Genomic DNA, 54,615 nt, shown 5'->3' with positions numbered 1-54,615 from the left:
GCCGTCGTGCGACTCACGGTCGGTCAGCGTTTCCTTGGTGATCTCGGTCGTCTCCGCCGGCCCGCTGGTTCCGGTGGTGTCGCCGCTCTCGGCCGGCGGCAGGTTGATCACGGCGACGGCGGCGGCAACCGCCCCGGCCGTCAGCACACCGGCGATCACTCCGGTCGTCCGCCGGCGGTTCATGCGCCCACCGGGCCACTGCCGCCGCCCGACTCGTGACGCTCCCCGCTGCCCTGCGGCATGAATTGCGAGCATTTCTGCTCGGCCTTGTCGAACGTCGGGTCACCCGGGCCGGTGCCGAGCTTGTCCCGATCGAGGTGCATCGACCCGTTGGGCTGCGGATCGGGGAAGTTCGGCACGCCGTTCTCGCGCATGCACTTGGCCATCTTGCGGGCCAGTTCCACCATCTCGGGATCGGCCTGGCCGGCGTCACCGCCATCGGGCGCGAACTCCTTACACGCCTCCTTCGCGGCGTCGAAGTTCGCCGGATCCAGGCCCGGCGGCATCTTGACCACCGTCCGTCCGCTCGTGTCAGGGTCGGGGAACCACGTCATGCCCTGCTCCCGCATGCACCGCGCGAACTCCAGCGCCGGATCCTCATCGGATCCCTTCGACGGCGTGGGGGTCGCCGTCGCCGCGCCGCTCTGCGCGGTGGCCACCCCGTCCCCGTCGCCGGCTCCGGCCGCGCAGCCCCCCGAGGCGAGCATCAGCACGATCCCGGCGATCAAAACCTTTCCCGTACGCATGGCAGTCTCCTCACCGGCGCGGCCGAGCACCGCCCCGGCTCGTAGTGAAACGAGCCCCGGGTTTCCCGGCCGTCACGAAAAAACGTGACGCCCAGGTGACGCGCCGGCACGGCAGGATGGGCTGATGCGGATCCTGGTGGTCGAGGACGAGCCGCTGCTCGCCGACGCGGTGGCGCAGGGTCTGCGCCACGACGCCCACGCGGTCGATGTCGTCTACGACGGGGCCGCCGCGCTGGAACATGTCGGCGTCAACGACTACGACGTGGTGGTGCTCGACCGCGACCTGCCGGTGGTGCACGGCGACGACGTGTGCCGGGCGCTGGTGGAACGCGACGGCGACACCCGGGTGCTGATGCTGACCGCCGCGGCCGGGGTCGACGACCGGGTCACCGGGCTGTCCCTGGGCGCCGACGACTACCTGCCGAAACCCTTCGCGCTGCGGGAGCTGAGCGCCCGGGTGCTCGCGCTGGGCCGCCGTGCCCGGCCGGCCGTTCCGCCGGTGCTGCGCCGGGCGGGCATCAGCCTCGACCCGCACCGGCGCGAGGTCTATCGCGACGGGCGCTACGTTCCCCTGTCCCGCAAGGAGTTCGCCGTGCTGGCCGAGCTGTTGCGCGCCGACGGGACGGCGGTGTCGGCCGAGACACTGCTCGAGAAGGCGTGGGACGAGAACGCCGATCCGTTCACCCACGCCGTACGCATGACGATCCTGAAGTTGCGGCGCAAGCTCGGCGACCCGCCGATCGTTCTCACCGAACCGGGAGTGGGGTATCGCCTTCCATGAGACTCACCGTGCGTGGCCGGCTCACCCTCGTCTACGGGGGCCTGTTCGTCCTCGCGGGCCTGGTGCTGCTCGGCACGACCGCCGTCCTGGTGTCGCAGCGGCTGCCCCGGGTGTTGGCCCGGTCGGAGCAGTCGGCCCCGCTGCCCGGGACGGGCGGCAACGTGACCGAGACCCGGCAGTTCTTCGAGGCCAGCGCCAACGGCGCCGTGAGCACGCTGCTCTCCCAGGGCGGGATCGCGCTGCTGGTGGTCAGTGCGGCGGCGATCGCGCTGGGCTGGCTGATCGCCGGGCGCATGCTCCAGCCGCTGCACCAGATCACCGCGGCCGCCCGCCGGATCGCCGACGCACCCGACGCCGACCGCGGACTGCACGAGCGGATCGCCCTGAGCGGCCCCGACGACGAGATCAAGGAGCTCGCCGACACGTTCGACATCATGCTGGCCCGGCTCGACCACTCGTTCGACGGGCAGCGCCGGTTCATCGCGAGCGCCTCGCACGAGCTGCGCACACCGCTGACCCTCAACCGCACGCTGCTCGAGGTGGCGCTCACCCAGGAGGCCGCGTCCGAGCAGGTGCGCCAGCTGGGCTCGACGCTGCTGGCCATCAACGACCGGCACGGCCGCCTGATCGACGGCCTGCTGCTGCTGGCCCAGTCGGAGCGCCCGGTGGCCGAGAAGTCCTATGTCGACCTGGCCGACATCGTCGACCACGTGGCGGTCTCCGACACGGTCAAGGTGATCACCGAGCCCGGTGAGGCGACGGTGGCCGGCAATCCCGTGCTTCTCGAGCGCCTGGTGCAAAATCTGATCGAGAACGGCGTACGCCACAACGTCTCCACCAACGGCTGGGTGCGCATCCGCACCGGCTCCCGCCCCGACGGCTGGGCCGTGCTCGAGGTCAGCAACTCCGGCCCGGTGGTCCCCCGATACGAGGTCCCCGGCCTGTTCGAGCCCTTCCACCGCTACGGAACAGAACGCCTCCACTCCCCCGGCGCCGGCCTCGGCCTCTCCATCGTCCGAGCCGTAGCCCAAGCCCACGGCGGCGAAGCCCAAGCCACAGCCCGAGACGAAGGCGGCCTGGTCGTAACAGTCACCCTCCCCCGAGCCCTCTGAACTCCCGCTCCCACCGACCGTCGCCTCCAAAACCGCGCGCCGCCCACAACCCCGACCGCGCCCCGCACAGCTTCCGGAGCTCAGCTCTCCGCGTCCTTGACCGGGGCGCCGAGGCCGACTCAGTCGGGCTCCATCTCGCCGCCGTTGGGATAGTCGGCCATCACCGAGCCGTCGACCTCCCGCACGGTGATCCGATCGAACAGGGGCGCCAGGTCGGGCGACTGATAACCCGGCCCGATCACCATCGTGGCGCCCTCGTCACCGCCCAGGCAGATACCCAGACGGTCCCGCCCGTCGCCGCCCTCGATCACCCACCGCTCGGGCAGGCCGGATCCGCACCGGCCGTTGGACCCGTCCGGTCGCCGGATGATCGCGTCGGCGTAATGCCACCCCGACCCCTCCGCGCGCAACGTCATGGAAACCGTGTAGCGACCGGCCCAAGTCCCGCGCATCTTGTATCCCGGCACGTCGGGCACATAGAGCGGCAGCCCCACCGCCTCGAACTTCTCCGCCCGCCACCGATGCTGAAGCCCCCAGGTGAGCAGCCCCGCAACGGCGACCACCAGGACGATCCCGCCCGCGGCCCACCGCTTCCAAGCCGACCCGGCCGGACTCTCGAGCCACACATGGATCGTGATCGCCGCCGCCGCCCAGATCAGCGCGGCCTCCACGTTGTCCCGCTCGAGCCCCGACACCAGCGGCAGGACCGCCACGGGCACCAGAACCAACGGCACCGCCACATGCCCGCGCCCCCACCGCCGTTCCAGCCCCGGCAGTCCCCGGATCACCGCGATGACAACCGCCGCACTGACCGCCCCCACCAGAGACCCCGTCAGCCCGATCGAAAAGTCCTGGTCCGCGTAATCCGGCACCTGATACTCACCGAGCGCCGCAAACACCAGCCCCAGCACACCAGCCGTGACCGCCCCACACACCAGCCCGCCATTCACCCCCGCCGCAGGCGCCTCCACATCGACACTCATCACCCGATCCTTGCAACGCCAGACAAGGCACGATCGCCACAGACAACGGCACCCGCCCAACGCAAAGACCCAGCGACCACAGCGTCCCGCCCCAGCCCGCGCGGAGCACCCCGCCCGATCGGCGCGGAGCACCCCGCCCGATCGGCGCGGAGCAGCCCGCCCGAGCCCGCGAGGCACACCGCCCACCCCAGCACGCGCGGAGAACCCCCGCTCCAGCCCGCGAAGCACACCGCCCCACCCCGCGTGGAGAACCCCCGCTCCAGCCCGCGAAGCACACCCGCTCCAGCCCGCGGAGCACGCCGGCCCGGTCCGCGCGGAGCACCCCGCACTGCAGCAGCACACACTGCACCGCGGCAGTCGCACCACAACGCCTCGCACTGCGCCAACGCCGCACCACAGCACCGCGAAACTGCCGCACCGTGCCGCGAAAGCGCCACCCCGCGGCACCCGTCAGGCTGAGATGCCGGCCCGGGTCGCGGGGCCGGTGGAGTCGTCCGATGGGGAACGGGTGGCCGCGTGGCGGGCCAGGCCGATGACGCCGAGGGTCATGAGGAGGCCGGCGATCGCGATCACGACCAGGCCCGCCGCGCCGAAGCGGAAGCCCTCGTCGAAGACGATCACGCCGGCGGTCGCGGCCACGATCGGGTTGGTGACGCTCACCGTGGCCAGCGGCGCCGCCAGGCCGGCCCGGCCGTAGGAGAGCTGGCTCAGCAGGTAACCACCGGTGGAGAACACGAGCACCGCGATGGCCGCGAACGGCGACACCGAACGCACCCCGTCGTCGGTGACGGCCGACAGCACTGCCTTGGACAGCACCGACCCGATGCCGAAGGCCGTGCCCGCCGCGGCCGCCAGCAACATCGACCGCACGCGCGGACCAGCCCGCCAGGCGGCCAGCGACAGGACGGCCACCAGGGCCAGAGTGATCAGGGCGAGACGGCGATCGTCGGGATCGCCGAGCAGCTCGGGCTTCGTCGACTCGACCGACAACGACAGGATCAGCGCCAGCCCGGCCACCGTGAGAATCGCGTCGACCCAGGCCGCGCGGCTGATCGGGATCTGCAGACGCACGGCGGCGATCGGCAGCGCGAAGAGCAGCGTCAGCGTGCCCAGCGCCTGCACCACGGCAACCGTGCCGAAATTGAGCGCGATCACGTGCAGCACGACGCCACCCCCGGTGAGCAGCAGCGCAATAGCCCACCGAGCCCACCCGCGCTGGCCGTGCTCGGCCAGGCGCTCCTGGGCGACCGCCGCAGCCGCATAGCTGGCCGCGGAGAGCACCGAGAACGCGACCGCCCACCCCAGCGATCCCATGTGCACCCCCCTGCGTCGAGTCTGCCAGACCCGGCGCCGGACTCAGCCCGTGTCGCGCCTCACCCGAGCGCGGCGGCGAACCTCGGCCAACCGGGCCGCATGACGGTCGACGAGACCGTGCGCCCGGCGACGGGCTTGCTCCTGCCGCTCGGCATCGCGGGTCTGCCGGCGGCGCGCGGACTCCACGGCGGCGGCGTGGACCCGCTCCTGCCAGGTCTGCGGCTCGGTGCGCGGCTGTGGTTCCCAGACTTTCCTCGGTGACATGGGGGAATCCTGCCGCGGGGGTATGACAGAAAATCCCCTTCGCGCGGGACGGGCCCGGCTGTCACGATCACTGCATGGTGCCGACGGGCGGAACACGGATCGGATGGGTTGATCTGCCCCCGGTCGTGCGCGGGCGAATCGAGGAGATCATCGGCGGGCCGGTCGTCGAGGCCGTGTCCCAGACCGGTGGGTTCTCCCCGGGCACGGCCGACCGGGTGGTCACCGGCGACGGCCGCCGCGCCTTCGTCAAGGCGGTCACCCCGGCGCTCAACGAGCGCTCGGCCGAGCTGGCCCGGCAGGAGACCCGGATCACCGCGGCCCTCCCCGGTCACGTTCCCGCCCCGAGGGTGCTCGGCTCGATCGACGACGGCGACTGGGTCGTCCTGATCCTCGAGGACGTCGAGGGCGCTCACCCTCGTACGCCCTGGGTCGAGACCGAGATCGACGCGGCCGTGACCGCCCTCACCGAGCTCGCCGACGCCCTCACGCCGGCGCCGTTGACCGTCCCCGCCGTGACCGAGGTCCTCACCGAGGGCTTCGGCGGCTGGCAACGACTCGCCGCCGACCCGCCGGCCGACCTCGACCCGTGGGCCGCCGCGCACCTGCCCGAGCTGATCGCCGCCGCCGGGCACGGACTGGCCGCCGTCGGCACCGGCGACACCCTCGCGCACTGTGACATCCGCGCCGACAACATGCTTGTCCGCCCGGACGGCCGGCTGATGATCGTCGACTGGCCGTGGGGCGCCACCGCGCCGATCTGGTTCGACCGGGTGCTGCTGGCGCTGAACGTCACCGTGCACGGCGGCGATCCCGAACGGGTGATCGCGGGCCTCGACCGGCGGACCGTCACCGGTGTCTTCGCCGGGTTCGCGGGGTTCTTCCGCGACATCTCGCGCCTTCCGCCGCCACCGGGGCTGCCCTCCGTGCGGGCCTTCCAGCGGTGGCAGGCCGACGAGCTTCTGCCCTGGTTGCGGCGGGAACTGGGCGGCTGAACCGAAAGAAGATCACCTTCGTATCCGAGCCCGCCGGCTCCGTGGCCGAACACCAGGTGGGAGGTCGAGCACACCGGCCGGGGACGGCGAGTCCAGGGCACTAGTCTCGGTAGTCGGGCTTCGGCGTGGCGGCCCGGACCGGCCACCAATCTCACACGGAACGGAACATGATGACCGACCAGGCCAAGGTGCGAGTCCTTCTGTTGGAGAGCATCCATCCCGACGCGGTGTCCCGGCTCGAGGCCGCCGGATACGAGGTCGAGTCCGTCCGCAACGCCCTCGACGAGTCCGAGCTGATCACCCGCATCCGCGGCGTGCACCTGCTCGGCATCCGCTCCAAGACCAAGGTCACGGCCAAGGTGCTCGACGCCGCCGACAGTCTGGTCGCGATCGGCGCGTTCTGCATCGGCACCGACCAGATCGACCTGACCGCCGCCTCGGCGAGCGGCATCGCCGTGTTCAACGCGCCGTTCTCCAACACCCGTTCCGTCGTCGAGCTGGCGATCGCCGAGATCATCTCGATGACCCGGCGGCTCACCGAGAAGAACGCGCTCATGCACGACGGTGTCTGGGACAAGTCGGCCGAGGGCGCGCACGAGATCCGGGGCCGGCGGCTCGGCATCATCGGCTACGGCAACATCGGCACCCAGCTGTCCGTGCTCGCCGAGAACCTCGGCATGTACGTGTCCTTCTACGACACGGCCGACAAGCTCGCGCTGAGCAACGCCCACCGCTGCGCCACCATCGAAGAGTTGCTCGAGACCAGCGACGTCGTCACCATCCACGTCGACGGCCGCCCCGGCAACGCCGGCTTCTTCGGCACCGAGCAGTTCAAGCGGATGCGCGAGGGCGCCCTGTTCCTCAACCTCTCGCGCGGCATCGTGGTCGACCACGTCGCCCTGCGGGAGGCCCTGGAGAGCGGTCACCTGGCCGGGGCCGCGGTCGACGTCTTCCCGTCCGAGCCCAAGGGCCGCGGCGACGAGTTCGTCTCCGAGCTGCGCGGCCTGCCCAATGTGATCCTCACCCCGCACATCGGCGGTTCCACCGAGGAGGCGCAGTCCGACATCGGCGGTTTCGTGGCCAACAAGCTGGCCTCGTTCGTCGAGGAGGGCAACACCACGCTCAGCGTCAACCTGCCCGGCGTCGGGCTGCCCGAGCAGGCCGGTCAGAGCCGCATCGGCCACGTGCACATCAACACCCCGGGCGTGCTGGCCCAGGTCAACAGCATCCTGGCCGAGCACAAGGTCAACGTGGAGGGCCAGCTGCTGAGCACCCGCGGCGAGTACGGCTACCTGATCACCGACATCAGCGGCGCGTTCAGCGACGAGGTGCTCGAGCGGCTGCGCTCGATGGAGCAGACCGTCCGCCTGCGCGTGCTTTCCTGACCGTACGCATGACAAAGGGGGCGCCGAGCTCGGCGCCCCCTTTCGTCTTCGTTCCGATCAGCCGTTCTCAACAGTCAGCGCGGTGATCGGAGCACCCGCGCCGACGTCGTAGCGGTTCGCCACCGCCCAGTTCTTCGGCGTCAGCGTCGAGCCCGGCACAACATCACGCAGCGTACGGGTCCCGGCCACCACGGTCTTGGCGCCACCGCCCACCTTGACCCGCACCGGGCTGCCGGCCGGCGAGCGCACAACCAGCTTCTCGACCGCGCCGTTCACCTTGATCGGCACAGTGCCGTCCGGGCGGGCCAGCGTCAGCTGCCCGGTGCGCATGCCACCGACCATCTCGACGCCGCTCACCTGACCGCCGCTGAGGTCGAGAATGTTCTCCTCGGCATAGCCGGAGAGCCGCACCGACCAGCGCACCTTGGCCGCCAGGACGACGTCGATCACGCCCCCGGTGCCGTCGCCGTCCTTGGTGACCTGCAGCTTCACGTCGTCGTTGCGGAGCGTGGGGCTGGGCAGGAACCCGGCGTCCTCCGGGGTGGAGATGCGGAACAGGTCGTCGCCGAGCTCGCCGATCGAGAGGTTGACCCGGTTGGTCGCGGCCAGCATCTCGAAGGCGGCCTGGCTGCGGTTGTCGAGCGGGGCGCTGACTGTGCGCTTGCCGGACTCCCCCGCGCCGAGCTGCAGCACCGAGTCGAGCTCGTCGTCGGTGCCGGTGAAGTAGAGGACACCGACGATGCCGCCGGCGATCAGCACGACCAGGCTGAGCAGGACGATCCCGACCGTGACAGCCCGCGACTGGCGCGGCGGATCGGCGATCACGGCGGCCCGGGCCGGGGGCGCGGCGGCGCGGCGGTCGGCCGTCTCGGCGAGCGCCCGCTCCTCGTCGGCGTTGAGGAAGCGCCGGAACTCCCCGGTGTCGGCCACCGAGCGCTGCTCACCGGCGGTGCTGAAGCGCCGCTGCTCGCCGGTCGAGCCGAGGCGCACCTGCTCGCCGGTGTCGGCGACCGGACCCGGCTCGGCCGCAGTGCCGAAGCGCCGCTGCCCGCCCGTGTTGCCGAAGTCTCGCTGCTCGCCCGTGTTGCCGAGGCGACGCTGCTCGCCGGTCGAGCCGAGGCGCACCTGCTCGCCGGTGTCGGCGACCGGACCCGGCTCGGCCGCAGTGCCGAAGCGCCGCTGCCCGCCCGTGTTGCCGAAGTCTCGCTGCTCGCCCGTGTTGCCGAGGCGACGCTGCTCGCCGGTCGAGCCGAGGCGCACCTGCTCGCCGGTGTCGGTGATCCGCCGCTGCTCACCGGTATTACCGCCGGCCCGCCGGATCGGCAGGTCGGACGGGGTCGTCCCGGTCGGCACCGGCTGGGCCGGGCCCGCCGAGGCGGCCGGCCACCCGGATTCCGCCGCGCCGCTCGATCGCCAGCCGGGTTCGGACGCGCCGGATGCGGCGGTCGGCCAGGCGGGTTCGGATGCGGCGGTCGGCCAGGTGGATTCCGCCGCGCTGGTCGGCCACGTGGGCTCGGCCGAGGCGGTTTTCGCCGGCGGCGCCGGAGGCGAAGCGGCCGCCGCGGGTGGAGCCGCGGGTGCGGCCGGCGACGTCGGTGACGCCGGGTGCCGTACGGGAGAGATCGGCCCCGGCGTGAAGCCGAAGGAGATCCTGCTGCTGGAGGTGCCCGGCGTGGCGGGCCCGAAGTCGGACGCCGGCTCAGCCGGGGTCTCACCGTTCGTCGTCATGCTGCTCGCGGTCTCACCTGTCGTGGTCGCGCCGGTGGAGCCGAACCACACCGGTGGCTCAGCCGCCGGGCGGGCCGGTGGCCGCCGGTACATGGTGTCGCGGGATCCGCCGGTAGGCGATCCCGGTGTCGACGGCTCGGCCACCGCCACATCGGACGGTGTCCCACCAGCCGCTGCTCGGTCAGCTGCTGCTCGGTCCACGCGAAGCCCTTCCCCTGTCGGCGCAGTGTCGCGCCCCCGGAAACTGGTACGGATTTCACGTCTTCCCGGATGAGTACCGAGCGGAACTACTTACGGTTACTGCCGGCCGGGTCGTACCAGGCCACGCCGGGTGGCGATCGCGACCGCCTCGAGCTGGCTGTGCGCGCCGAGCTTGGCCAGGACGGCTTTCACGTACCCGCGGCAGGTGTGCAGGCTGATGCCGAGCCGCCGGGCGATGGCCCGGGCGTCGAGTCCGGCCGCCATCAGCTGAAGCACCTCGTCCTCACGCGCGGTGAGACCGCCGCCCCGGGGGCCGACGACCGGGCTGGTGCTGCGCAGCAACCGGGCGAGGATGTCGGTCGACACTGTCATGCCGCCGCCATGTGCCGTACGCAAAGCGTTGAGCACATCACCGAGCGCGCCGTTCTTGGACAGGAAGCCCGCCGCTCCCGCCGCGGTGGCCCGGCCGACCAGCGCCGATTCGTCGCTGGCAGTGAGGATCACCACACGGGTGTCCGGTTGGCGCACTCGCAGCAGTTCGGCGATCGCAATTCCGTCCGCATCGGACAAATCCGGATCGAGAAGGATGACGTCGGGGCGCAACTCGGCGGCCAGCCGCAGAGCCTCCGCACCGGTGAGCGCATGTCCCACGTATTGCAGGTCGGGCTGACCGGCCAACGCGTGCCCGAGCAGCTCGGCAAACGTCTGGTGGCCGTCGACGACGAGCACGCTGATCGCATCGCCGTTAGTCATGCGCCACCTTTCACCGATCCGACCGTGGAAGTCTAAGGAGTATCAGCTCTCATCTTTGCCCTACCAACAGGCCGGTGGTGCACCGGCCCGGTTCGGCTCCGCCGGTACACCCGACGGCCGGTTGAGTCCGAGCGGCCGCGATAACCAGTCTTTCGGGTGAGGCCACCCCTCGCATTGGGGCTTGCTGCTCCTGCTTTCTCACCCGCAAAGTTCCGAAACATGTTCGACATCCAGCTTTTCGGCCGCATCGAGGTCCGGACCAGGGGCGTCATCCTGACCGGAACCGATTTCGGTGGCGACCACCCCCGCCACATCCTGGCCCTCCTCGCTCTGCGCGGCGAGATGTCCACCTCGGAGCTGGCCGGCCTGCTGGGGGAAAAGAAGAAGAGCGTCGAAAGCGACATGTCACTCCTGCGCGACCGCCTCGAGCCCGGCGCGGCCCCCCGCGACTCCGTCGTGCGCCGCGCGGACGGCCGCTGGTCCCTCAACCCGGACCGTGTCCGCGTCGACGCTGCCCGCTTCGACGAACTCGTCGCCGCGGCCGCGACCCGTCCCGCCGACCGCGCCGTCAAGCCGCTGACCGCGGCCGCCTACCTCGCCCACCGGCCGCTGCTCGAGGAGGAGAACGAGCCGTGGGCGGCCGAGGCCCGGGCCGAGTACCGCGCCAAGTTCACTACGGCTCGCCTCGACGACGTGACGCCGGTCGAATAGCGAGCGGCGGCCCGTCCGACCGCGCAGAATCGCCGCGTGCCCTCACCACCGACCGCCCTGCGGCCACTGCCCTTCGTACCGGAGATCTCGCTTCATCTCGCGGACTCCTCGGCCGGCTTGTTCGACGCCGCCGACGGCGAGTTCCACAGCGACGACCCACCGCCGTTCTGGGCCTTCGCCTGGGCGGGCGGTCAGGCCCTGGCCCGCTATCTGCTCGATCGGCCGGAGACGGTGGCCGGTTCCGTCGTCCATGATCTCGCCACCGGAAGCGGCATCGCCGCGATCGCCGCCGCCCGGGCCGGGGCGACCGAGGTCGTCGCGACCGATCTCGACCCGGCGGCCGAGGCCGCGGCCGGCCGCAATGCCGCCGCCAACAATGTGACGTTCAGCAATAAGGCGGTCGCACGTCCCGACGTCCTGCTGGCCGGTGACGTTTTCTACAGCCCGAGCGTCGCCGCCGAGATGACTCAGCGCCTGCGCGCCGCTCGGCGGGAGTCCACACTTGTGCTGGTCGGCGACCCCGGGCGCGGGTACTTCCCGGAGCGACTGTTCGAGCGGGTGGCCGAATACTCCGTACCGGTGCCGGCCGCTCTCGAAGAGACCGAGACGCTTGTCACAGCCGTATGGCGGATGCGGTGATTTAGTTTCACGGCCCAACCAGTTGTACGCTGCACGCAATCTCCTCCTCTCCTTTGCCGGGACAAAAACATGCGCGAAACAGACAGCGGTGACGGCATCCCGCAGATCGCCGACGAACTTGTGCGGTTCCACCGGCTCATGGCCCGGGCCAAGGGCATGCTCAATGTCGGGGATCTGGGGGCTGAGATGTCCGCGCTGATGCTGCTCTTCCCGCTGCGCTATCGGGGTCCGATGCGGGCCACCGATCTCGCCGAGATCAAGCAGGCGGACCCGTCGACGATCAGCCGTCAGGTCGCCCAGCTGGTCAAGGCCGGTCTCGCCCGCCGCGAGGCCGACCCCGGGGACGGCCGCGCCTCACGGCTCGCGATCACCGACGCGGGCCTGGTCGCCGTCGAGCGGCTCGAGGAGGCCCGTCAGACCTGGCTGCGCGAGGCGCTGAGCCATTGGCCCCCGGGCCAGGCCGCCACCTTCGCCGGCCTCTTCTCAGAATTCAACAGCTCGGTCGAGGCCAGCCTCGCCACACCACGGGAGAACGCGTGAGCAACTCCGACTCCACCGCCGCGGCGCCGGCGCGGGCGTCCACGGAATTCACCCATCGCCAGATCTTGACGATCCTCGGCGGCCTCATGATGGGCATGTTCCTGGCCGCGCTCGACCAGACGATCATGGCCACGGCCACCCGTACCATCGCCGACGACCTGCACGGCTTCGACATCCAGGCCTGGGCCACCACGGCCTTCCTGATCACGTCGACGATCTCGACGCCGCTCTACGGCAAACTGTCCGACCTTTACGGCCGGCGCCCGTTCTTCCTGTTCGCGATCGGCATCTTCGTCGTCGGCTCGTTCCTCTGCGGGCTTTCCCAGAACATGTACGAGCTGGCCGCGTTCCGGGCCATCCAGGGCATCGGCGCCGGCGGCCTGATGTCGCTGGCGCTGGCCATCATCGGTGACATCGTCCCGCCCCGTGAGCGGGCCAAGTACCAGGGCTACTTCCTCGCCGTCTTCGGCACGGCGAGCGTGCTCGGCCCCATCCTGGGCGGCTTCTTCGCCGGGGCCGACAGCATCCTGTGGGTCGACGGCTGGCGCTGGGTGTTCTACCTGAACGTCCCGATCGGCATCGCCGCCATGGTCGTGGTGGCCCGGGTGCTGCACCTCCCGCACCAGCGTGTCGACCACCGCATCGACTGGCCCGGCGCGCTCGCCCTGATCGTCGGCCTGGTGCCGCTGCTGACCATCGCCGAGCAGGGCCGCACCTGGGGCTGGGATTCCGGCCGGGCGTTCCTCTGCTACATCGTCGGGGCGATCGGCCTGGTGGCCTTCGTGCTGGCCGAGCGGGCGTACGGCGATGAGGCGCTCCTGCCGATCCGGTTGTTCAAGAACCGTACGATCGCCGTCGGCGCCACCTCCAGCACGATCCTCGGCATGGCGATGTTCGGCGGCCTGATGACCGTCCCGCTCTACCTGCAGATCGTGAAGGGCTCGTCGGCCACCGCGGCCGGCCTGCAGATGATCCCGTTCGTCTTCGGCATCATGTCCGGCTCGATCATCTCGGGCCAGCTGATCGCCCGCACCGGCCGCTACCGCATCTTCCCGATCATCGGCAGCACGCTCATGGTCGCCTCGCTGGCCCTGTTCGCCACGATCGGCGCCGACACGCCCCTCTGGCGGGTCATGCTGATCATGGTGCTGATGGGCCTCGGCCTGGGCGGCAACATGCAGCCGATGATCACAGCGGTGCAGAACGCGGTGTCCCCGCGCGAGATCGGCGTGGCGACCAGCTCGGTGACGTTCTTCCGCTCGATGGGCGGCACGCTCGGCACCGCCGTCTTCCTGTCGGTCCTGTTCAACGTGCTGCCCGGCAAGATCAGCAGCGCCTTCCAGACCGCGGAGGGCACCCCCGAGTTCCGGCAGGCCCTGGCGGCCGACCCGGCCCAGGCCCGGACGCTGCAACAGGCCACCGGCGGCGACGCGCTCAGCGACACGTCGTTCCTCAACCGCCTGTCCGACGTGGTCGCGCACCCCTTCAAGGTCGGCTTCTCCGACGGCATCCAGGTGGTCTTCCTGCTGGCCCTGGCAGTCATGGTGATCGGCCTGATCGTGGTCTTCTTCCTGCCCGAGATCCCGCTCAGCATGCGCTCCGCCCAGCAGCAACGGGCCGACGACATCCTGGCCGCCGAAAACAGCATGGGCGTGCCCGGCGAGGTAGGAGCAGGCCCCCTCACCGACGAAGAGGTCCACACCCCGCACACCTCAACAAAGTCCCATTGACGAACGGGCGGCCCCTCTGCCCCGCAGGCGGGCCGCCCACCCATCACCGCCGCCCCGTGTGGTCGCGTTGCTGGCCTCACAGGGTTATCCACAGGCCTGAGTTCGCCCTCCGCGACGCAGTAGCGTTGCCGCATGGCTGTTGTGAAGATCAACGCAATCGACGTTCCCGAGGGTTCCGGCGCCGAGTTGGAGCAGCGCTTCGCCGCGCGCAAGGGTGCGGTGGAAAACGCGCCCGGCTTCCTGTCGTTCGAGCTCTTGCGCCCGGTCTCCGGCGAGACGCGCTACTTCGTCTACACGCGCTGGGAGTCCGAGGAGGCTTTCCAGGCCTGGTCGAGCGGCAGCGGCCGAGCCGCCCATGCGGGCGAGCGCTCCCGCCCGGTCGCCTCCGGTGCCAGCCTCCTCGAGTTCGAAGTGATCCAGCACGTCGAGAAGCCCACGACCGACTGACCCACTCCCGCCGGCCCCGCCACGGTCCCGCGCGGCAACCGCCTGTTGCGGGCAGTTGGCGACTCGTGGTCAGGCGTTGCGGGCGGCTACGGCGATGAGGCGATCGGCGACAGCCTGACGGTCGAGGCCCAGACGCTGGGCGGTGTCGCGCAGGACGTCGTATGCCTCCTGCACGCCGCAGCCGCGCTGGGCGATGATCACGCCGATGGCCCGGTCGACGGTGGCGCCGGAGCTCTTGGCTTCGCGGCGGCGGAGTTCGTCGAGCAGCAGTTCGGACTGGTTGGCCAGGGCCATCCCGGTAAGCAGGTGGTCGGCACCGGGTGCGTCGGTGGTGCCGAAATAGAGGCTGAGCGCGCCCACCTCGGCCCGCGGCAGATCCAGCGGGATGGCGGCTACGGCGTGGACGCCTTCCGTCCTCGCCGCGTGGGCCAGGTCTGGCCAGCGGGCGTCGGCGGCCAGGTCCGGCGCGGTGACCAGGGCGCGGCTGCGGGCGGATTCGAGGCCGGGCCCGTCGGTGCCGGCGGTGTACTGGAGCTTGTCGATCGCGACTCCCGGACCACCGTGGCCCGCGTGGATCAGTGGACCGCCCTCACCGATCAAGACGACCGAGCAGCGGACCACCCCCGGCAGAGCACCAACGCCGAAAACGGCCAGCCGTTCGAGTGCTTGGCCGAGAGTGTCGGCTGAGAGCAGGCGCGCCGTGAGTTCGTGCAAGAGCCCAGCCAGCTCGATGGCGTGCGGACCCACCGGCTCAGCGGGTCGGGCTGCCGAACGGGCGCGGCGGGGACGAGTCACCACCCGGGCGGGTCCACGGTCCGGGGGTGAAACCCGGCGATATGGGGCAGGCACGCCGGGCATACTGCCATGCCCATCGACGATCACGTAAGTGTTGTGCCTCTACCGGGTGGTTTCGTCAGGTCCGACCGTCTGGTCCGACCGCCGGTGTTCCAGAAACGAGTCCGGCGCCGCCTCGAGATCACCCTCGCGCTCGTCCGACTCCTCGAGGATCGCCGCCGCCTGAGCACGCGGGTCCTCGCTCCCGGTCACGCGCTCCTCAGGAAGCAGATCAGCGGCGCGCTGCCCGACCCGGTCATCACTCATACGAGATCAGCTACCCACAACACCCCACCAGAAACCCAATAGCCAGACGACTCAGCAACCCGGGCAACGCCTCGGTTGGCCTGCGCGAGGGCGGGGCGACAGGCGGGCAGCGCAGGGAAGACGGCGGCGCGGGCCCGGAGCGGCGCCGGCGCAGGGCCGGAGCGATGAGGCACAGGCAGCGCAGAGGAGATACGGCGTGGCGGCGCAAGGACGGGGCGGGCGTGGGACCGGGGCGGCATGGACGGCGACGCCGGGCTCTCCGCTTGGCGGAACAGCGCGGACCTGTGGGCCTGGGGAGAAAAGGAGCGCCGCCCTCGGCTGGGCCGGGGGCGGCGCGGGTGTCAGCGTGCAGGTCGCCTCTCGGCGAGTGGCTCAGCACGGCTCCAGCCGAACGGTATTCCGTGCAGGCAATGGGTGAGGCCCGGGGACACTGGTCACGCTGACATCTGTTCACAACTGTCGGACGGCGGGGAGGATTCCGGCAGGACATGTGACGCCGGTCACGGAGTTTGGGTGAGATCGGTCAGGGTAGCCCGGCACCGTGACAGATGACATTCGTGAGCTGGACGCCTTTCTTGACGACGCCTTCGACGGGCAGGAACGGTTGAGCAGCGCCGACCTGCAGCGGCGGGCCATTGCCGCCGACCTGAGCGCGATGGCGCTGACCCGGATCGACGCGTTGCCGGAAGGCGAGTACGCCCAGGACGAGGCAGCCGAAGCGATGCGGGCTCTCGAGGTCTGACGGAGGGAATGACTCATGGAACCGATCGGCGACCCGGACGAGCAGGAAGACTTCGCCGGCGAACACGACGGCACAACGGTGGACGACGACGTCACGGCCGGCCGTGACGACGATGCCGAGCCGGAGAGCCCGGCTGGCTGGTCCGGCCTGGACAACGACGGGCCGCCCTGACCCTGGCCGCTCACCACGAATGAACAAGTGCGGGACGTGAGCGAAGTCCCGCACTTGTTCATGACGAGGGGCTAGTCGCCCTCGGCGGCCTTCTTGGCCGCGTCGTAGCCCAACTGCAGGAAGTCGGACACGGCCGTCGCCGTCAGCGCGACCGCCACCAGGCGGGTCAACCGCGGCGCCAGCACCAGACCCCCGGTCAGCGCGGTGGACACCCATACGGCCAGGCAGAACGGGCAGCTGATCAGCTCGCCGAGCCCATGCTTCAACGAGCTCTCGTGGTCGCGTACCTCTTCGATCAGCTCGGCCGCACCGGCCGGCTCCGCATATCGCATGAACGGCGCTCGCAGCGGGCTCGTCACCGAGTCCTTGGCGATCAGCCGGCTCAGCTTGTGCGTCGCCAGCGACACGAGCACCACGTCGGCGGCCGAGGGGCGCTCCGGGGCCGGTTTCCCGGTTATCTTGGCCGTCGCGGCCAGAGCGCCGGCCAGGGCGGTGAAGCCGCCCATCGCCGTGAGGTAGCCGCCCAGCGGCCGATGTTCGTGGGGGGCGTAGGACTGCCCGACACGCGTCAGCCGCGTGCGCAGTGACTCGGTCAAGGGAACCCCTAGAAGTCCTGGGTGAGCCGGTCGGTGTCGACCTCCCGACCGGGATAGCGGGTGATGTATTCGGTTTCGAGCTCGGCGGTCCGCTTGAAGTGGTTGTTCAGCGCGGCGTCGGGCCCGTGCCGGAGCGTCTCCAGGCGGGTCCGGTGAAGGCTGCCCAGCTCGCGGAAGAGGTCCTCGTCGCTGAGCGTGCCGGGGTCGATCCCGGTTTCCATGAGCGGCGACTCGCCGCGGGCGTCGGTCATCGTGCACCTCCGGTCGTTTCGGGCCAGAACGGCAACCGAGGGGTGGGTCGATCGCCTGGACGGTTGCCCATGCGGGCCATCGCCAAACACCCGCCGGTACGCTTCTGTGCATGAAGGGCCTGTGGACGCCGGCGTGGATCGCCCGGCATGTCCTGGCGATCGTGCTGACCGCGGGTTGCCTGGGGCTGGGCTGGTGGCAGTTCAGCCGCGCCCAGGAGGGCAATGCCATCAGCTGGGGCTACATGTTCGAGTGGCCGGTCTTCGCGGCCTTCGTCGTCTTCCTGTGGTATCGCGAGGTGCAGCTCGTCCGCAAAAGGGCGACCCCGCCGGCACAGGTGGAAAGCGAAAAGCAGGAAGACGAAAAGCTTCCAGGTACGGCTGTTACGGTCGGCCGTCCGGTGCGGGTGGCCGTCCGGTCCACCCCGGATGCCGACGATCCCGAACTGGTGGCCTACAACAACTATCTCGCCTGGCTCGCCGCCCATCCCGGCGCGCGCCCGGGCGACTATCCCGGATAGGACAGAACCAACGTGCAGGGTGCCCTGACCCGATACCGGATCATCGCGTGGATCGTCGGCGTCTGCCTGCTCGCGCTCGTGGTGGTCGGCATGCCGCTCAAATACCTGGCCGACAACCCGACGGTGGTCGCCGCGGTCGGCCCGGCGCACGGCTTCCTGTTCATGCTCTACCTGGTGGCCACGTTCGATCTTTCCCGGCGCGCGCACTGGCCGTTCGGCCGCATGATCCTGGTGATGCTCAGCGGCACGATCCCGTTCCTGTCGTTCTGGGCCGAGCGCAAGGTGACCCGCGAATGGGTGCCGGCCGAGGCCTTGGCGAAAAGTCCCGTTTGACAGCCCGCTTCGACGCATTGCGGTCATCGAATCACTACCTGTTATCGGGATCATTAACGCGTAACGGGCCATTGTTTTAAATCACTCTGAGAAGCCTTGCTTTTGTTGATCCCATCGATAAGTTAATGCGGTTGGTTCGGTCCGCAGCCACTCCCCCTCCCGTGGCGCCGGCCAACGCCGCCGAATCTTCGTGGTGTCACGATCTCCACGACAGAACCGGGGAACCGCGTTACCGGGGTGAAGCCGCATCCGCGGCCGGGTGCTCTTCCCACTCGAACCCGTCAGCTAACCCGGTAGGCGGCCGAGCGGAAGAAAGGCCACTGACCGGTGCCCCACCCCCGTACGAGGCTTCGCGTCCTCGTCGTCGCGGCGCTCGCCGTCGCGATCACCGGCTCGATGGGAACCGCCGCGCACGCGGCGCCGTCCACCAGCGAGCTGAAGAAGCAGATCGAGACGGCCTCGAACAAGCTCGAGGACGTCACCGAGGCGTACAACCAATCGCGGATCAACCTGAAGAAGACCCAGGCTGATCAGGTCAAGCTCCAGGCTTCCCTCAAGCCCGCCCAGGCCGCGCTCAAGAACGCCAGCGGCAAGGTCGGCACCCTGGCCACCACGTCCTACAAGCAGGGCCGGGTCGGGCCGATGACGGCGCTGCTGACCGGCGACCAGGACGGCATGGTCGACCGGATGGCCTACCTGGATCTGATCACCCGCGCCAACCAGCGCGACATCGACACCTTCACCGAGGCCACGCAGGGCTTCACCGCTCGCCAGGCCGCCCTCAAGGCGACCCAGAGCAAGCAGACGGCCCAGTCCAACGCGCTGGCCGCGCAGAAGGCGTCGATCCAGAAGGACCTCAAGAAGCTGATCAAGATGCGTGAGGCCGCCTTCGGCCAAGGGCAGGAGACCGGCGGCAAGTACACGGGCAAGATCCCGAACATCTCCGGCAGCGCCGGCGCGGCGGTGACGTTCGCGTACAACCAGCTCGGCAAGCCGTACCTGTTCGGCGCGGACGGTCCCGGCAGCTTCGACTGCTCGGGTCTGACCTCGGCGGCCTGGCGGGCGGGCGGCAAGTCGCTGTCGCACCAGACCAAGGCGCAGTGGAACGAGGTCACCCACATCAGCAAGGGCGATCTGCAGCCGGGCGACCTGGTGTTCTATCGAAGTCTCGGCCACGTCGCGCTCTATGTGGGTGGCGGGCAGATCATCGACGCGCCGCACTCGGGCACCGTGGTGAAGAAACGCGGGATGGACATCATGACGCCGTACGGCTACGGCCGCGTCTGATCCCGGAGCACGAAGAAGGCCGGTACCCCGCTCGGGTACCGGCCTTTTTGCTTGAGTAGCGGGGGGAAGGAAAACGGTCAGGCGGCCTGGAGGCCCTCGGCCCGGGCCAGCTCGCGGAGCCGGCCGAGCGCCTGGATCTCGAGCTGACGGATGCGCTCACGGCTCAGCGAGAACCGCGAGGCGACCTCGGTGAGCGAGTGCTCCCGGCCGTCCTCGAGGCCGTAGCGGGCCCGCATGATGCCGGCCGACCGGTCGTCGAGGTGGTTGAGCAGACCCTCGATGCGCTGCCGCTCCAATGCGGTCAGCACGATCTCCTCCGGCGAGGGGGCGTCACTGTCGGCGACCAGGTCGCCGAGGTTGGTGTCGCCGTCGTCGCCGACCGGGGTGTCGAGCGAAACCGTGTCCTGCGCCCAGCGGGTCAGCTCGTTGACGCGCTCGACGGTCACGCCGAGGGCGGTCGCGATCTGCTCGGGCTCGGGGTCGCTGCCCAGCTCGCGAACGAGCTGGCGGGTCACATTACGCATCCGGTTGACGTCCTCGACCAGGTGCACGGGCAGGCGCACCGTCCGCTCCTGCTGGGCGATGGCCCGGCTGATCGCCTGACGCACCCACCACGTCGCGTAGGTCGAGAACTTGTAGCCACGCTCGTAGTCGAACTTCTCGACCGCGCGGACCAGGCCGGTGTTGCCCTCCTGGATCAGGTCGAGCATCGGCATGCCGGAGCGCACGTAGCGCCGGGCGATCGACACGACCAGTCGCAGGTTGGCCCGGATGAACAGGTCCTTGGCCTTGCGGCCCTCGGTGACGAGGCGCTCCAGCTCCTCCGCGCTCACACCGCGCCGGACCTCGCCAGTCTCGAGCAGGTGCTCGGCATAGAGGCCCGCCTCGATCGACTTGGAGAGCTCGACCTCCCTGGCGGCATCCAGCAGCGGCGTCCGGGAGATCTCGTGCAGGTAGACGCCGACAAGGTCACGCTCCTCGGCGACCTGATCGGTACGCATCACGGTGTTCTTCTCCACGTTGCCCACGGTCCCCTCATTGCCTTCACTACTAACCCCGCTACGGGTGATCCCTGTATCCATCAGTTCCTCCCCGTAACGTCCGCAGTTCGCACATTGCGGTTACTGGCATCTACACAACAAATGGTTGGCTGCACTGATTCCGGCTGGTGGGTCGAAAGTGTCACGAATGTCTGGGTGCTGGCTGAGAGCCGAGTGCGTAGTTCCTGTACAGGGCTCCAGCGCTCCGGCATTCGGCCCCGCATCCGCTGCTCGGTCGCGCAGACAGAGACATACCCGTCGCTCGCTTCATGACACCACCGGCCCCTCGTCCCTCACAGCGACGCCCATCACCAATGACCTTGGGACGTCCGTCACCACCCAGTACGTTCCTTGGGTGCGTCAGGTTCACCGTGCTGGATCGACAGCTCCGGGACGGGGTTGAAACAAAAGCACCATCAAAAAGATCCCGACGCTTCACCGAACGGGACCACCTGCCACAATGCGGCACGCGGCGACGCAGTTCACTAGCCCGTCCGGGTGACATCCTGCGGATGACTGCCCCTTTGACAACGGTTCGGAGCCACCGGTCCATCCGATTGGCGTGGTGACGAATCCCACAGTGGTCGGCCGTGGGCGCGGGGCACCATGAACGCCATGGCTGACGGGCGCACGGCTTTGATCACGGGTGGAACGGGTGGCTTGGGGGTGGCGACGGTCGCCGCTTTCGTCGCGGACGGGTGGCGCGTGGTCGCTCCGGTGCGAGCCGGCTCGGCCGGGCGACTGCCGAAAGGCGCTGTCGCGGTCGACGGTGACATGTCGGATGAGACCGATGTCACCACGGCCGTGGCCGCCGCGACCGGCGATCCGCAGGCGCCTCTGCGCGCGGTCGTCAACCTGATCGGCGGGTTCGCGAGCGGTCCGCTGGTCGCCGAGACGCCGTGGAGCGACTTCGAGGCGCAGCTGACGACCAATCTGCAGCCGGCCTATCTCGTGACGGCCGCGGCCCTGCCACACCTGGTCGAGGCGGGCGGCGGCAGCGTGGTGTATGTGTCGTCGCGCTCCGCTCTGGCGCCTTTCCCGGGGGCGGCCGGCTACGTCACGTCCAAGGCGGCTGTCATCGCCTTCGCCAACGCGGTGGCTGTGGAGTATCGGAGGCACAACGTGCGCGCGAATACGGTGGTGCCCAGCGTGATCGACACGCCGGCCAACCGGGCGGCCATGCCGGGGGCGGACACCGACCGCTGGGTGCGGCCCGAGCAGATCGCCCCGACCATCCTCTTCCTCGCCTCGGACGCGTCGACTCCCACCAGCGGCGCTCAGATCCCCGTCTACGGCCGAGCCTGAGGCGTATGTCCGGCGGCGGGTGACGGGCGGCGAGGCCGTGGGGCACGGGGGCGGGGCGAGGTTCCGATCGGGGGTGATGGCGCGCTACAGGGTTTCGGCCAGTTGGTAGCCGGCCGCGGCCAGGGCGGCCAGGATCGGCGCTCCGGCCAGGATCAGGCTGCGGGACAGCGGGCTGCGGGCCGGCTCGGGCAGGTCGGCCCGGCGCCGGAGCTCGGCGTGCAGGGCGGCTGAGACCTCGTCGGGCGTGCCGTTCGCGTCGATCACCACGAAGCTGGGGAACTCGGGCAGCGCCAGATAGGACGCCCGGGCCGATTCCAGGTAGTCCATCGACTCGCTGTCGTAGCCGCGCGCCTCGATCCGCTCGTGAGCGACCCTGGGGTCGACGTCGAGCAGGAACGTGAGATCGGGCTGGGGGAAGAAGTGGTAGGCCAGGCGGGCGCGGCGCTCGGCGGCCGGGGCGGCGTGCCGGGCCCGCAGGCTCGCGTACTGACAGAAGGCGTAGCGGTCCATCACCACGGTGCCGCCGGTGAAACGCCGGCGCAGCAGGGTGCGCAGAATGGCCAGCCAGCGCAGCACCGACTCGACGAAGAGCATGCCGCGGCGGCCCAGCAGGTCGTCCGCGTCACGCTTGCCCAGCCGGACGGCGAGACGACCGAACCAGTGGCGGCCGCCGGCGTTGCGCCGGTAGGCGACGCGCAGACCCGAGGCGCTCAGTTCGTCGGCCAGCCGGTGCGCCTGGGTGGTCTTGCCGGAGCCGTCCATACCCACGAGCGCGATCGTGCGAAGGGTCATACCAACCAACGGTAACCGGCGGGCGCACCAGAGGTTTCCAGCAGGAATTCGGCGGGGGCGGTGAAGGGCGGGGCCCGGTGGTGTTGGAGAGGCGGGGTGGGCGGGAATGGTGTGCCCCGCGTTTCCCGGCGACGGCCCTCGCCGCGTACCAAAATGGGGTTTGCAGTGGGTTTTGCCCGGCAGCGATTCAACGTCAACCGGCCCGGGTAGTCGTATCCGACACACCGAACCGCAAACGTCGAGGGGGAATCGTCATGCCGCACCGCGTGGACGAGGGCCTGGCCACCACGCTGAAGAAGGTTGCTTCCACTCTCAAGTCCGCCGGCATACCGTTCGCGCTCGGCGGGAGCTTCGCGGTCTATGCGCACGGCGGCCACTCGAGCGACCACGATGTGGACTTCCTGCTGCGGGAGGAAGATCGGGACCGGGCGCTGGCCGAGCTGGCCGAGGTCGGGTTCCGCACCGAGCAGCCGCCCGAGGACTGGCTGGTCAAGGTCTATGACGAGGACCGGATGGTCGACCTCATCTATCGGCCGGTGGAGACGCCGGTGACGCTGGAGACGCTGGCCGATACCGAGCAGATCTCGGTCGAGGCCATCTTCATGCCCGTGCTCTCGGCGACCCAGCTGATGGTGCACAAGCTGCTCAGCTACAGCCAGCACTACTGCGACTTCGCGACCGGTCTGCCGGTGGCGCGCTCGCTGCGCGAGCAGATCGACTGGCCACGGGTGCGCCGGGAGACCGAGAAGTCACCGTACGCCGAGGCGTTCCTCATCCTCCTGGACCGGCTGGACGTCGTCCCGCTGACCGACGACGAAGAGGCACTCGCCAAGTAGAAGGGGGTTGGGATGACCAGCGACACCGATCTCGAGGCCGAGATCCAGCGGCTGCTCACCGAGCACGACCGGATTGCCGAGCAGGGCATCACCGTGCAGCGCCGCGATCATCTGATCGTTCTCGGGGGCGAGGTGGAGAGCCCGCAGCGCCGGGACGAGATCTGCCGGCAGATCACCGCGCACTTCCCGGACCTGGAGATCACGTGTGACATCGGGATCACCCGGGCGCAGGCGCCCAGCGAGGTGGAGGAGATTTCATGATCCGGATCGCCGCCGTGGGCGACGTCCACGTGGACAAGGACGTGGTGGGCCGTTATCGGCCCGCCCTCGAGGAACTGCCCGACCGGGCCGACGCGCTGCTGATCGCGGGCGATCTCACCCGGCACGGCACCGTCGACGAGGCGAAGTGCTTCGCCGAGGAGTTCGGCGGGCTGGGCGTGCCGGTCGTGGTGGTGCTGGGCAACCACGACCACCAGAGCGACCAGCAGGACGAGCTGACCAAGGTGATCGAGGACGCCGGCATCACGGTGCTGGAGGGCACGGCGACCGTGCTCGAGATTCATGGGCACCGGCTCGGCATCGCCGGCACCAAGGGCTTCGGCGGCGGGTTCGCCGGGGCCTGTGCCAGCAACTTCGGCGAGCGCGAGATGAAGGACTTCGTCGGCACGGCCGAGCGGTACGCCGACGACCTGGAGCGGGCGCTGAAGTCGGTGGAATGTGACGCCCTGGTGGCGCTCACCCACTACGCCCCCGTGCCCGAGACCCTGGTCGGCGAGCCGCTGGAGATCTACGCCTTCCTCGGCTGTTATCAGCTCGGCCGATCGATCGACGCCGCCCCGGCCGCACTGGCCCTGCACGGGCACGCGCACCACGGCTCGGAGCGCGGGCGGACGCCCGGCGGAGTCCCCGTGCGCAACGTCGCCCACCCGGTGATCAAGCAGGCGTACAACGTCTACCAGCTACTTTCCGAAGAGGTGGATACCACACTGATCGGTGCCCGGTAGCCAGGTTTCTGATTTTGCGGCACCGGGTATTCGATGTTCATGGACCTAATTCTTTGGATCATCGCCGTAATCCTGGTGGTCGCCGGTATCCTCGCGCTCTTCCGGCGGCAGCTGCTCTGGGGCATCGTGCTGATCGTTGTCGGCCTCCTGGTGGGCCCCGGCGGCGTCAGCATCTTCACCTGATCGGTAACGAGGCTCTCCACGACTCCATCCCCCACGACCGAGAACCGGGCCACCTCTAAAGGGTGGCCCGGTTCCGTTTGTCCGCCTGGCCGCACTCGCGGTGCGATGGACACCCTCTTGGTACTGACTGAATCACTCGCGGTAATTCTTAGATCTTCACCGCGAGAGGTGCCCGGTGGCCGAGATCCATCACTTCACGTACGGCGTCTTCAACCCGATCGCCGCTTTCCTGCTCGCTTTCCTGGGGTCGTTCTTCGGCCTGCTCAGCACGGCCCGCGGCCGCAACGCCCGCACCCGGGGACGGCGCAACCGCTGGCTCCTCATCGCCGCCTTCGCGATCGGCGGCGGCGCGATCTGGCTCATGCACTTCGCCGCGATGCTCGGCTTCGAGGTGCCGGCCAGCCCGGTCCGTTTCGACGTCCCGATGACCGTCCTCAGTCTGGGACTCGCCGTCTGTGCCGTCGGGGCGGGGCTGCTCATGGTGGGCCACGGCCGGCGCAGCGTGCCCAAGACGCTGGTGGCCGGCGGCCTGACCGGCGGCGGCGTGTTGTCCATGCACTACACCGGCATGCAGGGCATGCATGTGGCCGGCGAGATGCACTACGACATGGCGCTGGTGGCCGCCTCGGCGATCATCGCGGTGGTGGCCTCGACGGCCGCGCTCTGGTTCACCGTCTCGGTGCGCGGCTGGGTGCCGATCGGTGGGGCCGCGGTCATCATGGCGATCGCGGTGTGCGGCATGCACTACACCGGGATGGCCGCGATGTCGGTGCACCTCGACCCGGCATCGCTCGACCGGGTGGAGGGCTTCCGGCCGCTGACCCTGATCCTGCCGATCACGCTGATCACCGCGGCCACCATCATCGGGGTGGCGCTGAGCGCGTTGCAGGCGATGACCGAGGAGGAGTTCACCAACGGCGCCGGCACGCCGAAGCGGGGGGTGCACGCCGAGCCGGGCAACCCCTGGTCGCTCAAGCAGGCGACGCTGGCGACCCCCGGCCGCCGGCCCTCGCCGCGCCCGGTTCCGATCCGCACACCCACCAACGGCTGACGCTCCGGTACGTTCTCGGCATGGCGCCACGGATGCTGCTGTCGATGCCGTTGCACGCGATCACCGAGGTGTACGGCGAGGCGGGTCTGCGTGAGCGGTTCCGGCTCGAGCTCGAGACCTTTCCGGAGGCCGAGAGCAAGCAGTTGATCGAGGCGCTCGACCTGGCTGCCCGGCTGCACGCCAACGACCGCCGGGTCCGCGAGCCCTACCTCAACCACCTGCTGCGGGTGGCCATCCGGATCATCAAGTACTACGGCGTACGGGACGTGGACGTGCTCACCGCGGCGCTGCTGCACGATGCGGTGGAGGACCATCCGGGCGAGCTCGCGGGCACCAGCCAGGGCTCCTGGACCGAGTTGACCGAGGCGGCGATCGCCGAGCTGGCGTCCCGCTTCGGCCCCCGGGTGGCCGAGCTGGTCCGCTCGGTCACCAACCCGGAGTACGACCCCGAGCGCGACCGCCACGAGCAATACCGGGCACACGTGACGGCCAGCCTCGACCGCGACCCGTGGGCCCGGGTGATCAAGGTCTCGGACTTCACCGACAACGGGGTGGGCGTCGTCCACACCACCCCGGAGAAGGCGCTCTCGGCGGCTCGCAAGTACCGCCCGCTCGTGCCCAAACTGCGCGAACTGGTCGGCCGTCCGGACACCCCGCTGTCGATCGCCGCCAAGGACCACATCCTGGATCAGCTCGACCTGGCCGAGGAACGATTCGCCTGCATCCTCGACGATTAATCTGGGGGCCATGGTCCACACCGACGCTTGGTGGCGCGACGCCGTCATCTATCAGGTCTATCCCCGCTCGTTCGCCGACAGCGACGGCGACGGCATGGGCGACCTGCCCGGCATCACCGGGCGCCTGCCCCATCTGAAGGAACTCGGCGTAGACGCCGTCTGGCTCTCCCCGTTCTATCCGTCGCCGCAGCACGACGCGGGCTACGACGTCGCCGACTACCGCGGCGTCGATCCGCTGTTCGGCGAGCTCGGGGACGCCGACAAGCTGATCGCCGAGGCACACGGCCTGGGGCTGAAGGTCATCGTCGACCTGGTGCCCAACCACACCTCGAACGAGCACGAGTGGTTCCGGGCCGCGCTGGCCGCGGGGCCGGGCAGTCCCGAGCGGGAGCGCTACATCTTCCGCGACGGCACCGGCGGCGAACCGCCGAACTCGTGGCAGAGCGTCTTCGGCGGCAGCGCGTGGGAGCGGACGCCGGACGGGCAGTGGTATCTGCACCTGTTCGACGTGAGCCAGCCCGACCTCAACTGGGACAACCCCGAGGTGCGGGCCGAGTTCCTCGACATCCTGCGCTTCTGGCTCGACCGCGGCGTCGACGGCTTCCGGGTCGACGTCGCGCACGGCCTGGTCAAGGAGGCGAGCCTGGCCGACTGGACGCAGCCCAGCCAGATCCTGGGCGGGATCGACCCGGCCGGCCCGCCGCCGCCGATGTGGGACCAGGAGGGCGTGCACGAGATCTACCGGTCCTGGCGGCAGGTGCTCGACGAGTACCCGGGCGGCCGCGTGCTGGTGGCCGAGGCGTGGGTGGCTCCGGCCGACCGGCTGGCCCGCTATGTGCGGCCCGACGAGATGCACCAGGCTTTCAACTTCCCGTACCTCGAGGCCCCGTGGGAGCCGTCGGCGCTGCGCGCCGTCATCGACGAGTCGCTCGAGGTCAACAACACGGTCGGCGCGACCACCACGTGGGTGCTCTCCAATCACGACGTCGTCCGGCACGCCACCCGGCTCGGCTATCCGGTCGGCACCCCGCGGATGCACGGCGTCGGTGCCGAGGACCCGCAGCCGGACACCGCGCTCGGCCTGCGCCGGGCCCGGGCGGCCACGCTGCTGATGCTCGCGCTGCCCGGGTCGGCCTATCTCTATCAGGGCGAGGAACTGGGGCTGCCCGAGCACACCACGATGGCCGACGAGTTCCGGGAGGATCCGGCCTGGGAGCGCTCCGGGCACGCCGAGCGCGGCCGGGACGGCTGCCGGGTGCCGCTGCCGTGGGAGGCCGACGCCCCGTCGTACGGCTTCGGACCGACCGACAGCTCCTGGCTGCCACAGCCGGCGACCTGGGCCGAATACGCGCTCGACCGCCAGCAGGGTGTGGCCGGGTCGACCTGGGAGCTCTATCGCACCGCGCTCGGCCTGCGGCGGGAGCACGGTCTCGGTCGCGGATCCGTGACGTGGCAGGACGGCTCGTTCGCCTTCCGCAACGGTGACCTGCTGGTGCTGACCAATTTCACCGCCGAACCGGTGGAGCTACCGGCCGGCGCCCGGGTCCTGCTGAGCAGCGAGCCCCTCGACGGCGACGGGCGGGTCCCCGCCGACGTGACCGTCTGGGCGCACCTCTAGCCGGGCCGCCCGGGCCAGCAGGGCGGCGTGCGTGTCGGCCATGTCGCGCGCGACCGTCCTGCTGGCCAGCCAGAACATGATGCCGGTGGGCACCCAGAAGAGCTGGAAGGCGGCCAGCCCGGCCGCGTAGTTGAGCGGCGGCGGGAACGCGCCGGCCAGCCCCCGGAAGGCGACCGCCACCATGACGTTGCCGCCGGCCCGGCCGAAACCGTTGACCAGGTTGCCCAGGCTGTAGACGGTGCCGCGGTGCTCGGGCGGGTTGACGTCGGCGATCAGGGCGAACCAGTTGGGTGAGTTGGCCGAGGTGAGCATGAGCGCGAAGACCGCGAAGACGAGGCAGAGACCGACGGTGGGCTCGGTGAACACGTCGTTGAGCACGGCACCGATCACCGCCCCGGTGCCGGCGCCGTCGGGCACGTCGATTTTCATCGGCACGAAGAACAACACGACGTAGAACGGCACGGCGGCCAGGACACCGACCGAGGCGACCAGTGCGCGGCCCCGGGGAGTGCGGCGCTGGAGCCGGTCGCCGACCAGCCCACCGAGGATGGACAGCGCGCCGCCCAGCTGGAACAGCGTGGCGAAGACGCTGCCGACGAGGACAGCCGTGCCCGCGGTGTAGCCCTGGTCCTCGGCGCGGGCGCGGAACAGCACGGGCAGCCACACGAGCGAGCCGAGGGCGATCTGGGCCGTGCCGCCCTGCAGGATCAGCCAGACATTGGTGCGCCGGCGCAGGATCTTGGGCAGGTGGTCGTGGTGGATCCGCTCGTCGTAGTCGACGCCGGCCAGCTCGGGCTGACTGTCGCCGCGAGGCACGTTGTAGGTGAACAGATAGGCGACCGTGGCCACCCCGCCGACCACCGCGGTCACCAGGAACGGCCGGCGCCAGTCGGCGTGGCCGAGCAGACCGCCGAGCAGGGTGCCGGCCAGCGTGCCGACGCCCTGGGACAGGCCCCAGAAGCTCATCACCAGGCCCCGGCGCCGGGGTGAGATGAGATCGCTGACCACGGCGAAGCTGACCGAGGCGACCGCGCCCAGGCCGAACGCGGCGACGACCTGGCTGATCAGGAAGCTGGAATAGCCGCCGGCCAGGCCCGACCAGGTGGTGCCGGCGATCCAGATCAGCGTGCCGGCGATGAGCACCGGCTTGCGGTCGGTGCGATCGCCGGCATACGCGAAGCCGATCGCGGCCACCGCGCTGATCAGGAACATGATCGTGGTGGACAGCGCGATGTGGGCCTCACTGACGCCGAACGCGTCGCCGATGCTGCCGTAGAGCGGCGGCACCAGGCCGATCGCGACATTGTCGAGCGAGGCGAGGACCACGAACACCACGACGCTGTAGGCGCGGTGGGCGCTGCCTCCCCTGGTCACCTGTGAAGGTTAGCGGGGGCGGTCGATCACCGAGGCGCGCGCCGCCACGTATTGCTCCCGGATGATCGGGGCGCTCGGGGCCTCGTACGTCTCGGGGGGCTCGGCCGACCACACGGGCGGCTCCTGACCGCCCACCGCGACCCACGCGGCCTGCCGGGCGGCGCCGTCGGCGACGTACTCACCCGGCGGCGGGACCAGCACCGGCAAGCCGAACAGCTCCGGGGCGATGCGGCGGACCGCCTCACTGCGGGCACCTCCGCCGACCAGCACGATGCGGTTGGCCGTGGCGCCGTTGGCGACCAGCGCGTCGAGCCCGTCGGCCAGCGCGCAGAGCATGCCCTCGACGGCGGCCCGGGCCAGGTGGGCCGGGTCGGACGTCTTGAGGGTCAGCCCGTGGATCGCGCCGGTGGCGTCGGGCCGGTTGGGGGTGCGCTCACCTTCGAGGTACGGGATGAGGACGAGCCCGTCGGCGCCGGCCGGGGCACTCAGGGCCAGCCGGGACAGCTCGGCGTGGTCGACACCGAGCAGCTTGCCGGCCGCGTCGAGCACCCGGGCCGCGTTCAGCGTCACCACGATCGGCAGGAACCGGCCGGTGGTGTCGGCGAAACCGGCCACCGTGCCGCTCGGGTCGTTGGGCGAGACGTCGGACGAGACGAAGACCGTGCCCGAGGTGCCGATCGACACGATCACGTCGCCGGTGCCGGCACCGGTGCCGAACGCGGCGGCCGCGTTGTCACCCGCGCCGGGACCGAGCGGGGCACCGTTGGGCAGATGGCCGGCGATACCGGTCGGGCCGAGCACCTCGGGTGTCTTGATCAGCCGGCCGAAGCCCAGCTCGAGCAGATCGGGGCGGTATTCGTTGGTCCGGGCCGACCAGTAGAGCGTCCCGCTGGCGTCGCTGCGGTCGGTCTTGATCGTGCTGATGTCCGTCGATCCAGAGAGTTTCCAGGTCAGCCAGTCGTGCGGCAGGCAGACCGCGGCCACCCGGGCCGCGTTGTCCGGCTCGTTGCGGGCCAGCCAGCGCAGCTTGGTCAGGGTGAAGCTGGCGACCGGCACGATGCCGACCGCGTCGGCCCACTTGTCGCCGCCGCCGAGCTCGGTGATGAGGTCGGCGGCCGCGCCGGCGCTGCGCGTGTCGTTCCACAGCAGCGCCGGGCGGACCACTTCGCCGTTCTCGTCGAGCACCACCATGCCGTGCTGCTGACCGGCCACCGAGGCGGCGGCCACGTCGTCGAGGCCGCCGGCCTCGTCGATCGCCTGTCGCAGTGCGGCCCACCAGGCATCCGGATGCACCTCGGTGCCGTCCGGATGCGCGGCGCGGCCCTGCCGGACCAGCCGGCCGGTCTCCGCGTCGCGGATGACCACCTTGCAGGACTGGGTGGAGCTGTCGATCCCGGCTACTAGCGTCATGTCGTTCCTTTAGTTGGCGCGCAGAACGTGGTCGATCATCAGCTGGTGGAGCTTCACGAAACCGTAGCCCTGGGCACCGGCCGCGTCGACGTCGAAGTCGTCCCAGGCGCTCTTGTCGTTCAGCAGGTCCTGGTAGGTCTCGCCCGGGTTGAGCGTCGGGGTCTCGAGCTCCAGCACCTTGCTGTCGCGCAGCGCCTCCTGCACCACCGGGTCGGCCCGGAACTCCTGCGCGCGCTCCTTGAGCAGCAGGTACATCCGCATGTTGGCCTTGGCCGACTCCCAGACGCCGTCGATGTTCTCGGTGCGGGAGGGCTTGTAGTCGAAGTGGCGCGGGCCGTCGTACTTGGGGCCGCCGCCGATCGGGCCGTTCTCCAGCAGGTCGACCAGGGAGAACGCGTTGAGCAGGTCGCCGTGGCCGAACACCAGGTCCTGGTCGAACTTCACGCTGTGCTGACCGTTGAGGTCGATGTGGAAAAGCTTCTTCTGCCACAGCGCCTGGGCGATGCCCTGGGTGAAGTTGAGGTTGGACATCTGCTCGTGCCCGACCTCGGGGTTGATGCCGAACAGCTCGGGCCGCTCCAGCTCGTAGGTGAAGGCGATGGCGTGGCCGAGGGTCGGCAGCAGGATGTCGCCGCGGGGCTCGTTCGGCTTCGGCTCGATGGCGAAGCGCAGGCCGTAGCCCTTGTCCTCGGAGTACTGCGCGAGCAGGTTGAGGCCCTCGCGGTAACGGTCGAGCGCGGCGTTGATGTCCTTGGCCGCGTCGTACTCGGCACCCTCACGGCCGCCCCAGAGCACGAAGGTCTCGGCGCCCAGCTCGGCCGCGAGGTCCACCTGGCGCAGGACCTTGCGCAGCGCGTAGCGCCGGACCGAGCGGTCGTTGCTGGTGAACGCGCCGTCCTTGAAGACCGGGTGGCTGAACGTGTTGGTGGTGACCATCGGGACGACGATGCCCGTCTCCTCCAGCGCCTTCTTGAAGCCGCTGAGGATGCCGTCACGGGTCGACGCGTCCGAGCCGAACGGGACCAGGTCGTCGTCATGGAACGTGAGGCCGTAGGCGCCGATCTCGGCCAGCTTGTGCACCGCCTCGATCGGATCGAGCGGCGGGCGGGTGGCCGAGCCGAACGCGTCGACGGCCTGCCACCCGATGGTCCACAGGCCGAAGGAGAACTTGTCTTCACGAGTGGGTTGGACCGGCACGGTTACCTCCACGTAACAACTCGGATTTGTTTATTGGTTGAATTATTTGACCGCCGTGTGGCATTGTCAAGACGTGAGCGGCCGCTTGATGAATGCTTCCCGCAGCCCCGTCCGGCAATCGAGCGTGCGAGCCCACAATCTCGCGCTCGTGTTGCAGACAGTGGCGAACAGCGCAGATCGCCCATCCCGGGCAGCCATCTCGGGCGCCACCGGGCTCACCCGGGCGACCGTGTCGGCGCTGGTCGACGACCTCATCGCGGGCCGGCTGCTCACCGAGCTCGATCCCGCCCCGCGGACCGGCGCCGGCCGTCCCGCCGCCGGCCTGGCGCTGACCCCGGACGGACCCGGCGGTCTCGGCCTCGAGATCAACGTCGACTACCTGGCCGCCTGCGTGGTCGATCTGACCGGCGTCGTGCGCCACCGCTTCGTCACCCGGGCCGACCAGCGACTGCTGCCACCGGCGGCGGCGCTGGCCGACCTGGCCGTGCTGGCCGTCCAGGCCCGCGAGGCGGCCGCCGCCGACGGCATCGAACTGGCCGGGGCCGCGCTGGCCGTGCCCGGCCTGGTCACCGCGAACGGCCTGGTGCGGGTCGCCCCCAATCTGGACTGGCAGGACGTCGACGTGCCGGCCCTGCTCGACCTGGGCCTGCCGCTGGCCGTCGACAACGAGGCCAACCTGGCGGCGCTGGGCGAGCTACGGACCGACGGCGGGCCGCCGACCTTCCTGTACGTCTCGGGCGAGATCGGCATCGGTGCCGGCATCGTGCTCGACGGCGAGCTCTATCGGGGCGGGCGGGGCTGGAGCGGCGAGATCGGGCACGTCACCGTCTATCCGGACGGCCGGCCCTGCCGCTGCGGCGCGAACGGCTGCCTCGAGCAGTACGCGGGTCAGGAGGCGGTCGCGGCCGATCCCGACCTGGCCGCCGCCTCGCTCGGGATCGCGCTGTCGGCCGTGGTCAACCTGCTCGATCTCGGCGTGATCGTGCTCGGGGGCGGATACGCCCCCGAGTTCGACCGGCTGCGCGACGGCATCGAGACCGAGCTGCGCCGCCGGGTGCTGACCGCCGACCTGGCCCCGGTCACGCTCCGACCGGCCACGCTGGGGGCCGACGCGGCCATGCGCGGTGCGGCCGACGTGGTGATCGCCGGGGTGCGGGACGATCCGGCGCGATGGCTGGCCCGGGCTCAGGCCGTCTGAGCGGACGCGGCCTCGCCACTCTCCCCCGCGGCGGCGGCGAACTCGCTGAGCCCGCGGAGCAGAGCCGCCCGGCCGCTGCCCGACATCCTCTCGAGCACGCCGGTGAGCGCGCGGCGCCGGATGCGGCGCAGCTCGCCCAGCAGGGTGCGGGACGCCGGGGTCAGATAGAGCGCGATCTCGCGGCGGTCGGCCCGGCCAGGCACCCGCTCGACCATGCCCGAGGCCACCAGGCGGTCGCACAGCCGGCTGGCCGACGAGAGCAGCATGCCCAGCTCGGCCGCGAGCCCGCCCAGATTGATGCCCTCGGCCCGCTCGACGGCGAGCAGGGCGTTCAATTGGACGGACGAGATGCGCGGGGTCACCTGCTCGCGGGCCGCGTCCCACGCGAGCAGCAAGGATTTCGCGGCGTCATCGATCGCCGCGGTCTGCATCGGGTCCGGCACGTCCGGCCCATGGTGAACGGCCATGGTGCAGGAGAGACTACTCGTACGGCTCGGTCTGTTCGAGGAGGTCGCCATTGATCGACAGGCTACTGGTGCTTCGGCGGCTTCTCACCGACGCGGCCGCTGACGCCATCCCGGAACGCCTGGCCGAGGGACTCGCCACGGCCTACGGGATCACCGACACCGAGTTGTACCTGGTCGATTACCGTTTGGCGGCCCTCGTGCCGGTGTTCGACGGCCCGCCCCGCACCCACCCCGGCGATCCGGTCTGGCGGTGCTTCGATCATCAGTCACCGGTGAATGAGAACTCTGTGATGTTCCTGCCCGTTTCGGTCCGGGGGGAACGAATCGGGGTGCTGAGCTGCGCACCGGCGCCGGAGAGCCCCGAGCTGGTGGCCGAGGTGGCGGAAGCCCTGGCCCACGAGCTGGAGGCGGCCAACGGCGGCACCGACCGCTATCAGTCAGCGGCTCGGATCCGGCGGCTCACGCTGGCCGCCGAGATGCAGTGGGAGCTGCTGCCCGCGCGCGGCCGCATCCGTCCGGCGTTCGGCCTGGCCGGGCAGCTCGAACCGTCGTACGCGGTGCGCGGGGACAGCTTCGACTGGGCCGACCAGGACGGCCGGGTCTCACTGAGCGTGCTCAACGGCATGGGCGAAGGGGTGTCGGCGGCCCTGCTGACCTCGCTCGCCACCTTTGCGCTGCGTAACGCGCGCCGGGCCGGCATCCCGCTGGCCGATCAGGCCGCGCTGGCCGATCAGGCGATCTATGCCGAGCATCAGGGCCTGCGGCACGTGTCGGCGCTGCTGCTCGAGCTCAACCTGACCACCGGCGAGATGCTCGCGGTCGACGCGGGCTCGCCCCGGCTGCTCCTGCTCCGGGGCACCGCCGTGCACGAGCAGAAACTCACCAAGGAATTTCCGCTCGGCATGTTCGAGGAGACCGACTATCGGGTCCAGAGCTTCCGGCTGGAGCCGGGCGATCGGCTGCTGCTGGTCAGCGATGGCGTCTACGACGCGGTCACCGCGACCGGACGGTACGGCGACGCGGCCCTGGCCCGCTTCGTGCGGCGCACCGGCTCACTGGCTCCGCTGCAGGCTGTGCGATCGCTGCTGGGTGACCTGCGGGCGTTCGTGGGCGACGCCGAGCTGGAGGACGACGCGGTCGCCGTCTGCCTCGACTTCCGGGGACTGGACACGGGCACGGAAAAGGCCGCCACCTGAGGGGTGACGGCCTTTCTCGTACGCCGGAGGGTCAGCCGGAGGCGCCGGTGCGGCGGCCGATGGCCTCGACGAAGATCTCGCCCATCTTCGCCGGGTCCTTGGCGACGAAGACACCACCAGCGGGCGTGCCCTTCACGATCGTCTGCAGCTCGGGCTCGCTGACCTGATCACCGATGCCGATGATGACCAGACGGACGGGCTTCTGCGGATCGGTGTTCTTCTTCAGCTCGCTGAGCAGCTTCTCGATCTTGATGCCGTCTTTGTTCTCGTTCTTGCCGTCGGTGAAGAGGATGACGGAGTTGACCCGGCCGGGCTGCCAGGTCCTGTTCACCTCTTTGTAGGCGTCGAGAACGGTGTCGTAGAGGCCGGTGTCGCCGCCGTCCTTGGGCACGATCTGGTCGATCGAGGCCTGCAGCTTGCTCCGGCCCGTGGCCAGCGGAGTGATCGGCACGATCTGCTTCCACGGTCGCTTGCCGACCATCTCGGTCGAGAACAGCCAGACGCCGACGGCCCATTTCTCGCTGAACATCTGCAGACCGGCCGCGGCCGCCTTGCGGGTCACCGCGGCGCGGGTCTGGTTGTTGGCGGTCGGCACTTCCGTCTCCATCGAACCGGAGACGTCGAAGACCGCGAGCACCCGGCCGGGCTGGGTGATGGCGTTCCAGCTGCCCAGCACCTGGCTCAGCGCGCTGGCGTCGAGGCCGGCCGCGGCCGTGCCGCCGTTGTCACCGCTGCCGCCGCCGACCGTATTGCTCACCGCCGGGGAGGCGTCGGGAGCGCCCAGCGGACGGGCGAACCCGGAGCCGAACGAGCCGTCGGGCGAGCGCAGCCCGGCCGCGCCGAGCGCGTTCTTGAACGTGGCGCTGGCCAGCTGCGTGCGCAGGCCGGCAGCCGCCCGCTGCTTCTGCAGGTCGACCTCGGGCATCACGGCGTAGGGGTAGTCGAGCGGCATCGGGTTGGGCTCGGGGTAGAGCGCGACCAGCGGCACCGGCGGCTTGGCCGCGTTGTAGGAGACCACGTCCTCCTCGGAGACCGGGGCCGCGCCGAGGCTGTTGACGATGTCGTTGGCGTCGTTCGACCGCGGGAACCGCTCGATCAACTCGCCCCGCAGCGCCGACGCGTTCTCCGCGAGCGCCGAGATCGCCGTGACCTTGGTCGCCTGCGCCTTCTCACCGGCTCCGGCCGCCTGGCCGAGCGCGACCAGCGCGGCCAGGCCGGCCGCGTCGCGCGTGGGCTGGGTGATGCCGGTGGTCAGGGTGGTGCTGGTCTGCATCATCGTGAGCAGTTCAGCCCAGCCGATCTTCTTCTTGGGCCAGCCGACCTGCGCGGCGACCGGCTTGGGCATGGCCAGCACGATCGGGCTCTGCGCGATGGGCTTGCTGTCGGAGGGCACGAAGCCGGGCGCCTCGGACTTCAACCGCAGGATCCAGGTCGAGGAGTCGGCGACCCAGACGTCGGGCACCTTGACGGCCTCGGGGGCGGTGCCCACGCCGGCCAGTTGCACCTTGTGCTCACCGGCGATGGCCGCGGCCATGGTGGCGGAGTTGACGTCGGAGACCGTGACGCCGACACAGGTGCCGTCGACGTTGGCTCCCTCCTGGACCCAGCGCTGCGCGACCTGGTCGATCGACGGCGCGATCTCCCCGGTGGCGGCGACGGTCAGCCGGATGGATCCGGTGCAGCCCTTGTCAGAGAGCTGCTGATAACCGAAGTAGGACCCCGCGAGCACGACGACGATTGCCATCGCAGCTCCAACGACGCCCGCTCCTCGGAGACTGAAGTTTCTACGATGGCGGCCAGACACGCGCTCTATAGTGCGCATCACTCAACCTGAATGCCATATACGTTCGGTCGAAAGTTACTCGGATTGGGATTCTTGGCATCTTGAGTGACTGACCGTGGTGGCGTCATCTCGATCAGTTGCGGGCGCTGCCCGTTTTGACACCTCGACCGCCGAGACCGCCCTCTCTCCCGTTACGCGCCTTGGCGAGCACCGGCGACATTCCAGCGCAGCAAGGCCGTCGGGCTGGCCTCGGCGGCCGGCTCGCCCTGCCGGACGGGCTGCCCGGTCTCCCCGTCGATCCGGAAAGTCGTCACGCTCTGTGATCGCTGATTGGTTACGTAGAGGTGATCCCCAATCAGGATCATGTGTCTTGGCCAGTCACCTTCGGTGGCCGTCTCGCTCACCAGCACCGCCTGGTCGCCGTCCCAGGTGAACGTCGCGATCGTGTTGGCACCGCGGTTGGCGACGTAGACGAAGCGGCCGTCGGGGCGTACCACGATCTCGGACGGATAGTTCTCGCCCTCGGCCGTCGTGGTCGCGGCCCGGCCGGCCGCGGCCAGCGAGCCGTCGGTGGCCGGACGCCACCAGGTGAGGTCACCACTGAGCTCGCCGACCACGAACAAGGCGCCGTCGGGCGAGAAGCGCACGTGACGCGGGCCGGTGCCGGGCTCGGCGTCCACCGCGGCGCCCAGCAGCGACAGGCGGCCCGAGACCGGGTCCAGGCGCGCGCGCCACACCTTGTCGGAGCCGAGGTCGGCGATCAGCACCTCGTCGCGGACCGGGAAGACCATGTGGGCGTGCGGGCCGGCCTGACGATCGGTGACCGGGCCGCTGCCGGTCAAGGTGAGCAGGTCCGAGCGCTCGCCCGGAGCACCCTCGGCATCGAGCGGGAAGACGGCGACCGAGCCGGTGCCGTAATTGGCCACCAGCAGGTGCCGCCCGTCGGCGGTGACCGCGAGGTGCGCCGGGTCGCTGCCGCCGGTGGGGCGGGTGACCAGCGGCGTCAGGGAGCCGTCACCGGCCACCGCGAACGCGCTGACCGTGCCGTCGGGGTCGAGCTCGTTCACCGCGTAGAGGACCGGCCGGGTGGGGTGCTGGGCCAGGAAGGACGGGCTCGGCGTCCGGGCCGCGACCCCGACCCGGGTCAGCACACCGGTCGCCGGGTCCCGCCTCAGCCGGACGACACCCTCGCCGTCGCCACCCTTGTCGGCCGTGTAACCACCGACGAATACGTGCTCATCGCTCGCGCCCATGGGGAGATCCCATCACACCGCGATCCTCAGCGGGACGCCGCGGCGGCCCGCGCTCCTCAGCGGGACGCCGCGGTGGTGAGCTGACGACGGGCCACGTACTCGACGAGTTCGATCAGGACATTGCGGGCCCCGGTGGGCTCGCGGGCGTCGAAGAGGACGACCGGGACGCCCGGATCGAGGTCGAGGGCCCGGCCGACCGCTTCGGCGCCGAACCGCTGATCGGGGTCGAAGCAGTTGACCGCAACGACGAACGGGGTGCCCCGCTGCTCGAAGTAGTCGATCGAAGGGAAGCAGTCGGCCAGCCGGCGCGTGTCGGCCAGCACCACCGCGCCCAGGGCGCCCTCGGACAACTCGTCCCAGAGGAACCAGAACCTGTCCTGCCCGGGCGTGCCGAACAGGTAGAGCTGGAGGTCGTCGGTGATCGTGATGCGACCGAAGTCCATCGTCACGGTCGTGGTGGTCTTGCCCTCCACGCCGCCGATGTCGTCGGCGCCCTCGACCCCGGTGAGGACCTCCTCGGTCTGCAGCGGACGGATCTCGCTGACCGAGCCCACCATCGTGGTCTTGCCGGCGCCGAAGCCACCGGCGATCAGGATCTTGAGCGCGACCGGGATGCGCGACGACGCGCCGTTGCGGTCAGAGCGCACGGAGTCCATTGACAACCGCCTTGAGTACGTCGACATCGTGCGGCTGGGACGCCGCCGGGGGTTCGTACAGCGAGATGAGGCCTGCCGAGCGTAGATCACCCAGCAGAACGCGAATGACACCGATCGACAGGTCGAGAGCCGAGGCCAGCTCGACGACCGAGATCGGCTCCCAGGACGCGGCCACGATGGCGTGGTGCTCCGGTTGCAGATGGCCGGCCCCGGCGTCGCCGTCGGCGGTGGCCACCACGAACGCCACCAGGTCGAACTCGCCGTCGGTGGGGGCCACCCGGCCCTGGGTCATCGCGTAGGGCCGGACCACCGGGCCCGCGTCGTGATCGAGCCAGTCGTGCGCCACCCGCGGCCGGTCAGCCGGCATCGGAGGGCAGCACGGCGGAGCGCCCGGGAGCGCTCATGTTCTGGCCGACCCGGGTCACGAGCATGGCCATCTCGTACGCGATGAGGCCGAGATCCGCGTCGCTCGAGGCGACCACGGCCAGGCAGGCGCCGTGCCCGGCGGCCGTGACGAAGAGGAAGGCGGACTCCATCTCGACCACCGTCTGGCGCACCGGGCCGGCCCGGAAGTGCCGGCTCGCCCCCTTGGCCAGACTCTGGAAACCGGCCGCCATCGCCGACAGGTGCTCGGCGTCCTCCCGGTTGAGCCCGGCCGACGATCCCATCAGGAGGCCGTCGGCCGAGAGCACGACCGCCTGCTGCGCCGTGGGCACGCGCTCCACCAGGTCGTCGAGGAGCCAGGTGAGGTGCGCGCGCTGGTTCGTCGTCTGTGTCACTTATGCGTCCTTTTCCGGCCTGATCACGTCTTCGCCCCCGGAGCCGTCGGCACGGTTGCCCCCCGCATCCTGTCCGCCCCCGGGTGATGCCTCGTCCCGGGCGAGCGCCTGGGTGACGATCGCCGGGAAACTGACGGTAGCCGCATCCGCAAAGGATTCGCCGCTCGGTCGAACATCAATGTCCGTGTCATCCGCATTGGACCTATCTTCAGATCCGGAATCCGCACGTTGCTGACCGTTCCCGCCGCGCATTCCGTACCCGGTCGCGGTGGGGAGGTTACTCTGCGCATTTTCGTCGTCCGGGCTCAGGTAGCGAGCGGCGTCTATGCGGCCGCGGGTGGTGCCCCGCTGGAGGGCGCTCATGATGCTGCGGACCTGCTCGGGCGAGCGCAACTGGGCCGGGGCCTCCTGCTCCTCGACCGGTGCGCCGGCCGGGCGGCGCAACTGGGGTACCAGATTGGCCTGGCGCACGCGGCGCGGCAGACCGTCCTCAGTGGCCCCGTCAGCCGGCGAGGCACCTGCCGGCGGAGCGCCGGCCGGAGCGTTGGTGACCGGCGCGTTCGCGACCGGAGCGTTGGCGACCGGCGCGTTGGTGACCGGTGCATTGGTGACCGGTGCATTGGTGACCGGTGGCAGCGGTCGGCCGATCGGCAGGGTGGCTGGGACGGGCATGGGCGGCATGACCGGCGCCGAGTTGCGCGGAACCGAGCGCTGGGCCGGGATGACCCGCGGGCTCTCCCTCTGGGGCAGATCGACCCGCCTCGGCGTCAGCTCGACCGGCGCTGCCGTCGCCTCGATCGACGCGGTACCGATCGGTGCGGGCTCGGCGGACGCGGGGGCGGGCTCGGCGTGGACCGGCTCGGCGGGGGTGGGCGTTCGGCGTACGCGTCTGCGCTGGACCAGGCCCTCCTCGCTCAAGCCCTCAGCGACCGACGCCGGGGCGGGCCCACCGACCCCGGCGGGCCCGCGGTGCTGCCCGCTGGTGACCGTGCCGCGGACCGGGTGAGGTGGTTCCCCGGGCGTCGCGGTGCCGTTGATGGGGTGACCGGCCGCGGTGAGCTGCTGCAACTCCTCGGTGCCCTGCCATTGGAGCGCGGCCAGCGAGGGCCGCGCCGGGTCGTCGGAGCCCGACCCGACGAGCGGGCGCTCCCCGGTGGACCCGGACGGCAGCGTGGCGACCGGCGCGCCCGCGATCAACTCGCCCGGGATCAGCACGATCGCGGTGACCCCGGCGAACGCGGAGGCGCGCAGCGACACCCGGATGCCGTGCCGGTGGGCCAGCTGGGCCACCACGAACAGGCCCAGGCGGGCGCTGTCGGCCGGGTCGAAATCGGGCGGCTCGGCCAGCCGGCGGTTCGCCTCGTCGATCGCCTCCGGGGTCATGCCGAGCCCGCGGTCCTCGATCTCGACGCCGTACCCGTTGGGCAGTGCCTGGCCCGAGACCTGGACCCGGGTCTGCGGCGGGGAGAACGAAGCCGCGTTCTCCAGCAGCTCGGCCAGCAGGTGGATGACGTCGCCGACGGCCCGGCCCAGCACCGAGGCCGACCCGACCGAGCGGATGTCGACGCGCTTGTAGTCCTCGACCTCACTGATCGCGCCGCGGACGACGTCGATCACCGGGACCGGGTTGCGCCAGCCGCGACCGGGTGCGGCTCCGGCCAGGATGACCAGGTCCTCCGCGTGGCGGCGCATCCGCGTGGCGAGGTGGTCGACGCGGTAGAGGTCTTCCAGTTCCTGGGGCTCGGTCTCGCGGCGCTCCATGCGGTCGAGCAGGGCGAGCTGGCGGTGCAGCAGGGTCTGGCTGCGCCGGGCGATGTTGAGGAACACCTCATTGAGCCCGCGCCGGACGTTCGCCTCCTCGACCGCGGACTGCAGAGCCGTCCGCTGGACCTCGTTGAAGGCCTGCCCGAGCTGGCCGATCTCGTCACGCCCGTACTCCAGCGGCGGGGTCTCGACCTCGACGTCGACCTGTTCGCCGCGTTGCAGCCGGCGGACCACGCCGGGCAGCCGCTCGGCCGCCATCTCGCGGGCCTCGCCGTGCAGGCGGCGCAGCCGGCCGACGATCGAGCGGCCGACCCGCACCGAGAGGTAGAGCGAGGCGGCCAGCGCGGCCAGCCCGAGGATGCCCGCCAGCCCGAGCCGGATCAGCACCCGCTCGGCGACCGGACGCGCCCGGTCGGTCAGCGAGTCGGTGGCCGCCAGCTCGAACGCGCGCAGCTCCTGCGCCACCGCGACATACGCCGGGCGGAAGTCGGCGCTGCTCACCGGGGTGGCCACGCCGTCGCGGCTCTGCTGCACGAGCTGGTTGAGCAAGTTGTCGAGCCGGTCGTAGGCCGTGTCCGCGCGCAGCTGGGCGAACGTGGTGCGGTCGCTCTCGGACATGTCCTCCACGCCCCGCTCGAGCAGGAAGCGGGCGGTGCCGGCGTCCTGGATGAGCTGGCCGCGGATCTCGGGGGTGAAGCGGCCCGCGGCGGTGGCCCCGCCGACCAGGGCGTCGACCCGGCTCAGGTATTCCTGGCCGTGACCGACCGTGGTCAGCGCGCGCAGCTCGCCGTCGATCTGCTCGTCGTTGAAGGTGGCGGTGGCCGCGAAGGTCTGGAAGCCGGCGCCGATCACGCTGTTGAACAGGCCCTGCGCGCCGATCGCGTCCATCCCGCGGCGATCGATGTGCCCGCGGTTGCCGGTCAGGCTGGCCAGCTGGGTCAGAAACTGGTCGATCCGGCCGCGCAGCGCTGCACTGGTCGCGTCGCGCGCGTCGCCACCCTCGGCCAGGCGGCGGAAGTTCGCGATCGAGCGGTCGCTGGCGCCGCGCTGGTCGATCAGCGCCTGCGACGGCGGGCCGGTGCCGGATAGATATTCGACGCTGAACAGGCGCTCGCGCTGCAGCTGGCCGACCAGCTCGATGCCGGGGTTGCCGACGTTGTCCAGCACCGTGCGGGCGGACAGCAGGTTGAACGCCGGGCCGGCGGTGAGCGCCGTCGCGAAGAGCCACAGTGCCAGCACAGCCGTCAGCGGGACGGCGGCCAATACGATGATCTTCGAACGGATCGACCAGTAACGCTTCTTCATCAGGCTCCGCTCTTCCGGCGTACGCCTTCGGGAGGATACGGAAAACCGGCAGGGCGAGCCACCGCTGGGGCGTACCGAAAAAAGGGTCTAAGTCCTTATTGGCGGTCCAGATCGGCACGGTACGCCGGGTCGTCCTTATGACACTGTGACCGGGCGATCACCGGAAGCAGCGAAACGAAGACGCGCGAACGGGATTGACGGGACACCCCGGATGGGAATACCCGGTTTGGATTAGGAGGCCCCATGTCCCCCAGTGCCTTGATCATTCTGGTCATCGTCATCCTCGTCGTTGTCATCGCCGCGATCCTCGTCGGCGTCCGAGCCATGCGCCGCAAGCAGTTGCAGAACACCTTCGGCCCGGAGTACGACCGCGTGGTCGCCGACTCCGGCAGCCGCACCGAGGCCGAGAAGGAGCTTCGTGAGCGGGAGAAGAAGCACGCCTCGCTCGAGCTGAAGCCGCTGTCGGCCGAGGCGCAGGCCACCTACTCGGCGAACTGGGAAGAACTGCAGATCCAGTTCGTGGACGACCCGCAGCAGGCCGTCACCGCGGCCGATGACCTGGTCACCCGCCTGATCACCGACCGGGGCTACCCGACCGGTGAGTACGACGACCGGCTCGCCAACCTCTCGGTCGAGCACGCGCGCACGCTGGATCACTACCGCCAGGCCCACGAGATCAGCCGCCGCAACACGGCGGGCGACGCGAACACCGAGGACCTGCGGCAGGCGCTGGTGCATTACCGGGCGCTCTTCGCCGACCTGCTCGGTACCGACCCGGTGCCCTCGACTGCTACTGCTACACCCGAGTCCACAACGGACAACGCCGCCGCCGACCCCCCGGTGCCCGCTCCTCGTACGGACGCCGACGAGTCCTCCGCCCGCGACACCCGCCGTTAGGAGCCGCCGCCATGAAGTTCTTCTCCAATGAGAAAGAGTCCGAGACCGAGCCCCAGGCCGACCCGGACCGCACGCAGCCGGTCTCGACCCAGCCGGTGACCGTGCCGCCGCAGCGCGCCGGGTCGCCGTGGAGTGACGCGCCGCGTGACCCGGCCGACAAATCCGACGTCGCGTTCCAGCCGGAGAATCCCGACCGGTCGACGTCCGGCACCGCGTCCGACACCGCGTCCGGCACCGCGTCCGGCACCGCGTCCGACACCGCGGACGGCGAGCCCGTCGACCGGGAGCGCCGGGGCGTCGTCGAGGAGCAGGCGGTCAGCACGACGACGTACGGCCCGGACGGGACGGTCGTCGAGGACACCGACTACCGGGCCACGCACACCGGCGACGCGGCCGACCGCCCGCGGGACGACTCACCGGTCGACCTGCCGCTGACCGACGACACGGCGATCAAGGACGAGGGCACGTTCGACAGCCCCCGGGCGGTCGACCCGGCCACGGGCGACAAGTTCGACACCCCGCAGGACGCCGCGGTCAAGGATGACGGGACGTTCGACAGCCCTCAGGCGGTCGACCCGGCCACCGGGGACACGCTCGACAGCGACAACCAGCGGGCGTCCGACACGCCGGCCACCCCCGCCGCGCCGGTGGCCGAGGCCGCCGCGGTGCCGGTCGCCGCACCGGCCGCAGCCGCCGCCCCGAAGCCCGCGGCCGACTCCGGCCCGGCCAAGTTGCTGCCGGACGGTGACTCCTTCGCCGAGCGGTTCCGCGACATCCAGCTGCGCTTCGTGGACGAGCCCAAGGAGGCCACCGCCGAGGCCGCCGCGCTGGTCGGTGACGCGGTCGACAAGCTCACGAGCGCGCTCAAGGCGCAGCGGGACGGCCTGGCCGGCAACTCCGACGACACCGAGAAGCTGCGGGTCGAGCTCCGGGCGTACCGGGAGATCCTGAACCGGCTGCTCGCGCTCTGACATCGGCGAACGACACGAAGGGGAGCCCATCGGGCTCCCCTTCGGCGTTAACGTGCGGGGATGCGCGCCGACCGTCTGCTCTCGCTCCTGCTGCTGTTGCAGACCCGCGGGCGGATGACGGCCCAGGATCTCGCCGGTGAGCTCGAAGTGTCGGTACGCACCGTCTACCGCGACATCGACTCGCTGAGCGCGGCCGGGGTGCCGGTCTATGCCGACCGCGGCCCGGCCGGTGGATACCAGCTGCTGGACGGGTATCGCACGCGGCTGACCGGGCTCACGTCGGATGAGGCGGGCACGCTCTTCCTGGCCGGGATGCCGGGGCCGGCCGCCGAGCTCGGCCTGGGATCGGTGCTGGCGGCGGCGCAACTCAAGCTGCGGGCGTCGCTGACTGGTGAGCTGGCCGACCGGGCCGATCGCGTACGGGAGAGATTCCACCTGGACGCGCCGGGGTGGTTCCGGGCCGGCGAACCGGTGCCGCACCTGTCGACCGTGGCCGACGCGGTGTGGAGCGGCCGCCGGATCGAGGTGCGCTACCGCCGGTGGAAGGCGCCGCGCGAAGTGACCCGCACCCTGCATCCGCTCGGGGTCGTGCTGAAGGCGGGCCGCTGGTATCTGGTGGCCGCCACCGAGACGCGGACGACGGCCTACCGGGTATCGAACATTCTCGAGGCCGCGCTGCTGAACGAGCCCGCGGTCCGGCCCGCCGGTTTCGAGCTGGCCGCGTTCTGGCAGGAGTGGACCGAGAGGTACGAGCAGAGCGTCTACACCGGGACGGCGACCGTGCGGATGACCGCGGCGGCGCTCGCGCGGATGGCGTTCGTGTTCCCGCCGGAGATGGCGCGGGTGGCGCGGGCCGAGGCCGGCGAGCCCGATGGGACCGGATGGCTGGTCACCCGGGTGCCGATCGAGTCGGTGCGGCACGGGCACATCGAGCTGCTCAAACTAGGGGCCGAGGCGGAAGTGCTCGATCCGCCGGAGTTGCGGGCGGCCTTCACCGAGACGGCCCGGGGGCTGGCGTCGACCTACCTGCCCTCGGCCGTGTTTCCGGTGGATTCGTAGTCGCCGACGCTGCCGCCGTACGGGGCCGGGTCGTCGTCGCCGCCGATGCCGCCGCCGTACGGAGCCGCGTCGTCGCCGCCGCCGATGCCGCCGCCGTACGGAGCCGCGTCGTCGTAGTCGCTGACGCGGGCGCCGTACGGGGCCGGGTCGTCGTCGTCCGAGGGGTAGCCGGTCTCGTCCTCGATCGGAGGTTCCGTGGTCTCGGTGGGCTCGGCCGGTGGGACGGTGCTCGACTCGGTGGGGCTGGTCGGGCTGGTCGGGCTGGGGTCGGCCGGGGTGGCCGGCTCGGTGGTGGTGCGGGTCGGCTCGGGCGTGGGCGAACTCGATGACGCGGACGGCTCGGGGGTGGCACTCGTGCTGGGCGCCGGCTTGGCCGTGGGTGAGCTGGTCAGCGGGAGGATGTTGCTCCGAGGGTCGGCGTCGACGCTGGTGTCGCTGGTCTTCTCGCCGCCACCGGTGCCGCCGGGCAGCTCCTGGCCCGCCCTCTCGGCGCCCTGCTGGTTGACGACGGGCGGGCCGACCGGCCCCGGCTGCGGCGACGGTCCGAGTTGCACACCCATCCACAGCGCAGGCCCGAGCCCGACAGCGATGATCGCTCCGAAGAGCGCCAACGGCCCCCGCTCCATGTCTCGGCCTCCCCGCCTCGTGGGAATCATCCCGCCGGTCCGAGCACTTTCTCTACCCGTTATCGCTAGGGGTAAGCGAACGTCTCGCAAGCTCATGGTGACTAAAAGTGACTACACGTTCGCTTTGCCGTCACCCGCTCGACCCGCTGATGCCAGGAATCACGCGGCGTCCACATCGGAAGTTCACTCCTCGTGATGCCGATTTCCGCGCGATCTGCGAGCAGGCTCCGGCCGAACGTGCTGGCCCCGAGGTCTGCTCACGGTCATCGACCTGCGCAAACTTGAGTCAGCACAGTGGACGCGGGCCGGTCGACGCCAAAATGAGGTGGCCGCCGCCGGTCATCACCCGGTCGAGGCCGGGTTCGCCCCCAAAGCCGCCACCGTGCGTGCCCGCCGAAAGCCGCTGACCAGCACTTACGTGAGGAACGACACGGCCCGCGCCGAGTGCTGACCACGGCAGCGGGTCCGGGTACGTGTCGCGATCAGCAGGTGCGCCTCGCCGCCAGCGGATGCGGGCCGAGTTGCAGGCGCAGATGCAGTCGCGATCCAGGTGGGGTTGTGGCCTGCAGGTGCGGCCACAAGCAGCGGGTGCGCGCCCGGGTCCGTGTGGCGAGCAGCAGGTGCGCCTCGCCGCCAGCGGATGCGAGCCGGGCTCCAGGCGAAGATGCAGGACGCGATCACCAGGTGGGGTTGTGGTCTGCAGGTGCGGGCCACGAGCAGCAGGTTGGAGACAGGTCCGTGTCGCGGGGTAGCGGGCCGCGAGCAGCGGGCGCGCGGCAGCGGGCGCGGGTCGCGAGCAGCGAGCGCGGCAGCGGGCAGCGGGCACGGGTCGCGAGCAGCGGGTGCGGGTCGCGAGCAGCGGTGCGGGTCGCGAGCAGCGGGTGCGGCAGCGGACGCGGGTCGCGAGCAGCGGGTGCGGCAGCGGACGCGGGTCGCGAGCAGCGGGTGCGGGTCGCGAGCAGCGGGTGCGGGTCGCGAGCAGCGGGTGCGGCAGCGGGCGCGGGTCGCGAGCAGCGGGTGCGGGTCGCGAGCAGCGGGTGCGGGTCGCGGTCAGCGGGTGCGGGTCAGGAATGCCACCGCGTCGTCGAGGGCGGCCCAGCCGCCGGGGAGTTCTTCGCTGTCGAGTGTGCTGCGGACGGTCAGGGTGACGCCGTCATGCAGATTGATCTCCCACGATCGGCGGCCGTTGCGGGTGGCCGAGGCTGTGGCGACGTCGGCGAAGGGCACAAAACGGCTGCCCGCCGCGGCTGGATCATGCGCGCGGGCATCGGGAAGCGTCGCGGTGGAAGCGGTGTGTTGCGACCCCGCGCCGGCGGTTGCCTGGGTGAGCGTCGACGGCGGCTCTGTCGAGCCGATCGCGTCGGCCGGGGACGAACCAGCCGGGATGGAACCGGTGGACGACGGACCAGCCGGGGAGGAAGCGGCCGGGGCGGGAACGGCGGCCGACGGACCAGTTGGAGAGGAAACAGCCCGGGCAGGAACGGCGGCCGACGGACCAGCCGGGGACGAAGCGGCCGGGGTGGGACCCGTGGTGGATGGACCGACCGGAGAGAGGCCGGCCGGGGACAGACCGGCGGCCGGGGTGGGACCGGCGGGGGTGCCGTCGGTGAGGACGCCGTCGGTGGCCAGGCGGGTGAGGCGGCGTTTGGCCTCGTGGTGGCGTGAGCGCGGCAGGCCCGGGACGAGGAACAAGCCGGTCTCGAGCACGAGCAGGTCGGTGCGGGAGCCGTCGACCTGGACGCCCACGACGCCGCCGAGCACCGGGACCCGGGCCGAGTGGTGGCGGGACGGGGCGGCGGCCGCGGTCAGGTCGACCCCCAGCGCCGTCAGCCACTCGCGGACCTGGCCGACCGTGGCCGGGTCGCCGGCCATCTCGGCCGGGATCTGCAACTCCAGATAGGAGCCGTCGATCGCCACCAGCTCGGCCGTGCCCGACCAGCTGTGACGCCAGCGGGCCACGCCGCTGCGCAGGGCGGCCAGGGCCAGCAGCAACGCGATCAGGTTGGTGACCCGGCCCGAGACCTCGTCGGCCGGCAGGTCCTCGAAAACCGTCTCGGCGATCTTGCCGAGGCGTCCGTCGGCGGCCAGGTCGAGCACCTCGGCCGCGCCGGTCACCGGGGTGCCGGCCGCGCGGGACAGCGCCCGCAGTGACGCGTCGGCTTCCCGTTCCATCTCGGCCAGGCGGGCCACGCCGAAGAACTCGTCCCAGCTCACCACCGCGCGCCCACCCACCGGGAAGGCCATCGCCTGCAACGCCCGGCCCATCCCGGGCAGGTCGGGAACGAGGTCGCCGGCCGGCTGCCCGGGCGCCTCGGGGCCCTCGGGGGTGAGGGCGGCCAGCGCGGCCAGGCGAGCGGCGAGCGGCGGGTGCGGATCCCACTCGCCCGGCGGCTCGGGCTCGCGGGCCCGGAGCACGGCCATGTCGTCGCTGCGGGCCGCCAGGACGTGCAGGAAACCGCCGAACACGTCGTCGGGGACAAGACCGGTCTGCCAGCCGGGACTGAGGTATTCGGCGTGGAAGAGCTGTTGCAGGCCCTCGAGTGCGGGCCGGTCGCGCAGCACCGCGGCCGCCGCGCGCGGGCCGGCGAAGGCGGCGGCCACCCGGTCGGCGGCCAGCTCCTGCCCGTGGCTGTAGGGATTGTCGACCCTCAGATAAAGCCGGGCCCACGCGCGCAGCAGGGGGCCGGCCGGGCTGCGGCGTGGGATGCGCGGGACGATCCGGCCCAGGGCGATCCGGCCGCGCCGGGCCAGGGGGGCGAAGCGACCGCCCAGCGCGGGTGAGCCGTGCGCCAGCTCGTGGGCGACGGCCGCCCGCAGCCGGGACTCGTCCCATGCCTGGAGCAGCGGAAGCCCCAGGTAGAGCTCGCGACGACCGCCGAGCAGACCGCCCAGGCGCAGCGGCTCGAAGAGCGCGAGGGTGGCCCCGGCCACGACGGTCACCCCGTCGGGTGGCTGGACCCCGGCCGCGGCCGATGCCTCGTCGAGCATCGTCCACAGATCAGGCGCGTGCCGGCGCAGCACGGGCACGCCGGCCGGCGTCGAGCGGCGCAGGCGCAGGGCCCGCACGGTGGCCCACCACAGCAAGCCGGCCACGGCGATGACCAGCGGCACCGCCACCCCGAGGGCGAGCGAGCCCGGCAACGGCCGCAGGATCAGCAGCACGACCAGCAGCACCGCGCCGACCTGAAGCCAGGCCAGCGTGAGGAAGCCCAGCAGCATCGCCGCCGAGCGCCCCGCGGAGCCCACGGCCTCGTCCGCCCCGGAACCTGACGCCTCCGCATCCGGCCGCACCATCAACCTCCGGTCTCTCGCCCGTCAACGCGCCCAAGAGTAGGGCGGCCCTCCGACGGAAACCCCAGACGAACAGTCCGCCGGAGGGAAAAATAAGGAAGATTTTCGGGCCGGTTTCGCGGCGTCACCGGAGGGGATACGCACTGCCATGGCGCTTGGAGACCAGACCCTGCCGTTCGCGACCAAGGGGTATGCCTGGCTGCCCGATCTGCGCCGCCGGAGTCAGGGCCGGCCGATCCCGATGCGGTTCGGCGGGCAGCGGGCGGTTGCGATCAGCGGACCCGAGGCGGCCCAGTTCTTCTATGCGGAGGGCAACCTCGAACGACACACGGCGCTGCCCGAGCCCGTCGTCGACACGCTGTTCGGCCGCGGGGTGCACACCCTGGACGACGAGGCGCACCGGGCCCGCAAGGCGCTCTTCGTGGCGCTGCTGATGCACCAGGACGGCATCGACAACCTGGCCTCGCTGACCGGCAAGATCTTCGACGAGGCGGCCGACGGCTGGCGCGGGGGCAAGGCGGTGCGGCTGTTCGACGAGTCCGCCAAGGTGCTCACCGACGCGGTGTCGCGCTGGACCGGCGTACCCGGGGACGAGCGCGACCGGGACGCCTTGACCGCCGATCTCGTGGCCATGGTCGACGGTTTCGCGACCCTGGGGCCGCGTCATGTGCGAGCCCGGGTGGCCCGCCGGCGCCGTGAGCACCGCTTCGCCCAGATCATCGATGCCGTACGGGGTCAGGAGCCGACGGATACGCCGCTGTCCGTGATCGCGCACCACCTGGAGGACGGCCGCCTTCTCGACTCGCGCACCGCCGCCGTCGAGCTGATCAACATCATCCGGCCCACCACCGCGGTGGCGTGGTTCGTGGCCTTCGCCGGGCACGCGCTCGACCGGTGGCCGGGCACCCGGGCCGCACTGCGGGCGGGCGACGACGAGTACACCCGGGCGTTCGTCCACGAGTTGCGCCGCTTCTACCCCTTCGCGCCGTTCCTCGGCGGCCGGGCGCGCCACGACCTCAGCTTCCAGCGCACGAGCATCCCGCGGGGCACCCTCGTGCTGCTCGACGTCTATGGCCAGCATCACGACGAGCGGGTCTGGCCCGACCCGTACGAGTTCCGGCCCGAACGCTTCCTCGGCCGACCGGTCGGCGCGTTCGAACTGATCCCGCAGGGCGGCGGCGACCCGCGCACGGGCCACCGTTGCCCCGGCGAGCAGATCACCATCGCCGTGCTCGGCACGCTCGTGCAGCGGCTGGCGAAACTCGACCACTACGTGCCGCCGCAGAACTCCAGCATCGACCTGAGCCGCGTCCCCGCCCGGGTGCACAGCGGCTGGCAGATCGTGGTGCCCTGAGACGGTGCCGAAGTGGGGCCAGACCGAGGCGTGGCCCCACTTCGCTCGGGTGCGCTCACCCGGATCCCGCTGGGCTGGCTTAAGACTGCTTGCGAGCGCGGCTCAGCGCCAGTCGATCTCCGCGCTGCGGTGGAAGGTGACGCCCAGCGCCTCGAACCGCGGCCCGAACTCGGCCAGCCGCTCCCGGAAGGAGGACCAGTCGCGGGCGGCCTGCGGGGTCCAGCCGATCTCGGCGATCGCCAGCAGGCGCGGGAACACCATGAACTCGATGTCGGCCCGGCTGCGCAGGGTCTCGGACCACAGCGGCGCCTCCACGCCGAGCAGCGACTCCTCCCCCACGCCGGGCAGGCGGTCGGCCGGATCCCAGTCGTAGGAGCGTTCGACGCTGACCAGGCCGGCCCAGTCGAGGCCCAGCGGCGACGAGTCGTCGTACTTCATGTCCAGGTAGCTGCGGTCGGCCGGTGACATGATCACCTGGTGGCCGGCCGCGGCGGCCCGGGCGACGCCGTCGTCGGTCGGCTCGATGCGCCAGTACTGCGGGACGGCACCCTCGGGCAGGTCGACCGCGGCCATCTCGTGCCAGCCGATCGCACGCTTGTCGTATTTGCCGGGCAGCGGCAGCACCCTGGTCATGAAGGTGCGGTAGTCCTCGGCGGTGGTGCTGAGCGCCTCGTCGCCGCCGATGTGCAGGTAGGGCCCCGGGGTCAGGGCGGCCACGACGCGGATCACGTCCTCGACGAAGGCGTACGTCTCCTCCCGGTCCACGCACAGCGAGCTGTAGCCGACCTCGGCGTCGGTGCGCGGCTGGACCGGCTCGCCGTCGCAGGTCAGCTCGGGATAGGCGACCTGGGCCGCGTTGACGTGGCCGGGCAGATCGATCTCGGGGACGATCGTGACGAACCGGGTCGCGGCGTAGGCGACCAGGTCGGTGTAGTCCTGGGCGGTGAGGAAGCCCGGCCCGGCGCCGTCGATGCCGGTGCCCGCGCCGCCGCTGACCTCGGTCAGGCGAGGCCATCCGTCGATCTCGAGCCGCCAGCCCTGGTCGTCGGTGAGGTGCAGGTGCAGGTGATTGATCTTGAATTGGGCGATGGTGTCGATGAACGACCGGATGTCCGCGGGCGCGAAGAAGTGCCGGGCCAGGTCGAGCATCGTGCCGCGGTAGGCGAAGCGGGGCTCGTCCTCGACGCGGCCGCCGGGCAGGACGACCTCACCCTTGACCGGCAGGAGCTGCCGCAGCGTCTGGACGCCGGCGAAGAGGCCCTCGACGGCCGGGGCGCGCAAGGTCACACCGTCGGCCGCGATGTCCAGCCGGTAGGACTCGGGCGAGGTCGCGCCGGCGTCGTCGTCGAGCTCCAGGCGGATCGACCCGCCGGGATCCCGCGGGACCGCGTAGCCGGTGGCCCGGCGCAGCAGGTCGGCCAGCTCGTCGGCGATCGCGGCGGCTGCCGGGGCGGCACTCACCGACACGTCGGCCGGGACTGCGAAGTCGGCGGCCGGGTCGGATCGGACCGAAACCGGTCGAGGAATGACATCGCCGAGTTGTCTCATCGTGGGAGGGCGCACGCGGCAAACAATAAACTGTCTTTCCATGTCGATCACGACCCGTCGCGCCGAAGATGCCGACACCGAGTTGCTGCACGATCTGGCCGAACGGACTTTCGCTCTGGCCTGTCCGCCCGGAACCCTCCAAGCCGACATCGACGACTTCATCGCCACCCACCTGTCGGTGGCCAGCTTTCGCGGCTACCTCGCCGACCCGCTGCGGATCATCCTGCTGGTGCTCGGTGACGGGGTCCCACTGGGCTATTCGATGCTGGTCAGCGGCCCGATCAAGGATCCGGACGTGGCGGCCGTGGTCGACGAGAAGGTCAGCGTCGAGCTGAGCAAGTTCTATCTCGCGTCGGACCGGCACGGCACCGGGGCGGCGGCCACCCTGATGGACGCCACGCTCGCCGCGGCCGCGTCGACCGGGGCCGCCTTCTGCTGGCTGGGGGTCAATCAGCAGAACGTACGGGCCGCCAAGTTCTACGCCAAGCACGGTTTCGAGGTGATCGGCGTCAAGCGCTTCCAGGTCGGCGCCGAGTGGCACGACGACCACATCCGCCGTCGCGCCCTGCCCTGAGCCGGGTCAAGCCGGGCTGATGTCGGCCCAGTCGACGAACTTGCCGGTGCGGTCGTCGCCGGAGGAGAGGCCGCGCACGCGGCGGTGGAGCCACGGGAGCACATGCTCGCGGTAATAGCGGGCCTCGGCCAGCACCCGGCGGCTCTCGTGCGGGCCGGGGTCGATGACGTGGGCCTCGGTCTCGTAGCCCAGGGCGGCCAGCACCAGGCCGGCCACCCGACGGTGGCCGGCCGCGTTGAGGTGGAGCCGGTCGGCCGACCAGTAGCCGGCCCGGCGGATCTCGGCGTCGTGGAACACGTCGACGAACGTGATGTCGTAGCGCTTGGCCAGGTCGATCGCCGACTGGGTGAGTGCCTCGCCCTTACGCCGCATCATGCTGCCCAGGGGCAGCCGCTCGGACGGGTCACCGCCGCTGAGCAGCACCATGCGCACGCCGTCCTCGAGGCAGCGCTGGATCGCGCGCTCGGTGAGCTCGGCCAGGCGCAGCATGTCGCTGCCGGGACGCAACATGTCGTTGCCGCCGCCGTTGAGCGTCAGCAGCGTGGGCGGCGGCGAGAGGGCCAGAGCGGCCGGGAGCTGCTCGTTGACGATCGGCTCGAGCAGGCGCCCGCGGATGGCCAGATTGGCGTATTGCACGGTCTCGCCCTCGCCGGCGGCCAGGCCGGCCGCGACGAGATCTGTCCACCCGCGAACCGAGCCGTCGGGCAACTCGTCGCCGACACCCTCGGTGAAGCTGTCCCCGATCGCCACATATCGCATCGTCACGCCGAACTTTCCCCTCTGCCTGCCGATGGCCCCTCGCCGACGCTAGCCCACCGCGGGCGGCCCGGACCCGCGGACGCGACCGGCGTCATACCGCGCCCGCATACCCCACCCGCGGCCGATCAGTCGATCAGCGGTTTCACGGCCTCGGCGACCCAGCGCACGTAGGCCTCCGGATCCTCGCCGGCCACCGGCTGCAGGATCACCTTGCTCGCGCCCGCGGCGGCGAACTCGGCCACGCCGGCGGCGATCTCGGCCGGGCTGCCCCACACGCCGGGATAGTGGGCCTGGTATTTCTCCATGTCGGCCATCAGCTTGGCCTCGGCCCCGGGCCCGGTCAGAGCGGGCAGGAAGACGACCAGCCGGGCATCGGTGACGGTCTTGGCCACCTCGGCGACCATGGCCGGGGAGGTCCCCCCGGCCAGCACGACGGCGTCGCCGACCTCGCCGGCGAGCGCGATCGTCTTGGGCCCGCCGGCCGCGACCGAGAGCACCGGCGGCACCGCGGGCGGCCAGTCCAGCCGAACGTTGTCGAGCTTGACGTAGGTGCCGGAGACCGTGACCGACTCGCCGTGCAGGAGGGCGCGCAGCGCCGTCGCATACTCCCTCAGCAGGGTGAGCGGCGAGGACGCCCGGGCCCCGACCTGACCCATCCACTCCTGGACGCCGTGACCGATGCCGGGCAGCGCGCGATCGCCGAACAGGCGGCCCAGCGTGGCGAGCTCCATGGCCAGCGAGGCGACGTTACGGAACGGGATGGGCATGATGCCGATGCCGACCCGCAGATTCTCCGTCCAGGCCAGGGCGGCGGTGGCGGCGGTGAGGCCACCGTTGAGAAAGCAGTCCTCCCAGATCCACAGCTCCTCGAGGCCGGCCTGGTCGGCGGCCTGGGCGACGGAGCGCAGGGTCTCGGGCGGATTCGATGGCAGGAAGATCGCACCGATCGTGGTCATGACCTGATTCTGCCCGGGACCTCCGACATTTTCGGACCGCTCGGCGATCACGGCTCGCATTCGTCGATTCTTATATAAGCCCTGCCTTAGTCTCAGGACGAAGTTGTCGGAGGCCGCCGATAGGTTCTGCGTGCGGATCGGCGCCACGGGGGCGCCGATCCGTCCAAATCGGATCTCACGCGGCTCCATGCAGGAGAGTCTCGCCGGTCTGCCGCACGCGCTCGCGCAGCTCCCCCGGCGACTCGATGGCGAACGGCACACCCAGCACGCCGAGCACCATGACCGGCCAGCCGAGATCGTCGGTGTT

58 protein-coding genes and 1 riboswitch (2 of these 59 running past the window's edge) are annotated in these 54,615 nt (G+C 70.9%); of the genes, 29 read left to right on the top strand and 29 right to left on the bottom strand.

Annotated elements, in window-relative coordinates:
- Positions 1–183, bottom strand: the start of a protein-coding gene (locus NAG42_RS32660; protein ID WP_250035788.1) for a peptidoglycan-binding protein. It extends 870 nt beyond the left edge of the window; the window shows 183 of its 1,053 coding nt (coding positions 1–183); its start codon is at positions 181–183; the stop codon falls past the left edge of the window.
- On the bottom strand, positions 180–746 hold the full coding sequence (locus NAG42_RS32655) for a hypothetical protein (protein WP_250035787.1): 567 nt from the start codon (positions 744–746) through the stop codon (positions 180–182). Before NAG42_RS32655 ends, NAG42_RS32660 begins: the two co-directional genes overlap by 4 nt.
- Positions 747–870: 124 nt before the next feature.
- On the opposite strand from NAG42_RS32655, the gene NAG42_RS32650 reads away from it, so the two are divergent.
- Together NAG42_RS32650 and NAG42_RS32645 are read left to right on the top strand one after the other, a co-directional pair.
- Complete coding sequence (locus NAG42_RS32650; protein WP_250035785.1) at positions 871–1,527, top strand: response regulator transcription factor; 657 nt, start codon at positions 871–873, stop codon at positions 1,525–1,527.
- Positions 1,524–2,639, top strand: coding sequence for a sensor histidine kinase (locus tag NAG42_RS32645; protein ID WP_250035784.1), 1,116 nt, complete (start codon positions 1,524–1,526; stop codon positions 2,637–2,639). Before NAG42_RS32650 ends, NAG42_RS32645 begins: the two co-directional genes overlap by 4 nt.
- Before the next feature lie 119 nt (positions 2,640–2,758).
- Here the strand turns inward: NAG42_RS32645 and NAG42_RS32640 are convergent, their stop codons facing one another.
- From NAG42_RS32640 to NAG42_RS32630, 3 genes are all read right to left on the bottom strand, one after another.
- Positions 2,759–3,622 carry a hypothetical protein gene (locus NAG42_RS32640; protein WP_250035783.1) on the bottom strand — a complete coding sequence of 288 codons (864 nt, stop codon included), beginning with the start codon at positions 3,620–3,622 and terminating at the stop codon, positions 2,759–2,761.
- 450 nt (positions 3,623–4,072) lie between these two features.
- A complete protein-coding gene (locus tag NAG42_RS32635) occupies positions 4,073–4,936 on the bottom strand; it encodes a DMT family transporter (protein ID WP_250035782.1) in 864 nt (287 codons plus the stop codon).
- A 42-nt stretch (positions 4,937–4,978) separates the two neighbouring features.
- Entirely contained in the window at positions 4,979–5,200 is a 222-nt protein-coding gene (locus tag NAG42_RS32630; protein WP_250035781.1) for a hypothetical protein, read from the bottom strand.
- Between the two features lie 74 nt (positions 5,201–5,274).
- On the opposite strand from NAG42_RS32630, the gene NAG42_RS32625 reads away from it, so the two are divergent.
- Complete coding sequence (locus tag NAG42_RS32625; protein WP_250035780.1) at positions 5,275–6,192, top strand: phosphotransferase; 918 nt, start codon at positions 5,275–5,277, stop codon at positions 6,190–6,192.
- Positions 6,193–6,359: 167 nt separating this feature from the next.
- Positions 6,360–7,577, top strand: a complete 1,218-nt coding sequence (gene serA / locus NAG42_RS32620; protein ID WP_250035779.1) for a phosphoglycerate dehydrogenase — start codon at positions 6,360–6,362, stop codon at positions 7,575–7,577.
- Positions 7,578–7,634: 57 nt separating this feature from the next.
- Here the strand turns inward: serA and NAG42_RS32615 are convergent, their stop codons facing one another.
- Positions 7,635–9,305 (bottom strand): YdhT family protein, encoded by a 1,671-nt coding sequence (locus tag NAG42_RS32615; RefSeq protein ID WP_250035778.1) that lies wholly within the window; start codon positions 9,303–9,305, stop codon positions 7,635–7,637.
- Positions 9,306–9,602: 297 nt separating this feature from the next.
- Positions 9,603–10,259, bottom strand: a complete 657-nt coding sequence (locus NAG42_RS32610) for a response regulator (RefSeq protein WP_250035777.1) — start codon at positions 10,257–10,259, stop codon at positions 9,603–9,605.
- Between the two features lie 219 nt (positions 10,260–10,478).
- On the opposite strand from NAG42_RS32610, the gene NAG42_RS32605 reads away from it, so the two are divergent.
- The 5 genes from NAG42_RS32605 to NAG42_RS32585 all read left to right on the top strand — a co-directional run bounded on the left by NAG42_RS32605 (position 10,479) and on the right by NAG42_RS32585 (position 14,326).
- Positions 10,479–10,970, top strand: a complete 492-nt coding sequence (locus NAG42_RS32605) for an AfsR/SARP family transcriptional regulator (protein ID WP_250035776.1) — start codon at positions 10,479–10,481, stop codon at positions 10,968–10,970.
- 36 nt (positions 10,971–11,006) lie between these two features.
- On the top strand, positions 11,007–11,609 hold the full coding sequence (locus NAG42_RS32600; RefSeq protein ID WP_250035775.1) for a class I SAM-dependent methyltransferase: 603 nt from the start codon (positions 11,007–11,009) through the stop codon (positions 11,607–11,609).
- 69 nt (positions 11,610–11,678) lie between these two features.
- Positions 11,679–12,149: a MarR family winged helix-turn-helix transcriptional regulator gene (locus NAG42_RS32595; RefSeq protein WP_250035774.1), complete on the top strand. Its 471-nt coding sequence runs from the start codon at positions 11,679–11,681 to the stop codon at positions 12,147–12,149.
- Positions 12,146–13,879, top strand: coding sequence for an MDR family MFS transporter (locus NAG42_RS32590; protein ID WP_250035773.1), 1,734 nt, complete (start codon positions 12,146–12,148; stop codon positions 13,877–13,879). Before NAG42_RS32595 ends, NAG42_RS32590 begins: the two co-directional genes overlap by 4 nt.
- 132 nt (positions 13,880–14,011) lie before the next feature.
- Positions 14,012–14,326: an antibiotic biosynthesis monooxygenase family protein gene (locus NAG42_RS32585; protein WP_250035772.1), complete on the top strand. Its 315-nt coding sequence runs from the start codon at positions 14,012–14,014 to the stop codon at positions 14,324–14,326.
- A gap of 69 nt (positions 14,327–14,395) precedes the next feature.
- On the opposite strand, the gene NAG42_RS32580 is transcribed toward NAG42_RS32585, so the two are convergent.
- The gene (locus tag NAG42_RS32580; RefSeq protein ID WP_250035771.1) at positions 14,396–15,040 is read right to left on the bottom strand and encodes a GAF and ANTAR domain-containing protein; all 645 of its coding nucleotides are present in this window, start codon (positions 15,038–15,040) and stop codon (positions 14,396–14,398) included.
- 183 nt (positions 15,041–15,223) lie between these two features.
- Positions 15,224–15,427, bottom strand: a complete 204-nt coding sequence (locus tag NAG42_RS32575) for a hypothetical protein (protein ID WP_250035769.1) — start codon at positions 15,425–15,427, stop codon at positions 15,224–15,226.
- A 541-nt stretch (positions 15,428–15,968) separates the two neighbouring features.
- Between NAG42_RS32575 and NAG42_RS32570 the strand changes: the two genes are divergently transcribed.
- Both NAG42_RS32570 and NAG42_RS32565 read left to right on the top strand, forming a co-directional pair.
- Positions 15,969–16,169 carry a hypothetical protein gene (locus NAG42_RS32570; protein ID WP_250035768.1) on the top strand — a complete coding sequence of 67 codons (201 nt, stop codon included), beginning with the start codon at positions 15,969–15,971 and terminating at the stop codon, positions 16,167–16,169.
- Between the two features lie 15 nt (positions 16,170–16,184).
- Positions 16,185–16,340 carry a hypothetical protein gene (locus NAG42_RS32565; RefSeq protein WP_250035767.1) on the top strand — a complete coding sequence of 52 codons (156 nt, stop codon included), beginning with the start codon at positions 16,185–16,187 and terminating at the stop codon, positions 16,338–16,340.
- Between the two features lie 71 nt (positions 16,341–16,411).
- Here the strand turns inward: NAG42_RS32565 and NAG42_RS32560 are convergent, their stop codons facing one another.
- Both NAG42_RS32560 and NAG42_RS32555 read right to left on the bottom strand, forming a co-directional pair.
- Complete coding sequence (locus tag NAG42_RS32560; protein ID WP_250035766.1) at positions 16,412–16,936, bottom strand: DUF1360 domain-containing protein; 525 nt, start codon at positions 16,934–16,936, stop codon at positions 16,412–16,414.
- Positions 16,937–16,944: 8 nt separating this feature from the next.
- Positions 16,945–17,187, bottom strand: coding sequence for a DUF6158 family protein (locus tag NAG42_RS32555; RefSeq protein ID WP_250035765.1), 243 nt, complete (start codon positions 17,185–17,187; stop codon positions 16,945–16,947).
- A 110-nt stretch (positions 17,188–17,297) separates the two neighbouring features.
- Between NAG42_RS32555 and NAG42_RS32550 the strand changes: the two genes are divergently transcribed.
- The 3 genes from NAG42_RS32550 (at position 17,298) to NAG42_RS32540 (ending at position 19,325) form a co-directional block, all read left to right on the top strand.
- Positions 17,298–17,705: a hypothetical protein gene (locus tag NAG42_RS32550; protein ID WP_250035764.1), complete on the top strand. Its 408-nt coding sequence runs from the start codon at positions 17,298–17,300 to the stop codon at positions 17,703–17,705.
- A gap of 12 nt (positions 17,706–17,717) precedes the next feature.
- Positions 17,718–18,038 carry a DUF3817 domain-containing protein gene (locus NAG42_RS32545; RefSeq protein ID WP_250035763.1) on the top strand — a complete coding sequence of 107 codons (321 nt, stop codon included), beginning with the start codon at positions 17,718–17,720 and terminating at the stop codon, positions 18,036–18,038.
- 168 nt (positions 18,039–18,206) lie between these two features.
- A riboswitch (cyclic di-AMP (ydaO/yuaA leader) is annotated at positions 18,207–18,353 on the top strand.
- Positions 18,354–18,365: 12 nt separating this feature from the next.
- Positions 18,366–19,325 (top strand): C40 family peptidase, encoded by a 960-nt coding sequence (locus tag NAG42_RS32540; protein WP_250035762.1) that lies wholly within the window; start codon positions 18,366–18,368, stop codon positions 19,323–19,325.
- Positions 19,326–19,402: 77 nt separating this feature from the next.
- Here NAG42_RS32540 and NAG42_RS32535 read toward each other — a convergent pair whose 3' ends face one another.
- The gene (locus tag NAG42_RS32535) at positions 19,403–20,407 is read right to left on the bottom strand and encodes a sigma-70 family RNA polymerase sigma factor (protein ID WP_250035761.1); all 1,005 of its coding nucleotides are present in this window, start codon (positions 20,405–20,407) and stop codon (positions 19,403–19,405) included.
- A gap of 573 nt (positions 20,408–20,980) precedes the next feature.
- Here NAG42_RS32535 and NAG42_RS32530 point away from each other — a divergent pair.
- Entirely contained in the window at positions 20,981–21,670 is a 690-nt protein-coding gene (locus NAG42_RS32530) for an SDR family NAD(P)-dependent oxidoreductase (protein WP_250035760.1), read from the top strand.
- A gap of 84 nt (positions 21,671–21,754) precedes the next feature.
- On the opposite strand, the gene NAG42_RS32525 is transcribed toward NAG42_RS32530, so the two are convergent.
- On the bottom strand, positions 21,755–22,462 hold the full coding sequence (locus tag NAG42_RS32525; protein WP_250035759.1) for a dTMP kinase: 708 nt from the start codon (positions 22,460–22,462) through the stop codon (positions 21,755–21,757).
- 254 nt (positions 22,463–22,716) lie between these two features.
- On the opposite strand from NAG42_RS32525, the gene NAG42_RS32520 reads away from it, so the two are divergent.
- From NAG42_RS32520 to NAG42_RS32490, 7 genes are all read left to right on the top strand, one after another.
- Positions 22,717–23,298 carry a nucleotidyltransferase gene (locus NAG42_RS32520; RefSeq protein WP_250035758.1) on the top strand — a complete coding sequence of 194 codons (582 nt, stop codon included), beginning with the start codon at positions 22,717–22,719 and terminating at the stop codon, positions 23,296–23,298.
- A gap of 12 nt (positions 23,299–23,310) precedes the next feature.
- Complete coding sequence (locus NAG42_RS32515; protein WP_250035757.1) at positions 23,311–23,559, top strand: hypothetical protein; 249 nt, start codon at positions 23,311–23,313, stop codon at positions 23,557–23,559.
- Positions 23,556–24,302: a metallophosphoesterase family protein gene (locus tag NAG42_RS32510; RefSeq protein WP_250035755.1), complete on the top strand. Its 747-nt coding sequence runs from the start codon at positions 23,556–23,558 to the stop codon at positions 24,300–24,302. The genes NAG42_RS32515 and NAG42_RS32510 overlap by 4 nt, the downstream gene beginning before the upstream one ends.
- A gap of 39 nt (positions 24,303–24,341) precedes the next feature.
- The gene (locus NAG42_RS32505) at positions 24,342–24,485 is read left to right on the top strand and encodes a GPGG-motif small membrane protein (RefSeq protein WP_164842551.1); all 144 of its coding nucleotides are present in this window, start codon (positions 24,342–24,344) and stop codon (positions 24,483–24,485) included.
- A 175-nt stretch (positions 24,486–24,660) separates the two neighbouring features.
- Positions 24,661–25,536: an MHYT domain-containing protein gene (locus NAG42_RS32500; RefSeq protein ID WP_250035754.1), complete on the top strand. Its 876-nt coding sequence runs from the start codon at positions 24,661–24,663 to the stop codon at positions 25,534–25,536.
- Between the two features lie 20 nt (positions 25,537–25,556).
- Positions 25,557–26,273 (top strand): HD domain-containing protein, encoded by a 717-nt coding sequence (locus NAG42_RS32495; RefSeq protein WP_250035753.1) that lies wholly within the window; start codon positions 25,557–25,559, stop codon positions 26,271–26,273.
- Positions 26,274–26,283: 10 nt separating this feature from the next.
- On the top strand, positions 26,284–27,891 hold the full coding sequence (locus NAG42_RS32490; RefSeq protein ID WP_250035752.1) for a glycoside hydrolase family 13 protein: 1,608 nt from the start codon (positions 26,284–26,286) through the stop codon (positions 27,889–27,891).
- Here NAG42_RS32490 and NAG42_RS32485 read toward each other — a convergent pair.
- Genes NAG42_RS32485 through xylA form a run of 3 tightly spaced genes read right to left on the bottom strand, consistent with a single transcriptional unit; the run spans position 27,799 to position 31,872 of the window.
- Positions 27,799–29,265, bottom strand: a complete 1,467-nt coding sequence (locus NAG42_RS32485; RefSeq protein WP_250035751.1) for an MFS transporter — start codon at positions 29,263–29,265, stop codon at positions 27,799–27,801. The two genes, NAG42_RS32490 and NAG42_RS32485, sit on opposite strands and share 93 nt — an antisense overlap.
- Positions 29,266–29,274: 9 nt before the next feature.
- Positions 29,275–30,675: a xylulokinase gene (xylB, locus tag NAG42_RS32480; protein ID WP_250035750.1), complete on the bottom strand. Its 1,401-nt coding sequence runs from the start codon at positions 30,673–30,675 to the stop codon at positions 29,275–29,277.
- A 9-nt stretch (positions 30,676–30,684) separates the two neighbouring features.
- A complete protein-coding gene (gene xylA / locus NAG42_RS32475; protein ID WP_250035749.1) occupies positions 30,685–31,872 on the bottom strand; it encodes a xylose isomerase in 1,188 nt (395 codons plus the stop codon).
- A gap of 88 nt (positions 31,873–31,960) precedes the next feature.
- On the opposite strand from xylA, the gene NAG42_RS32470 reads away from it, so the two are divergent.
- Positions 31,961–33,070, top strand: a complete 1,110-nt coding sequence (locus tag NAG42_RS32470) for an ROK family protein (RefSeq protein WP_250035887.1) — start codon at positions 31,961–31,963, stop codon at positions 33,068–33,070.
- Here NAG42_RS32470 and NAG42_RS32465 read toward each other — a convergent pair.
- Entirely contained in the window at positions 33,058–33,537 is a 480-nt protein-coding gene (locus NAG42_RS32465; protein ID WP_250035748.1) for a MarR family winged helix-turn-helix transcriptional regulator, read from the bottom strand. The two genes, NAG42_RS32470 and NAG42_RS32465, sit on opposite strands and share 13 nt — an antisense overlap.
- 50 nt (positions 33,538–33,587) lie before the next feature.
- On the opposite strand from NAG42_RS32465, the gene NAG42_RS32460 reads away from it, so the two are divergent.
- Entirely contained in the window at positions 33,588–34,733 is a 1,146-nt protein-coding gene (locus NAG42_RS32460; RefSeq protein ID WP_250035747.1) for a PP2C family protein-serine/threonine phosphatase, read from the top strand.
- A gap of 31 nt (positions 34,734–34,764) precedes the next feature.
- On the opposite strand, the gene NAG42_RS32455 is transcribed toward NAG42_RS32460, so the two are convergent.
- From NAG42_RS32455 to NAG42_RS32430, 6 genes are all read right to left on the bottom strand, one after another.
- Positions 34,765–36,477: a substrate-binding domain-containing protein gene (locus NAG42_RS32455; protein ID WP_250035746.1), complete on the bottom strand. Its 1,713-nt coding sequence runs from the start codon at positions 36,475–36,477 to the stop codon at positions 34,765–34,767.
- Between the two features lie 230 nt (positions 36,478–36,707).
- The gene (locus tag NAG42_RS32450) at positions 36,708–37,769 is read right to left on the bottom strand and encodes a lactonase family protein (protein WP_250035745.1); all 1,062 of its coding nucleotides are present in this window, start codon (positions 37,767–37,769) and stop codon (positions 36,708–36,710) included.
- 56 nt (positions 37,770–37,825) lie between these two features.
- Entirely contained in the window at positions 37,826–38,425 is a 600-nt protein-coding gene (locus NAG42_RS32445; protein WP_250035743.1) for a GTP-binding protein, read from the bottom strand.
- Positions 38,406–38,792 carry a DUF742 domain-containing protein gene (locus NAG42_RS32440; RefSeq protein WP_250035742.1) on the bottom strand — a complete coding sequence of 129 codons (387 nt, stop codon included), beginning with the start codon at positions 38,790–38,792 and terminating at the stop codon, positions 38,406–38,408. The genes NAG42_RS32445 and NAG42_RS32440 overlap by 20 nt, the downstream gene beginning before the upstream one ends.
- Positions 38,782–39,204: a roadblock/LC7 domain-containing protein gene (locus NAG42_RS32435; protein ID WP_250035741.1), complete on the bottom strand. Its 423-nt coding sequence runs from the start codon at positions 39,202–39,204 to the stop codon at positions 38,782–38,784. Before NAG42_RS32435 ends, NAG42_RS32440 begins: the two co-directional genes overlap by 11 nt.
- On the bottom strand, positions 39,205–42,273 hold the full coding sequence (locus NAG42_RS32430; RefSeq protein ID WP_250035740.1) for a sensor histidine kinase: 3,069 nt from the start codon (positions 42,271–42,273) through the stop codon (positions 39,205–39,207).
- A gap of 243 nt (positions 42,274–42,516) precedes the next feature.
- Here NAG42_RS32430 and NAG42_RS32425 point away from each other — a divergent pair, with 243 nt between their 5' ends.
- From NAG42_RS32425 to NAG42_RS32415, 3 genes are read left to right on the top strand one after another with little or no spacing between them, the layout of a single operon-like run.
- A complete protein-coding gene (locus NAG42_RS32425) occupies positions 42,517–43,170 on the top strand; it encodes a hypothetical protein (RefSeq protein WP_250035739.1) in 654 nt (217 codons plus the stop codon).
- Positions 43,171–43,181: 11 nt separating this feature from the next.
- Positions 43,182–44,141 carry a hypothetical protein gene (locus NAG42_RS32420; protein ID WP_250035738.1) on the top strand — a complete coding sequence of 320 codons (960 nt, stop codon included), beginning with the start codon at positions 43,182–43,184 and terminating at the stop codon, positions 44,139–44,141.
- Positions 44,142–44,201: 60 nt separating this feature from the next.
- Entirely contained in the window at positions 44,202–45,200 is a 999-nt protein-coding gene (locus tag NAG42_RS32415) for a helix-turn-helix transcriptional regulator (protein ID WP_250035737.1), read from the top strand.
- Here the strand turns inward: NAG42_RS32415 and NAG42_RS32410 are convergent.
- On the bottom strand, positions 45,164–45,826 hold the full coding sequence (locus tag NAG42_RS32410) for a hypothetical protein (protein WP_250035736.1): 663 nt from the start codon (positions 45,824–45,826) through the stop codon (positions 45,164–45,166). The two genes, NAG42_RS32415 and NAG42_RS32410, sit on opposite strands and share 37 nt — an antisense overlap.
- A 1,050-nt stretch (positions 45,827–46,876) precedes the next feature.
- The gene (locus NAG42_RS32405; RefSeq protein ID WP_250035735.1) at positions 46,877–49,072 is read right to left on the bottom strand and encodes a peptidase; all 2,196 of its coding nucleotides are present in this window, start codon (positions 49,070–49,072) and stop codon (positions 46,877–46,879) included.
- Between the two features lie 193 nt (positions 49,073–49,265).
- Here NAG42_RS32405 and NAG42_RS32400 point away from each other — a divergent pair, with 193 nt between their 5' ends.
- The gene (locus NAG42_RS32400) at positions 49,266–50,471 is read left to right on the top strand and encodes a cytochrome P450 (RefSeq protein ID WP_250035734.1); all 1,206 of its coding nucleotides are present in this window, start codon (positions 49,266–49,268) and stop codon (positions 50,469–50,471) included.
- Between the two features lie 102 nt (positions 50,472–50,573).
- Here NAG42_RS32400 and NAG42_RS32395 read toward each other — a convergent pair whose 3' ends face one another.
- Complete coding sequence (locus NAG42_RS32395; protein ID WP_250035733.1) at positions 50,574–52,034, bottom strand: beta-N-acetylhexosaminidase; 1,461 nt, start codon at positions 52,032–52,034, stop codon at positions 50,574–50,576.
- 25 nt (positions 52,035–52,059) lie between these two features.
- Between NAG42_RS32395 and NAG42_RS32390 the strand changes: the two genes are divergently transcribed.
- Entirely contained in the window at positions 52,060–52,593 is a 534-nt protein-coding gene (locus tag NAG42_RS32390) for a GNAT family N-acetyltransferase (protein WP_250035732.1), read from the top strand.
- A gap of 6 nt (positions 52,594–52,599) precedes the next feature.
- On the opposite strand, the gene NAG42_RS32385 is transcribed toward NAG42_RS32390, so the two are convergent.
- The 3 genes from NAG42_RS32385 to NAG42_RS32375 all read right to left on the bottom strand — a co-directional run.
- Complete coding sequence (locus tag NAG42_RS32385) at positions 52,600–53,352, bottom strand: SGNH/GDSL hydrolase family protein (protein WP_250035886.1); 753 nt, start codon at positions 53,350–53,352, stop codon at positions 52,600–52,602.
- A gap of 125 nt (positions 53,353–53,477) precedes the next feature.
- Positions 53,478–54,308, bottom strand: coding sequence for an LLM class flavin-dependent oxidoreductase (locus NAG42_RS32380; protein WP_250035731.1), 831 nt, complete (start codon positions 54,306–54,308; stop codon positions 53,478–53,480).
- A 175-nt stretch (positions 54,309–54,483) separates the two neighbouring features.
- Positions 54,484–54,615, bottom strand: the 3' portion of a protein-coding gene (locus NAG42_RS32375) for a helix-turn-helix transcriptional regulator (RefSeq protein ID WP_250035729.1). Its footprint extends 822 nt past the window's final position; only the last 132 of its 954 coding nucleotides appear in the window; the start codon falls outside the window, past its right edge — the gene reads right to left on this strand; it ends in the stop codon at positions 54,484–54,486.

The sequence above is a fragment of the Paractinoplanes maris genome, from assembly GCF_023544465.1.
Classification (GTDB): domain Bacteria; phylum Actinomycetota; class Actinomycetes; order Mycobacteriales; family Micromonosporaceae; genus Actinoplanes; species Actinoplanes maris.
The sequence above is the reverse complement of the archived record's forward strand: the minus strand, read 5'-3'. Positions and strand labels throughout refer to the sequence as shown.

Excerpts from the sequence above, each read along its gene's own strand:
- NAG42_RS32380 (WP_250035731.1), bottom strand. The coding sequence starts at position 54,308 with ATGACCACGATCGGTGCGATCTTCCTGCCATCGAATCCGCCCGAGACC.
- NAG42_RS32470 (WP_250035887.1), top strand. The coding sequence starts at position 31,961 with ATGAATGCTTCCCGCAGCCCCGTCCGGCAATCGAGCGTGCGAGCCCAC.
- NAG42_RS32595 (WP_250035774.1), top strand. The coding sequence starts at position 11,679 with ATGCGCGAAACAGACAGCGGTGACGGCATCCCGCAGATCGCCGACGAA.
- NAG42_RS32610 (WP_250035777.1), bottom strand. The coding sequence starts at position 10,259 with ATGACTAACGGCGATGCGATCAGCGTGCTCGTCGTCGACGGCCACCAG.
- NAG42_RS32615 (WP_250035778.1), bottom strand. The coding sequence starts at position 9,305 with ATGACGACGAACGGTGAGACCCCGGCTGAGCCGGCGTCCGACTTCGGG.
- NAG42_RS32535 (WP_250035761.1), bottom strand. The coding sequence starts at position 20,407 with ATGGATACAGGGATCACCCGTAGCGGGGTTAGTAGTGAAGGCAATGAG.
- NAG42_RS32605 (WP_250035776.1), top strand. The coding sequence starts at position 10,479 with ATGTTCGACATCCAGCTTTTCGGCCGCATCGAGGTCCGGACCAGGGGC.
- NAG42_RS32655 (WP_250035787.1), bottom strand. The coding sequence starts at position 746 with ATGCGTACGGGAAAGGTTTTGATCGCCGGGATCGTGCTGATGCTCGCC.
- NAG42_RS32575 (WP_250035769.1), bottom strand. The coding sequence starts at position 15,427 with ATGAGTGATGACCGGGTCGGGCAGCGCGCCGCTGATCTGCTTCCTGAG.
- NAG42_RS32465 (WP_250035748.1), bottom strand. The coding sequence starts at position 33,537 with ATGGCCGTTCACCATGGGCCGGACGTGCCGGACCCGATGCAGACCGCG.
- NAG42_RS32490 (WP_250035752.1), top strand. The coding sequence starts at position 26,284 with ATGGTCCACACCGACGCTTGGTGGCGCGACGCCGTCATCTATCAGGTC.
- NAG42_RS32520 (WP_250035758.1), top strand. The coding sequence starts at position 22,717 with ATGCCGCACCGCGTGGACGAGGGCCTGGCCACCACGCTGAAGAAGGTT.
- NAG42_RS32455 (WP_250035746.1), bottom strand. The coding sequence starts at position 36,477 with ATGGCAATCGTCGTCGTGCTCGCGGGGTCCTACTTCGGTTATCAGCAG.
- NAG42_RS32550 (WP_250035764.1), top strand. The coding sequence starts at position 17,298 with ATGAAGGGCCTGTGGACGCCGGCGTGGATCGCCCGGCATGTCCTGGCG.
- NAG42_RS32555 (WP_250035765.1), bottom strand. The coding sequence starts at position 17,187 with ATGACCGACGCCCGCGGCGAGTCGCCGCTCATGGAAACCGGGATCGAC.
- NAG42_RS32420 (WP_250035738.1), top strand. The coding sequence starts at position 43,182 with ATGAAGTTCTTCTCCAATGAGAAAGAGTCCGAGACCGAGCCCCAGGCC.
- NAG42_RS32640 (WP_250035783.1), bottom strand. The coding sequence starts at position 3,622 with ATGAGTGTCGATGTGGAGGCGCCTGCGGCGGGGGTGAATGGCGGGCTG.
- NAG42_RS32410 (WP_250035736.1), bottom strand. The coding sequence starts at position 45,826 with ATGGAGCGGGGGCCGTTGGCGCTCTTCGGAGCGATCATCGCTGTCGGG.
- NAG42_RS32585 (WP_250035772.1), top strand. The coding sequence starts at position 14,012 with ATGGCTGTTGTGAAGATCAACGCAATCGACGTTCCCGAGGGTTCCGGC.
- NAG42_RS32635 (WP_250035782.1), bottom strand. The coding sequence starts at position 4,936 with ATGGGATCGCTGGGGTGGGCGGTCGCGTTCTCGGTGCTCTCCGCGGCC.
- NAG42_RS32440 (WP_250035742.1), bottom strand. The coding sequence starts at position 38,792 with ATGCCGGCTGACCGGCCGCGGGTGGCGCACGACTGGCTCGATCACGAC.
- NAG42_RS32385 (WP_250035886.1), bottom strand. The coding sequence starts at position 53,352 with ATGCGATATGTGGCGATCGGGGACAGCTTCACCGAGGGTGTCGGCGAC.
- NAG42_RS32565 (WP_250035767.1), top strand. The coding sequence starts at position 16,185 with ATGGAACCGATCGGCGACCCGGACGAGCAGGAAGACTTCGCCGGCGAA.
- NAG42_RS32625 (WP_250035780.1), top strand. The coding sequence starts at position 5,275 with ATGGTGCCGACGGGCGGAACACGGATCGGATGGGTTGATCTGCCCCCG.
- NAG42_RS32650 (WP_250035785.1), top strand. The coding sequence starts at position 871 with ATGCGGATCCTGGTGGTCGAGGACGAGCCGCTGCTCGCCGACGCGGTG.
- NAG42_RS32505 (WP_164842551.1), top strand. The coding sequence starts at position 24,342 with ATGGACCTAATTCTTTGGATCATCGCCGTAATCCTGGTGGTCGCCGGT.
- NAG42_RS32450 (WP_250035745.1), bottom strand. The coding sequence starts at position 37,769 with ATGGGCGCGAGCGATGAGCACGTATTCGTCGGTGGTTACACGGCCGAC.
- NAG42_RS32390 (WP_250035732.1), top strand. The coding sequence starts at position 52,060 with ATGTCGATCACGACCCGTCGCGCCGAAGATGCCGACACCGAGTTGCTG.
- NAG42_RS32510 (WP_250035755.1), top strand. The coding sequence starts at position 23,556 with ATGATCCGGATCGCCGCCGTGGGCGACGTCCACGTGGACAAGGACGTG.
- serA (WP_250035779.1), top strand. The coding sequence starts at position 6,360 with ATGATGACCGACCAGGCCAAGGTGCGAGTCCTTCTGTTGGAGAGCATC.
- xylB (WP_250035750.1), bottom strand. The coding sequence starts at position 30,675 with ATGACGCTAGTAGCCGGGATCGACAGCTCCACCCAGTCCTGCAAGGTG.
- NAG42_RS32415 (WP_250035737.1), top strand. The coding sequence starts at position 44,202 with ATGCGCGCCGACCGTCTGCTCTCGCTCCTGCTGCTGTTGCAGACCCGC.
- NAG42_RS32525 (WP_250035759.1), bottom strand. The coding sequence starts at position 22,462 with ATGACCCTTCGCACGATCGCGCTCGTGGGTATGGACGGCTCCGGCAAG.
- NAG42_RS32515 (WP_250035757.1), top strand. The coding sequence starts at position 23,311 with ATGACCAGCGACACCGATCTCGAGGCCGAGATCCAGCGGCTGCTCACC.
- NAG42_RS32400 (WP_250035734.1), top strand. The coding sequence starts at position 49,266 with ATGGCGCTTGGAGACCAGACCCTGCCGTTCGCGACCAAGGGGTATGCC.
- NAG42_RS32495 (WP_250035753.1), top strand. The coding sequence starts at position 25,557 with ATGGCGCCACGGATGCTGCTGTCGATGCCGTTGCACGCGATCACCGAG.
- NAG42_RS32645 (WP_250035784.1), top strand. The coding sequence starts at position 1,524 with ATGAGACTCACCGTGCGTGGCCGGCTCACCCTCGTCTACGGGGGCCTG.
- NAG42_RS32530 (WP_250035760.1), top strand. The coding sequence starts at position 20,981 with ATGGCTGACGGGCGCACGGCTTTGATCACGGGTGGAACGGGTGGCTTG.
- NAG42_RS32430 (WP_250035740.1), bottom strand. The coding sequence starts at position 42,273 with ATGAAGAAGCGTTACTGGTCGATCCGTTCGAAGATCATCGTATTGGCC.
- NAG42_RS32630 (WP_250035781.1), bottom strand. The coding sequence starts at position 5,200 with ATGTCACCGAGGAAAGTCTGGGAACCACAGCCGCGCACCGAGCCGCAG.
- NAG42_RS32425 (WP_250035739.1), top strand. The coding sequence starts at position 42,517 with ATGTCCCCCAGTGCCTTGATCATTCTGGTCATCGTCATCCTCGTCGTT.
- NAG42_RS32445 (WP_250035743.1), bottom strand. The coding sequence starts at position 38,425 with ATGGACTCCGTGCGCTCTGACCGCAACGGCGCGTCGTCGCGCATCCCG.